Here is a 55,509-nt window from a genome sequence, read left to right on the forward strand (position 1 = left end):
AATTCAGGCGAATTCTCGGTGGTCAGGACCAGGATCGGCACCTTGCGGTTGGCGGCCCCGCCCCGGATGGCGGCGATCACGCCGAACCCGTCCAGCTTGGGCATGTTGATATCGGTAATGACGGCATCGAAACGGGTACCCTGGAACGTGGACACGCCGTCTTCGCCGTCCACCGCAGTGGTTACGTCGAAGCCGGCATCTACGAGGGTTTGCGAAACCAGCGACCGGATGGTGCGGGAATCGTCGATGGCGAGCACGGTCTTAGAAGTCACGACGCATCCTCCGCGACGAGATGGGAGAGGCCGAGGGCCTCCAGGCTTTCCCGAACGGCGTCGGAAGGGGCATGCAGAAGCAGATCCTTCCCGGCCGCACGGGCGGTGGAACGGGCGGCGAGCAGCAATTGGGCCACCTGAGCGGGAATCGCCCCGGTGCCCGAGGCGTCGATCTCAACGCCTTTGGCCGCACGCGCCTTCAAAGTTTCGATCACGCCCTGCGGTGCATCGGTCCATGCATCGGGGTCGAGGATCAGTCGATCGGGTTCGGAATCGGCCACGGGTCACCTTTGGGCTGCGGGGAACGTCCTGCCCTTGGTTGTTGCATCCAACCCTTAAGATTGCGTTCTCCGCAGCAGGGGATGTCGCCCCTCAAGGCGCGGCCTGCGCCTGGCGGATCTCGCTCAAGACCTTTGGGGAGCCACAGATCGCCGACCGATGGAGGGCCGGCATGCTTTGCCGTGACCGGTGCCAGCGATGGTGACGTCCGGTCGATGAAATCGTGTTTGATTTCATATGGATAAGGGGGGTCCGTACCGTACGCCGGTCGACGCGGTCAGCGGCTATGAGTGCGTGCGGACCCTGATCGGCGCCGCCACGGGCATGACGCCTGTGGCGACTGGCGGGTGCATCGCGATGGTAAGTGACGGGGCAACAGGAGGCCGCCGAGAGGAATCAGGTGCTGATCCTCAATCCGTGATTCGCGATATGCGATTCTCTCGGAGGTTTCGTCGGAGGGCGCGCCGGTCAGCGCCCCACGAATTCGAAGGAGAACCGGGTCTGTGCACCGGGCGGCGGCGCGGGGAAGGGGGCGGCGCGGCGGATATGGTCCAAGGCCGCCTGATCCAGCTCCGGGCTCCCCGAGGCGCGCGACAGGCTGACCGAGGCGAGCCCGCCGTTGCCGGCGATGGAGAAGGCGACCACGGCCGAACCGCGCGCGCGGACACGGGCCTGCCGCACCCGCTGTATGCGGCGCATGACGTCCCCGGGATAGTTGGACACGGCCGCGTTTCCGGCGGCATTGGCCTGCGCCGCGGGTTGGGTCGAACTGGCGGCGGCCGCTCCGGTGCTTCCCTCGGCCGTGCCGCGGCGGGCGTTACGGTCGCTGTTGCCCGCGGCCTGCGCGGCGGCGGCCTCCTGACGGCGTTGCTCGGCCCTCGCGGCTTCACGGGCGGCTTCTTCCCGCGCGCGGGCCTCGAAATCGGGTCGGGCGGGGGCGCGGGGCGTCGTGGCATCCGCCTGTTGGACGGCGACCTCCGGTTCGGCTTCGGGCGTCAGCAGCTCGGGCGTGACGGCTTCGGCTGTCACGGGGGGCGTGGCCTCTGTCGGGGGTGTCGGGGTGACGGGCGTTGTCTCTGCCGGGGTGACCGAGGGCGCGCGGGGTAGCAGGCTGGGGATCTGAAGCGCGGCCAGCGGGGTGTTCGGCGCGGCGCCGGTCGCCACGAGGCCCGAGGGTGTCACAGGGCTCGCTTCGGCGATCTCGGTGGTCGGTGCAGGGGCGGGCGGGGCCGGCGGTGTGGCCTCGGCCTGCTGCGTCTCGGTGGGTTGCGGCGGGGTGGCAGGCGCGGTCGGCGCCTCGCTGGCGGCGGTGGGGATCGCGCCTTGCGAGAAATCCGCGAAATCGCTGCCGAGGGCGGCGGGGGCCGACGGAGCGCCGCCCGCGATCTCGACCGCTTCCTGCGCCGGCAGAAGCGCCGCCAGCACCGTTCCATGGGCCGCGACGGATAGCGCGCCGGTCAAGGCGACCCCTTTCCAGCCCAATCCCGAGCGCGTTGCCTGCCGCGAAAGCTTCATCGGCCTACCCTTTACGAATGACGAAATTCTGTAAGTGAGGGCCGGTCAGCAGCCCTCTCTGGGACGTGAAAGGACGAGTTTGTCGTAGCCGCGCCCCGTCCAAGGTTGGGTTCGCTGATCACGGCTCGCCCCGTTCACCGAGGATCACCACCCTCTCTGCCCCACCGGCGCGCAGGGCGCCGGCCAGCTCGACCAGAGCACTCGCCGGGGCGGTGCGGTCGGGCAGAATGCGGGCGACACGGGGTTCTTCCAGCGTGGCGAGATAGGCCTCGGCATCCGTCTCGGCCTCGCCTTGGCGCAGGGTGCCTTCGGCGGTGAGGATCAAGGCGTCGGGCGGCGGTTGCACGTCCAGCTCGCTGATCCGCACGAGGGCGATGCCGTCACCGGGCGAGGGGGCGATGGAGCCGGCGATCAGGAAGAAGATCAGCATCAGGAACACGACGTTGATCAGGCCGATCGTCGGCTCGCCCTTCGAGCGTCCGGCAGGGCGCAGGAGGCGGCTTTGGACACTCATGGCAGCACCCGGATCTGGAAGGGCGCGCCCCGCAGGGCGGCCAGCACATCGACCAGCCGCTGGGCCTCGACCCCCTCGGCCAGAGAGACCAGCACCATGCCCCCGTCGCCTGCCAGTGGGGTCAGGGTCTGGGTCAGGCCCTCCAACACGGTTTCCTCGGCGTTCACGCGCAGGCTTTCGGGCGCGAGCTGCACGAAGACCGGCGGCTGGCCGGATCCTGCGCCGCCCGGCTCGCCCGGGGTCAGCTCCAGCTCACCCAGCTTGGTGAAGGTCGAGGTCAGCATGAAGAACAGCAGCAACAGGAAGATCACGTCGATCAGCGAGGTCAGCGTGAGGCCCGACCGTCGCGGGGCAGGGACGAGGCTGGCCATCGGGATCAGCCCTCGGCGCCGACGCCGGCGCAGAGAGCGGTGTCGATGATCCGCTCGGCCATCTGGGCTTCACGGGCGATACGGGCATCGAACCACGTCAGCACCAGCGAGGCCGGCATCGCCACGGCGAGGCCCACGGCGGTGGTCAAAAGCGCCACCCAGATCCCGCCGGCCAGCGCCGAAGGGTCGACGGCTGCACCGGCCTGTTGCAGGCCTTGAAACGCCTCGATCATGCCCAGTACCGTGCCGAACAAGCCCAGAAGCGGGGCCACCTGCGCCACGGAGTCGAGCAGCCGCAGACCGGCGCCCAGACGGGCCAGCCGGGCCGAGGCCAGACCAGTCAGTCGCGCGCGCAGGGCGCCCTCGTCATAGGCCGGCGCCTCGGCCGAGCGCAGGGCGGCGACGGCCACGCCCGCCAGATGCGAGGGCGCGCCGGCAGCTTCGCGCGTCGCACGCTCGGCCTCGCCCCGGTCCCAATCGGCGAGCGCTTTTTCCAGCGCGCCGTGGCGACCGACGCCAAGCCGCAGGAATTGCACCAGTTTCGCCAGGATCAGCGCCAGCGCGATCATCGACATGACGATCAGGATCATCACCACCGGGCCGCCCAGATCGGCGACACGGCCGATGGCTTCGACAATCAGGTTCATTGCAGCACCTCGACCGGTACGCGGCTTTCCAGTGCGAGGGGCTCGGCGCAGACGGCGCTGTCGGGTTCGCAGGCGGAGACGCCGTTGACCAGCAGGCGCGAGAGGTTGTCACAGGCGAGGCCCGCGATCTCGAAAGAGCGCACGCGCATTCGGGCGGCGGGCAGGTCCTGCAGATCCAAGAGCGTCAGTGCCGCGACCTGACCGCCCGCGTCGAACAGCACCGCCTCCAGCACCAGCCGCTGCAGATCCGTCTCGGAATCGTTCTGGGCCACGAAAACCATCTGGCAGGCCCCATCGCGCTGCTGAAGTGCATTGAGTTCGAACCTCACGGAGTCGGCCTCCGCAGCTCCGCCGACAAGACACAGCGAGAGAGGGAGGACACGGTAAGGAATCGTCATGGTCGGCTCCTGATTGATCTTGTGCGATGGACACTTGGAACTTCGGTATCGACACGTTGATCGGTTGCTTATGGTCGCATTCTTTGGCTGCGAGAAAGGTAGCCCGATTGCTTCGCTTCTGGATTGAGCAATCTCCAGCTCCCCACCTCGCGATCATTCAAGGAGCCGTCTCAGTCTGCGGTTTCCGCCAGATCAACGGGGAGAAGGAAACGCCCGGATGATGTCTCGGCAAATTGGATCGCCAAGTTGAAAACCGACGCCATGCGCTCCTCTGAGAGAACCGCGTCCGGAGCGCCGTCCGCCACGACGCGGCCCTGATGCATGACCACGAGGCGCGTGCAGTATCGTGCGGCGAGCCCGAGATCATGCAGCGAGACCAGAACGCCCCGGCCCTCGTCCGATAGGTTTCGCAGGCGCTTCATCAGAGAGATCTGCTGCGCCGGGTCCAAACCCGCGGCTGGCTCGTCTGCAAGGATCAAAGGGGTGTCCTGCACCAGGACACGCGCCAACAGGGTCCGGGCCAACTCGCCCCCGGAAAGCTCGGTCGCAAGCCTGTTCGCAAACTGGGAAAGGCCAAGTTGCCGCAGAACGGTGTCCACCTTCTCGGCTGAGCTGTCGGGCAAGTCGGAACCCGCCCGTCGGTGAGGGAGCAACCCCAAGGCCACGACATCTCGAACGGGCATCGGCCAGGCAATGGTCCGTGTCTGGGGCAGGAACCCCGCATGACGAGCTCGCTCTGACGCGGACATGGCCATCAGCGACGATCGCCCTTGATGCCGCACGAGGCCAAGGGCCGCGCGCAGCAGCGTCGTCTTTCCGGCCCCGTTCGGGCCGATAAGTCCGACGCATTCGCCGGCCTTGAGCCTGATCGACGCCGCGGACAGAAGGCTGCGACCGCGCCGTGCAACACTGATGCTCTGAAGATCCAGAAGCTGGCCGCTCAATGTCCCAGCCTCTCGGGCGTGTCGTCGATGGCCTCGGCCCCGCCGTCATGCATCAAGGACCACAGACGCACGAGCGCCTCGTCGTAGGCCCCCTCGCGCGACGCCTGACGCAAGCCCACGCGCAGGGCGCGCCGTTGGTCTCGGCCTTCAGGCATGATCAGGACGTCCGGTGTCACACCCGCGCGCAGGTGCTGAGCCAGCTCCGCCTTCAACAGCACCAGATCCGCCGGTGCGAAGCGGTCATAGAGCCAGGCCCAAGCGCGTGCCGCAGCCGGATCGAAAGGTTTCTCATGCCCTTCGCCATCGGTGAAGGGACTGGCAGGATAGAGCCCGGCGCAGGGGACAAGGCCCGGCGGGATCGTCTGGTTGGCGGAATGGGTCCGGCCCGCGCGCAGGAGTTGCGGCAGCACATGGGTATGCGGACCCGAGGGCGAGACGCCGCCGGTATCGGGCCCGCCGATCTTCTGGAACACCTCGACCCGGCCGAGCCTTGTCAGCGCCACACGGTGCGGATGCGCCGCCAGCACCGCCGGCAGGGCGGGATTGCCCTGTTCCATCAAGGACCGGCCGGTTTTGGCTCGCAGCACGCGGAGCAGATTGCGATCGCAGGTGCGGATACAGAAATCGACCTGCGTTTGTCCAAGGCCCATGTCGAAGAGCACCGCATCACGATCCTCAGCGCGCAGCGCGTCACGGTCGGGGCCAAGCTCGGTCAGGACGGTGCGCTGGCTCATGGTGGCGGCTCCTGTCGGCAGGCAGAGCATCAAGGCCTGCCCCCAGCGCCCCGCGCGCGGCGACACCGTTTCGCAGGCGACGGGCTGTAGCTCGGACGGCAGCGACAGGCAGATGCCGCCGCGGGCCGTTGTCCGCTCAAGCAGCTTCGTGGCTGCGGGCTCCTCGGGCTCGTGGCGGAACTCGGCGATGGCACCAAAGGAGCCCATCGACCAGCCGGTGCCGGGATCGGCGAGATGGCGTTCGATCAGCGAGACGGTGGCGGTCAGGTTCATGGCGGACCTCAGGCGTTTTGCGCGAAACGGGTGCGCAGGATGAGCAGCAGGAAGAAGGGCGCGCCGAGGATCGCGAGCAGCACCCCCAGCTTCAGATCGCGGCCGGGAAGGATCAGCCGCACGGCGATATCGGCGGCAAGCAGCAGCGCCGCGCCGCCAAGGGCCGAGACCGGCAGCAATCGCGCGGGATCGCCGCGCGTGGCCCGGCGCAGGATATGCGGCACCATCAGGCCGATGAAGCCGATGGAGCCGGCGACAGCGGTGGCGGCCCCGACAATGGCGGCGGTGCCCAGAAGGACGGTCGCGCGCAACCGGCCGAGGCTCACGCCCATCGAGGCCGCGGCATCCTCGCCCAGCGTCAGCGCCGACAGCGCGCGGGCCTGGGTCAGCAGCAAGGTCGCGCCACCGAGGATTAAGGGCAGGGCCAGCGCGACATGGCTCCATGAGCGATCGGCGAGCGAGCCCATCAGCCAGAAGACGATCTCCTGCGCGGCGAAGGGATCGGGCGAGAGGTTCAGCACCAGGGCCAGCCCGGCGCCCGACAGGGCCGAGACGCCGATCCCGGCAAGGATCAGGGTCAGCGCCCCGCCCGCGGGTCCGGCGAGCAGCGCCAGCAAAAGCACGGCGATGAAGGCGCCCACAAGGCCCGCGAGCGGCAGCGCCAAGGCCAACGCCGCGGCGAGGCCCGTCTGCAGGGCCAGCACCGCCCCCAGTGCCGCCGCGCCCGAGACGCCCAGAAGGCCCGGCTCGGCCAGCGGGTTGCGCAGATAGCCCTGCATCACCGCGCCCGAGAGGCCAAGCCCCGCGCCGATCACTGCGGCCAGGACTGCGCGCGGCAGGCGCAATTCGCGCATCACCAGCGTCATCGGCCCGCCATCGGCGAGGATCAGCGCCGAGAGGCTGTCCGTGAGCGGCACCGAGGCCGGGCCGATCAGGATCGAGGCAAGGAACAGCAGCGCCACCAAGGCGGCAAGGGCGGGGACAAGCAGGCGGGTCATGGCGTAGTCTCATCGATCAGCCGGGCGATGGCCTGCAGCACGAAGGGCGTGCCGCAGACCCAGTCGCGGTCATTCGCGGCGACCCCGGCACGGTAGGCGCGGCTATGGCGCAGGGCCGGGTGATGCAGCAGGGCGCGGGCCTCGGACCAGCCTTCGGGGTTGCGGGCGGGTTGGCCGAGGATCAGCCGGTCGGGATCGGCCAGGAGCAGCGACTCAAGCGCGACCATGCCGCCCCAACTGAGGCCCAGGTCGTCGGCGAGGTTGCGCAGGCCGGCTTCGCGCAGGATGTCGCCTGACAGGGTCTCGGACCCGCCGGTCCAGCCGCGCGAGGAATAAAGGACGGCGCGCGGCCCCTCGCTGCCGTGGCGGCGCTCTGCCAGATGCGCGGCAAGCCGGGCGCGGTCGGCGCGGAAGTCCTCGATCAGTGCTTCGGCCTGGGCCGTGCGCCCCAAGGCCGCGCCCATCTGCCGGAGAGCGGCCTCGATGTCGTCGAGGCTGTTCTCGGGCTCGAAGCGGATCACGGGCACGCCAAGGCGCTGCAGCATGGCGACAGTGGCCACGGTCGAGAAACGGCCGGCCAGCACCAGGTCCGGTTGCAGAAGATAGACCTCCTCGGCCAGCCCGTGATTGGCCGGCAGCGCGCGCGCGGCCGCCTGCAGGGGGGCGACAGCGCCGTCATGAGCGAGGTAGCTGACCGAGATAAGCTGCCCAGGTGCTGCCAGCATCAGCGCCAGCTGGTCGGTGCAGAGATTCATCGACACCACCCGCGTGGGTGGTGCCGTCTGTGCCGCGCCGGGGAGGGCCGCAAGGCCCAGCCCCAGCGCGAGGATCAGCGCGTCAGAAACGCGCGCGAAGACCGACATAGGCCGACCGCCCCCGTCCTGCGTAACCCCAGACATCCATCACCTCGACATCGAAGAGGTTCGACACCCGACCCACCAGCGTGACGCGATCCGTCAGATCGTATTGCGCGGCCAAATCGACGGTGGTGTAGGAAGGCAGTTCCACCGTGGCATAGGCGCCCCAGAACTGCGTGTCCCAATTGCGCCGGACATGGCGCAGATCGGCACTGAGACTGCCGCGACCCTGCGCGAAGGCCCAGTTGGCCCCAAGCGCGAGTTCATGCTGTGGGCGCCGGATCTCGACGCTGCCATCGGGGTTCTCGGCTTGCAGCCAAGTATAGGCCATGCGCAGCGAGAGCGTGTCGCTGACCTGCGTGCGGCCGCTGATCTCGATCCCGTGGCGCAGGCTGTCGCCGGTCTGGTTGATATAGGTATAGGTACCCGGCCCGGTCGAGACGGCAGTGATCTCGTCGGTGAGCACTTCGCGGAACAGGGTCACGTCAAGCGTACCATTGGTGCCGACCGGCATTTCCAGCCCCAGATCGACCGAGCGGTTGCGCTCGGGCATTAGGTTGGGGTTGCCGGAATAGCCCCAGGCAGCGGCGTAGAGCTCGAAATAGCTGGGATTGACGATGCCGGTGCCGGCCGAGCCATGCAGCCGCCAGCCGCCGCCGAAATCATAGGCCGCGGCGAGGGTCCAGGTGGTCGCATCCTCGAAGACCTCGTTGTCATCGTAGCGTGCGCCTGCTTGCAGCGAGACGCCACCGAATTCGCCGCGATATTCCAGCGCGAGGGAGGTGTTGGCGCGGTCATAGAGCGGGTTCGAACTGCTCGAATCCTGTTCCCATTCCAGCATCGCGTTGAGGAGATGCGCGGCGCTCTCGACCGGTGCGCCGTCGAGGCCGAAGCTGAGGCGGTAATGCGCGGCATCGGTACGGGTATGGGTCGGCGCGGCACCGTTACTGGCCTGCGCGTTCTGCGTCGTCGCCAGCGAGACGCGGTGAACCAGACGGCCGTTCAGCATCTCGTAGGTCAGGCCGATGCCAGCGGTGCGCTCGTCGCGGTCGGTGAATTGGGTGGGATCGTCGACGACATAGCCATCCGGATCGGTCGCCATCCAGCTGGTGGAATCGTAATCGTAATGCTCGCGCGAGCGGCGCAGGGTGAAATCGACGCTCAGATCGTCGGTCAGCGCATAGTCGCCCGAAAGGATCGCGGTCGAGCGGCGGATCTCGTCGCGCTCGCCGCCATCGCCCGAATTGTCATAGCCGAGGTCATGCAGATGCGAGAGGCCGAGCGAGATCCCGCCCCGCTCGCCGCGCCAGGCGAGGAAGCCCGAGGCGCGATGCGCGGCGCCGGTCTCCAGCGTAAAGTCGCGCGTCAGGCCGGGGGTCGCGCGGCGGGTGACGATGTTGATGACGCCGGCCGACGCATTCGAGCCATAGACCACCGATTGCGGCCCGCGCAGCACCTCGATGCGCTCGATCATCGCGGTTTCCAGCCCGCTGAGGATGTATTCGCCATCGCCGCCGGCAGCCTCGATCCCGTCGATCAGGATCAGCGTGTGGTTCGCTTCGCCGCCGCGTATGCGGACCTGCGTGAAACTGTCGCCCGAGCCATTGACCGCGACACCCGGAAGGGCACGCAGCGCCTCGTGTACCGTGGTGAGGCCGCGCTCTTCGATGTCTTCAGCAGAGACCACGGTGACGGCACGGCCAAGATTCTCTCCCTCGACAGGCGTCAGGCCCCCGCTGAGCACCAAAGTGCCGAGGTCGTAATAGGCTTGGGCCCCCGCGCCACCGGGCAACAGGGCAAGGATAGAGACAGCAGAAAGCAGATGGCGCATGAAACCCCCGAACGGATGCGCAGGCACTCCGGTCGAGCGCCATAGAAACAACGATGTGCGGGGTTCGAAGACCGCCGCGGGTGAAATTCACCGCGACGGCATGGCCGTTGCCCTGGCGCCCTCCGCGCCCGGAACAGGGTGATGTGCCGGCAGGTCTCCTGACTCGCGGGTCATCGCTTGGTCGGGCCTTCCCGGGGTGCTGCACCCCAGTGGCATTTCCGACCGCGCTCGCCGCTCACAGTTGCGGGGGCAGTCCCGGAATTGCGCCTGAGAATGAGGCGCGCACCGGGTTCCCTTCTTGCGTCTTGCACGAACGAAGCCGCACAAGAACCGGAACAAAGTTTGGGTAGCATCGACCATAGAACCCCGTCAAGCAAGGCGATGCCCATGGCGTCGTCTTTGCTGTCGTACCCAATGAAGTTTACATTCCTGAGGAAACCTGCCGGCTGTATCTGGCAGTTTGCCTTTGCAACCAGCCCTCCAACCTCCTTCTACACGAGAAGAAGAGACCAATGCGTCTATCCGCGGAACCAAACAAGTATTCGCGCGTTCGCAGCGGACAGGGTGTGAGTTGTTCTTGCAGGTGCAACTCACCGTGGACAATGGCTTTGTCCCGCATGGAAGGAGGGGCCCAGAGGTATCTGGGCCCCTTTTCGATCGAGCGAACACTGACATCGCGGCTCTCAAGAGCCTTCAGATAACCATCGCGCGCGCGAGCACACGCAGGCAAACTGTCCAAGACATGAACCGCTGATCAACGCTCGGAGCGTCTGCTGTGTTCTTCAAAACAGTCGAAAGACATGGCCCTTGTCAGCAGCCAGAGCGAGCAGAGAATCCTAACGCCCTATCTCTGAACGGCGAAGTTTGTGGCGACGACATCCTCGGCGAATGCTCGGGCACTCTCGAGCGCCTGATCTATCATCTCGCCGCTCATTGGAGTATGTGTTGGCACGATCTGCTTGATCTCGAACCGAAGCTCCTTTTGTAGGGCTACGGCCAACATCTCAAAGGCTATCTCGTCCAGACCGGCTTCACGATCAATCTGACGAACGATACTCATGATCACGAGCTTGTTTTGATGGCGGTGGGGCACTGGGTTCCCTTTCACTCAAATACGCTCCGTGGATTCAAGATAACCGCATCGGCTGCCAGTCAAATATTTTATCCGACAAGGCGACAAGTTTTCTGGAACCTCTGATCGGGAGTTTCCCTCGTCATCGCTAAGAAGGAATCTTTCGCCGCGCAAAGGTTGCGTCGACCGGCGAGTAATGACGGAGAATGACCCACCGATTTATTTGCGGTGGGTCACGATGCGATGTATACCAGCGAAGCGCGTTCCTTACAGCTTTGACATGCGTTGCATGAGAAAGTTGTCGGCATCGATGCGTGCCCGGCAGATTGTGCGCATCATAGCAATGTTTCTTAAGGACACCAAGACAATCTCGATTGCTTGGCCTCTTTCCGTCAGATCGACGACCTGTCGTCCCTCACCAACGTGGCCCAAATCGGGATCGACGCAACCCTCAAACACCATGAACCGTCCGCGAATCTCATGGTCCCGCTCGCGCTCTAATATCATTACGAGTAGATCGAGATCGGCATCGTCATGGCCGGCCAGACGAGCGTTCGCGTGCAACGCATCGAGCGCCCTTCGTATCGTTCCTCGCTCGTTTGCGTCGGCCGCGACATCATCAGCAGCGAACTCGGCGATGAAGGTTCTGGTTGTCGCGATGAGGCGTGAACACAGTTCGTCGAGGTTCATTTGATAGTAAATTTGCATGGCTTGCTCCTGAAGCTCCGGCGCCACGACATTTGTGTCGCCTTCAAGGGTCGGCCCAAGCGCGGGCCGACTGAGGTCATGCAGCTGGGAGCTCGAAGAGTTCTTCGGAGATTACAACACAGTCTCCGTCGAGCTCCAAAATCTCGAGCAACAGCTCATGCAAGCGATCCGTGAGACAGCAGATTTCCTTCACGTCAGCGTCTGAAAAATCAATGCAGCCGAAGCGAGCGGTTTCTTCGCTCTTCGGATCGCCGACGAAGTCCAGCGAAAGCACACGGTGCAGCCAGACTAACTCATGCCGCAGCGAAACACTCAGCGAAGCGGTTTCGGAAAGACCTGCGAGTAGCCGAAGACAGCGGCGGTGTGCTTTGGGACCGCTCAGCAGTGCTGCCGCATTCAGCACCGCTTCTGCATGTTCATGGAAAAACAGCCTCGTGACGACAAGCGCGGGCTGGCTGGACAATGCGAAGCGTTTTTTCGAAGTAGGGAGCATGTGACATATCCTTCAGGTTCTGCCGGTCGCGGCAGTCAAGACCCCGAGAAGATTCCTTTCGGTGGGGCAGTCGTGTCCGCATCAAGCGTCCTCACCTCCTTTTCTTGGACGGGGCTTCAGGTCGGCGTTCCCGGTAGCAGCCGAAGGAATTTCATTGGCCGACCCTCGTTTCATTCCGCGCTGTCCGGCTGAAACCGGCGCGCCCTCGCGAGAAGGGGCGCGCCGAGATCGCCGGCAGCAGCTTCCCAACTTCCTATTCCGAATGCCTCACCATTGGGTCCAACCGGGCGCTCCCGCAGCAATCTGGCTTCGGGCTGGTAAGCCTTCACCCCCAGGGCATGACGGCGGGTCGCCTTGTCCTGACTACCACGCCGACGCGGGTATCGAATTCCCCTTGAACGCCGCGCAGCAACATGCACGTTGATCAAACCGGGCACCGACTACCGCGGCTCCGCTTCGGATGCATTCTACCGCTTCTTTCGGAGAGCCTGGTCGTGACGCTTTCTGCGCGGGGTTTTCGCCCCTTTTCGACGAAATACCTCCGTATCCGCGCCGAGCCGCTCGGCGGTGCGCCTTGCCGATTCCGCATGGGTCTCGCTCGCCAGCACCTGACTGGCCCGGCGCGTGTAGACCGGTGTCACACTGCGCGTGCGGTGACCGAGAATGACCGACGCGAGGGCGGCCTCCTCCGGCGCGCAAGCGACGATGAAGTTCGCGGCCGAATGGCGGATCGGGTGCGCCGTGACACGGCGCCCGAGCCGAGCTTCGGTCAAGCGGCCAATGTTTTCCGAGAGCGTAGCACCGAGAACGGCGAGACCGTTGTCGCCGACGAAGAGCTTGTTCTCCGTGGGTAGTGCCATCGCCGCTCGGTGCCGGGAAATGTAGGACGACAGGCACCGTACGGCCTCGCTGCTGAAGAGCCTGGTCTCTGCCTCGCCTGTCTTTGTGTCGCACCCCTCCACATGTATCAGGACAAGACGTGACAGAAGGCCGGGTGTGACATCGACCGAGGCGAGCGCACCGACGCGCATCGGAGCTTCCGTCAGCAACACGAGTGCCAGCGCTGTCCGCGCCAACATGTGGGCCTCTTCGAAGTCGCGTCGAAGGCGTGCATCGTCGAATTTTCGATCTGCCAACTCAAAGATTTCCAAGCCAAAATGCCTGAGATCATCGGCGGGAAGAGCTCGGCCGGCATTGCGTGACGGGGAGGCCGCAGCAATTTTTTTCAGGCTCCGATGGGTCCTCTCGAGCCAGCCATGTTCCTTTTCCGGGAACAGGGCACTCGAGAACTCAAGCAGGCTCGCGATCTCAATAGTTGCGGCTGCCGGTCTGCTGCCGGATTCCTGCATTTTTCTTAGACGTGCTTTTACCCCGGCAGATTGAAGGACACATGGCAGGCTGGATTCGCGACAACAGTCGAAGTATCGGCCTGCCGCTTCTACGCGCCTCTTCAGCGTCGAGGCAGCCCATGCCTGGACCAGCAGCCCATCTTCGAGGCCGTCCGGATCGACGATCAACATCGGCGCGGCGCGATCCTGCCACTCCTGCGGGCATCGTCCCAGATGTCGTTTCAGATGCTCCGCGAAATCGGCCCGCGGGTCGCGCGGATTGCGACGCCTCGGTTCGCGCATGGAATAGAGCATGGGCGCGGCTTCGGGGAAGACGAGCCCGAGGACTTGCCGCATGCTCGCTGCCACATCCCTCCGCGCCCGCTGGATTGGTGCGATGACGGCTTCGCAGGTCGTCCGTGTGACCTCGAGAGGGGCCGGCGCGAGCAGGACCCACCGCCCGAGTGCTTGGCCCAAGCGGTGTCTTTGATGTTCCGAAAGCGACAGCGCGTCGAACCGGACGCGCAGGACTTCCGGCCAGGAAGCGCGCGGTGCGGTTACCCGGTGTTTCGGCATGCGGGATCCTCCACGATCTTGAAATTGACCTTCGCAAGCACGCTTCGCTGGCTCCTTTCGAGAAGATGCAAATAGCGGTGCTGGGCGATGATCGAGTTGACTTCGGCGTAGTAGCTCTGCGTCGTTTCGATGCGACGGTGATCGAGCAGGATCCGCACCAGTTCCATGGCACTGGGATCTTGATCGAGGATGATCTTGCCAGCGAGATGCCGCATGACATGCAAGTTCAGATCGATTCTGAAATGCCGCCACAGCTGGTTACGAAACGTATTGTTGGCCTTTTCCTTGCACATGTGGCCGATGCCCGGGGCATGCTTGGACGCCTCGTCTGGTTTCATCGGGTAGCCTGGGAACAAGTGCGGGTTACACGCGCGCACACCGGCAAGGCGGCGGGCTTCAGGGAGAAAATGCGTGATGTAGTACTTGATCATCTTCACAGTCTCCGGATCGATCTGGATGTGCAATTCGCTCAGCGTCTTCGTTTCGATCGCCGGGATAATGAGTGTTCCGGGGCCACTGCCTGCAGGAAGGATCAGGTGTGGGTCGTCACCTTCATGACGCAGCCCGACGAGGCTGGTCCTGCGCAGCGGGCCCGTGTATTGCGAGATTCGAAGGAAAAGAGCGTTCCGAGCCAAAGCGATATGCTCCTTGTTCGGGCGCCGGCCCTTCTGAAGGCCTTTGCATGCCATTTTCCAGAGCTCGCCGGGGGCCTCGAAGTACCTGCGCAGCCGGCTTTCCTCGGAGAAACGGGCAAGTTTGACTTTGTGCCTCTTGCCGATCCGACGGCTTGTGTAGACACGGGTCTTCGTACCGTCTTTCTTCAGTTTCGTAGCCACTACCATCGGGTCGATGGATACCTTGAATTCTTCAAGAGCGCTGAGCCGGGTCTCGTCGATCCCGATGTGGCGCGCGATGGCGCACAAAGTCTCGACAAGGGAATGCTCGTAGCGGCCTTTTTCCTTGGCATTCCAAGTTTCGCCGCTCGCCTCGATGCGCGCCCTTCGGGCCTTTCGGGCGGCGACTACCATCGCTTTGGCGATTGAGGTGTCGAAGAGTTTTTCCAGCGACGACGGTTTGCTCGTGATCCGATGGTCTTCTTGAGCCGCGTGCCAGGCACGTTTCGCAGCGTCGCGCCAGTTCTTCCGCGTTCCCGGCTCGATGACGATCGCCGCGTCTTCTGGTCCCGTATCGCCCTCGTCATCGCCGAATATGCCGAATTCGGCATATTCTTCGTCTGTGCTTTCGGAGACCAGGTCATCCCAAGCGCATTCCATCTTTGCCGACACAGCGTTTTCGAGGATTTGATCCAGCGGGGCGCGGATGCATTCCGGCACATCATGCCACTTCACCGTTGCCTGCCGATGGACCGGCAGCGTTGGTGTAGGCAATTCTCGGGCCAGGCCGGTGACGGTTGCCGCCTCGTTCCAGGCCCGGACGAAGCGACGCAGTTTCTCCTCATGGCTGTTTGAGAAGTTGGACCGTTCTGCCTCGTAGAAGGAAAACGGCAAGCCCGGGTCGAGGTTTTCGAGATCCGCGCCGAAGTGATCGGCGAAGAGAACGAACCGCCGCGCAATGGCCAGAGCGCTGGTTTCATGCTCCTTCAGCCGCTCTTCAACCGCAGTCAACGCCCGCTTTGCGGCTTCGGACATGTTGGCGAGGTCGCTCTTACGCACCTTCTTGCGAGAGCAGTCGACGAGACGGACGGCGCGCAGGCAGAGCGACCGTTTGTTCTCGAAGGTCTTTCTCGTATTGCAGTCCAGATCCTCGGGGGACAGCCGCTTGAAAATTGCCGAGACCGTCGCCTCAGTCGCAGCGATGTCTGCTGTCGTGGATTGCTCGGCGGACGCGAGGCCCTCCAGGGCCGAAGTGGCCCGCTTGGCATCATCCGGGCCCATCGTGAGACCCGCGGCTTGCTGGGCGTCGCGGAGCGTCGGGATCCGCCCCCGCAGGTTCACGGCGAGCCAGCGGATTGGCTCGTCGGCCCAGACGCGCAAGGCACGCCGCGCGTCGGACAGGAGCTGCGCCGCACGCTCGCCGAGTTGCGCGCGCAGTCCCGCCGAAGGGTCGAGGAGGATGGCCTCGAGTTCATCGACAGAGAGCACACCATCGCGTCCCATTGTGCTCGTGATTGTACGCAGGCTGGCAATCGTCGCATTGCGAGATGCCGGCGTGAGTTTCGAGAGCCAGAGCGCGCGCTCGAGGTCCCGGGTGTCGTTGGTCGGGACAATCGTGTTTTCCTGCATCATCATTCTGCTCTTCCTTGTCTGGAGGGGGCGCCCTCACGCGGTGGTTTCGCGATGAAAACCACCGCATGAGGGCGCCAAAATGGGGACGGGGGCGGCCTTGCTCGGCCATTGGAGGACACCGAGGGACATTCGCGGCCATCGAGGGACATCGGGGGGGAGTGGAGGGTCTGCACCCCCACCCCGTGCAGACCCTCCTATTTCCCCGGGGCGTTTATGCCATTGTTTTCAAAGAATTGTTTTGGGGCTCCGCGCTCCTCGAGCTCGAGGCAGTAGCGACGCCAGTTCTCCAGCATCTCGTCGGCGATGTTTTTGAAGCGCCAGATGTCGAGCGCCGTCGTCGTCCAGTGGCCGCTTCTGCGATTGCCGCCAAGGATGCCCGTCGCGAGGTAACGGCGTACCTGCTTTGCAGACCTGTTGAGTTCGGCCGCTGCTTCCGCGGCGGTAAAAATTTCATCCGGGGGAAAGATCATGATGGTCTCCAGATTGCGTTGATCTGGAGGGGAATTGGTGCCGATGTCGCGTTCTCGAAAATCTAATTGAGATTGGCTTGAGCCGTTTAGTCAGCGCCAATTCGAGCGAGGTGTCCGCGGGTGTGCCGCTTTGGAGTTCGCTCATTTGTTCGGGTGGGCACGTTGTCGCTGGTGCTCTCTTGCACGCAGGACGATGGCGTCATCCTGACAGGAACAGCGAAGAACCACGGATCGCCCTGCACATAGGAACGGGAAACCGCACATGCCTGCGTCCGAGGTACAACCCGTGCAGATGCATGCCGATGGCTCTCACATGCGCTTTGCCGGAGCGCGGCAAGCCCACAAGATCACCTGTCTCCTTGGAGATTTGACGCCACGTCACTTGCGCGGAGATTTTGCGTCAGGATTCGGAAATTTTGCGTCATCGGGCGGAGATTTTGCGTCATCCCCTGGGATTTTTGCGTCATGTCCCGGAGTTTTTGCGTCATTGACCCTGTAAGACATTGAAAACGATAGGCGAATCCGAGCCTGAATAAGGGAATAAGGGAAACTCCAGAAAGAGACGCAGAGCGTCCTGTGGAGGTGGGTGCTGAAGGTCAAACTGTCAGAGCTGTGAGAAAAATCGCAGCATCAGTTTTGTTTCCCTTTCAAGATGTCCATCTACTCGATGTGTCGGGTGCAACTCGGCAGAGATCATGAACGGCGAAAGCTCGGCGGCGCGCAGTCGAGCCTATCGTGGGAACGATTTCTGACGGGGCCGGTCGCGGCACACACGCTTGCAGACGTGCGAGCACTCTCACCTGCGTTTGTTTGCGCAGGAGATACGAAGGCTGCTTCGAGACTGTCGAGGTGAGAAGTCTGCTGCGGCGCGCAGCGACGGACGGATCATCTGTGTCATTCTCGAAGCAGTCGCTTGGTCATCTTTTGGTTTTGGTCGATCATTGGCATGGCCGCCAAAGACAGAAACGGTTCAGGCGAAATGCTGGAGCAATCCTGGGCTTCGCGGCAGTCCTGCTACCTTGGCAGGGCTAAGGAGAATGAGGCGCATTTGGTGAGCTCGGCACGGTCCGTGATAACTTGCGTGTCTGCCGCCGTTCAGCCAAGGAACGTCCCCTTGTAGGTCTCAACAAGAACTGGCTTCAGGATCTTGCCCAGCTTGATACGTGGCAAGGCGTCGAGGGCAAAGTAGTGACGGGACCGGGGTCGTTGAAGATTACGCGGATCGGGCCGCCGACGGGACGATGCAGGACGATCAGGCGTTCGGGCTCGCGGCGGATGGCAACGCCACGGCCCTGGGTCAGCTTGATTTCCACCTGGCGACCATCGCGGGCGCGGGCGTCGTGGCCGTGGATGGAGGCCGGGTTCAGGTCGAGGTCGAACATGTAGGCGGCGACGACCTCGCCGATGCTGCCGACGAGATGGCCGTCGAGGGTGAATTTCCGACCGGGGAAGATCCGTTCGAGGCCATCGGCCGCGGTGTAGAGATCATCGAGCAAGGCGGTGACGTGCGCCCAGTCGACGTCCTCGCTCATTCCGCCGCTTCTAAGGCGTCGGTGGCGGGGTTCAGCGCCTCGTGGAGGAGCGCTTCGAGGAGGCGGGTGCGGGTGGTGTCAGCGGTGGTCAGGGCGGCCTCCAGCCGATCGCAGAGGGCCATGAGGGCATCGACCTTGGCTACGATGCGGTGTTGTTCGGCGAGGGGTGGGAGCGGGATTAGGACCGTCTCAAGAATACCCAGATTGATATTCTTCTGCGCGGTTGCTGGCGCAAACTCCAACAGGTTCGCTTTCGCCGTTCTGATGAAATACTCGAAGTATCTGGCATTATCGAACATTGATGCTGGCACGAGGCCAACCACGCTGTCCGGGAAGCATGCAGCGAAGTCCAGAATGCCACTGTCGGCGATATTCGCGGCGATCGTGATACACATGGTACCACGCGGCCAGAGCATGCTCTGCGCCAAACCGACTTCATTGTAGAAGCCGGTATTTGACGTGATGCGACCACCAGACCTCGCGACGTCACCAGTCTGAATGAATGGGATATCTCCGTCCCTGTAAAGTGAGGGGTCATTTCGTGGCCGGTGTTTGGATTTGCCACGACCGAATGTCCCAAGCTCGGGAAATCTGGTCCACGACCAACCCACGGGAAGATCGAAAGGTGCCAATGCCATATCGACAGGTGGAAGCGGCTTCGGCCTTTTGATCTTTCCGGCCTTTGCCAGTTCGTTCTGCTCCACCGCTATGGCTTCCAGCAACTCCGTTGCAGGCTCATCCGCCGCATCCTGCTCTACCAGTTTGCCGCGGACGGCGAGGTTGAGGATGGTTTGGCGGAGGGTCTTTATCTGGTCGGGGCGCGTGGTGAGGGCGGGGAGCGCCTCGAGGGCGAAGGCGGCGTTGGTGGGGAAGTCCTCTGCCGTGGTATCCGGGGCGGTCAGGCGGGCGAGGCTGGTGGCGGTGAGCTTGTCGCGCAGCTCCTCCCGCGTCTTCCGGGCCTCCTCCAGCCGATCACAGAGTGCCATGAGCTCATCGACCTTGGCGACGATCCGGTGCTGTTCGACCTGAGGAGGGACGGCAATCAACATTGCCTGAAGTTTCCCTTTGGTGATGTGGCGAAGCCCAACTCCCCCGTGGGCTTTTTCTATCATCTCATCCAAGCGACCATTGATGGCCAGCTTTAGAAACTCTGGGGTATACGCATCAGTTTGAAAGTCGCAGCGAAAGATGTGCTGGTTCAGAACTGCCGGCCCTCGATCCCATATGAAGGCGCCAAATGAGGTGCCAGGGGTGCCGGACCAGCTGATAAGAAAGCTGCCGTTGTCGATCAGAGATCGATCACGTGCCATGGCGGGATCGCATAAGTTATACGGCGCATCAGGGTTGTTGAGATTTTGGATCCTGACGATCCTTAGCCCCTCTGAAATCCAATCAGTCGGCTTGAACGCCATACCGTTGAGCAGGTCCAACTGGTCGCCAATGCACATCCATCGCCAATTGGCGGGCAATTCGTAAGGAGCATCACTGGTGTAAGGTTCGAGGCCGACCTGCTCCGGAGCCTCTGAAATGTCCTGCTCCACCAGCTTTCCGCGCACCGCCAGATCCAGCACGAAGCGCCGCAGCCGGGCGATGGCATCCGGCGCTTCGCTGATCTGCTCGTAGACGTCCAGCAACCGTTCCGCGTTCATCGCGCCGCTGCTCATCGGGAAAGGGCCTCGGTCAGGATGGCCTTCAGTTCGGCCCGCAGGTGGTCGACCGAGGCTTCGGCGCGTTGCAGGTCGGCCAGCAGTTCCTCCGGCTCGCCATGGTCCACATCGACCACATGCGGGTTCTTGATGTCGAGGTTGAAGCCGCGCTCGCGGACCTGGTCGATCGACACCTTCCAGGCGCGCTCGCTTTCCTGCCGCCCCTCCCGCGTCGGCCCGCCCCACCATGCGGCGCAGTCGTCCAAATGCTCCAGCCGGATCGGCTTGGTCATGGAATAGGCCTTCTGCGTCTCGGGCACGCGGTGTTCCCAATACCAGATGTCCTGCGTGGGCGCGCCCTTTTCAAAGAACAGCAGGTTGGTGCCGATGGAGGCGTAGGGCTTGAAGACCGAGTTCGGCAGCCGCACGATGGTGTGCAGGTTGCATTCCTCGAGCAGGTGTTCCTTCAGTCGGGTCTTGATGCCCTCGCCAAAAAGCGAGCCATCGGGCAGGACCACAGCGGCGCGGCCCGTATCCTTGAGCAGGCGAATGATGAGCGCGAGGAAGAGGTCGGCGGTCTCGCGGGTGCGGAAGGTGGGGAAGTTGTTCTCGATCCCGTCCTCTTCCTTGCCGCCAAAGGGCGGGTTGGACAGGACGATGTCGACCTTGTCCGCCTGTCCCCAGCTGACCAACGGGCGGGCGAGCGTGTTATCATGTCGGATCCAGGACGGCTCCTCGACACCGTGCAGCAGCATGTTGGTGACGCAGAGCATGTGGGGCAGCGGTTTCTTCTCGACCGCGCGCAGAGAGGCCTGCATCAGCGTCTCGTCCTCGGGGCGCTTGATGTGTTTGTCACGCATGTGGCGCATGGCGCAGGTGAGGAAACCGCCGGTGCCGCAAGCCGGGTCCATGAGGATCTCGCCGGGCCTCGGGTCCACCTGCTGCACCATGAAGGCGGTGACGGCGCGGGGCGTGTAGTATTCGCCGGCGTTGCCCGCGTTCTGCAGGTCGTTCAGCAGCTGTTCGTAGATGTCGCCGAAGTGCTGGCGTTCGGTGAGGTTGTTGAAATCGACCTCGTTGATCTTGTTGATCACCTGCCGCATGAGCTGGCCGGACTTCATGTAGTTGTAAGCGTCCTCGAAGACATCGCGCACAACCTTGGCGCGGGCGCCTTTCTGCGGCGACAAGAGCTTGAGACGCGGGAAGAGGTCGTCGTTGACGAAGCTCAGCAGGGCGTCGCCCGTGATGCCCTCGGGATCGGCCGCCCAGAAGCGCCATTGCAGGTCCTCGGGGATCGGCGAGGTGTAGTGGTCGAGGGTGATCTCCAGCGCCTCGTCCTGGTCATCCATGATCTTGAGGAAGAACATCCAGACCAGCTGCGACATGCGCTGCGCGTCGCCGTCGACGCCGGTGTCCTTGCGCATGATGTCCTGAATGGACTTGACGAGGTTGCGGACGGACATGGTCAGGCACTTTCTTCGTAGAGCGCCGCCTGCATTTCATGCACGGCGCGAATGTAATCTGGTTTCTTACCGAAAGCCCGGATCAGTTCAACCTCGGTGCCCATGCCGGAGAAGGGGTTGATTTTCAGGATCTTGGGATCGTCAATAGTGATGACGCCGTCGTCCGAGTACTTGTCGAGCAGGGCCTCGAGAACAGCGCGCGCCTGGGGACCGAACTTTGTGAACACGTCGCGTTTCTTGACATTCTCGGCACGTTCCCTGCGGGTCAGCGGCTTGGCGTCAAAGGCGATGTGGCAGATCAAGTCGAATGGGTCGAGATCGAGTCCCAGCTCGTCGGCGATCAAGTCGAGGGGCAGTCCCTCATCGGCGAGCTCCTCGATCAGGGCGTTCTTGCGTTCGCTTTCTTTCCAGCGGCGCAGGAAGTCGTCGAGGCTGGTGAACCGCTGACGCATGGCCTTGCGGGTGTAGTCGCGCAGGGACTCGGTCACCAGCTTGCCGTTCTCGTCGAGGTATTCGACGCGCTCTGCGACGATATCGGCGCCCACGCCGTCGATGTAGACCTTCGGGCGTGGACCGGTGCCGGTGGTGCTCAGGATGCTTTCGTTGCGCGGATCGATCAGGACGGTCTCGTTTTCGCGGAGGTCATCCGGGATCGAGGAGTCGTCGTTGTTGGTCGGGGTATCGTCCGGTGGGGTCACAGGATCATCCGGGCCTGGTTGGTAGATCTGGACGGGTTCTCCGTCGAAGTCGGGATCGGCGAAATGGCTCGATGCGCCGCGGAAATCCATCAGCGTGAAGAACAGCTTCCGGCTGTCTTCGTGCACGCGTGTGCCGCGTCCGACGATCTGCTTGAACTCGGTCATCGACCCGACTTCCCGATCGAGTACGATCAGACGGCAGGTCTGAGCATCGACACCGGTGGACAGCAGCTTGGATGTCGTGACGATCACGGGAAAGGAAGCCTCGGGGTCGATGAAGTTCCCGAGCTGTTCGATCCCTTCCTTGTCGTTCCCGGTGATGCGCATGACATAGCGCGCGTTTTTCGCGACGAGGTCTGCATTCTCATTGATCAAGGCCTGCCGCATACGGGCTGCATGTTCCTGATCCACGCAGAAGACGATGGTCTTCGCCATGCGGTCCCCGCTGTCGCGCAAGAACTCGGTCACTTTCTTTGCGACGAGCTTGGTCCGATCATCGAGCACCAAGGTGCGGTCAAAGTCCTTGGCGTTGTAGATCCGATCCTCGACTTCTTCACCATCCCGATCCAACTGCCCTTTCTCGGGGCGGTACCCTTGCACATCGCGGTCGATGTGGACCTTGATGACCTTGTAAGGCGCGAGGAAACCGTCACGGATGCCTTGCTTCAGGGTGTAGCTGTAAACCGGTGCGCCGAAGTACTCGATGTTCGAGGCGTACTCCGTCTCTTTCGGAGTCGCGGTCAGGCCGATCTGCACGGCAGACGAGAAGTGATCCAGGATCTCACGCCAAGCCGAGTCCGCTGATGCGCTGCCCCGGTGGCATTCATCGATGATGATCAGGTCGAAGAAGTCCTTGGAAAACTCACGGTAGATCTTTTGGCTCTCGTTTGGCCCGGTGATCGCCTGATACAGGCCAAGGTAAATCTCATAGGACGGGTCGATCCGTCGCTTGTTGTCCAGCGCGAGGGTCACGCTTTCTCGCGTCCCGTCAGGGCGCTCGATGGTTTTCGACTGCGTAGAGAGCTTCGCCATCTTGCCGCTAAAGGGCCGGAAGTCGTTGATCATGGTCTGGTCGATCAGGACGTTTCGGTCGGCCAGAAACAGCACCCGTTTTCCCGGGAACGCGTTGCGAAAGCGCCAGATGATCTGAAACGCTGTATAGGTCTTGCCTGTCCCCGTCGCCATGACGAGCAGTACGCGATCCTGACCCTTGGCAATCGCCTCCATCGTCTTGTTGATCGCGTTGACCTGATAGTATCTCGGCTCCTTGCCGGACCCGTCGTCGTGGTAGTCTTGGAGGGCGATCTTTTCTTCCGCGTCGGTCAAACCTTTCCAGACCTTGTAGCGGTGCCAAAGCTCACCAGCGCTCGGAAACTCGTCCAATCCCAATGTTTGCTCGACTTCGGGTGACGTGCCAGTTCGGTCGTGGAAAATGAAGCCGTCGCCATTCGAAGAAAACACGAACGGGATATCCAGCGTTTCGGCATAGCCCAGGGCTTGCTGCATGCCGCCACCCATAGGCTGCTTGTTATCCTTCGCTTCGATAATGGCGATGGGGATGTTGGGCTTGGCAGAGAGAATGTAGTCAGCGCGCTTCCCTTCACCGCGACTGACCATCTTGCCGCGCACGATGATCCGCCCTTTGGTGAAGCTGACTTCTTCGCGGATCTGGGTGGTGAGGTTCCAGCCGGCGGCGACCAGCGCGGGAGTAATGAATTTCGAGCAGATATCGCGCTCGCTAAGAATCCGCTTATCCATGTCGTCCTACCGGAATACCCAACCACAAGATCAATGTCTGACGCTACTTTGCTGCCGTGCCCAAAGACAAGCGCGGGTATCAACAGTCGACGGCGCCGAGGTCAGGCCTTGAAACTGCTTTTCGTCATGTCCGACATTCAGATGGAAGTGGCGTAGACCCTGATGTGCTCAGCTTTTGCGCCGGGGGCACAAACCCGTGGGGGTGGACGATGATTAAGCGAGAGCTGGCCGACACCACGGGCTTGCGGGAAAAGGGCTTCACTTTCTTCGTACCCTTTATCGTAGAGGCTGACATCCGTTCGGTCGACGATAACGCGTTCGGGGTGATTGCGACTGCGACGAGTCGTCAGCACTCTTGTGCTTTAACGGCGATTGATGCGGTTTGGAAAAGGCGTGACTCGCGCCAGCAAGGATGCAACGCGGGAAGAGCGTCAGCTCTATGCATGGCTCCGCGACAAGATCGGTTGCGTTGAATTTGGCTGAACTTTGGGAAGTGCGAAGCAGGAGCACCGGGCAGTCTTACTTCGTTCCGGCTCGGATGGAGCCACGTCGGATGCATCAATGTTCGGGCACCCGTCTCTTTACCCACGACACCTGCGCGTCGGTGGCTTTAGGCGACCGCCCTTTGCAGAGCTTACAACGCATCTACGGCTCGTTGGGAAGCCGGCATAGTACAGCCCGCAGGGGCCGAACCCGGCGCCATCGCAACGCTCTCGCCGATTGTGTCCAGAGCGATCTGCGACTCTCTGGTGTTTCTGATGTAGCAGAAACTGTAGCAAATTCTGTAGCAAGTAGCTGCAAGTCGCCGAGTGACAGCCCAAAATTCAGTTTGATTTCAAGAACTTGGGCGATCTCTGTCGAGGAGTAATGGTGCCCGGGGGCGGAATCGAACCACCGACACGAGGATTTTCAATCCACTGCTCTACCCCTGAGCTACCCGGGCACGGGAGAAGGCGTCGCCTTCTGGGTGGGCGTGTCTTAGGTCAGCCCGCGGGGAGTGTCCAGAGGGAAATTCACACTCTTCGAAGACTTCGCTCACCTTGCCGTTCCCCGCCCCTCGTGCGATCTTTCATGCGTTCAGGAACGCGGGCCCGATGGGGTCCGGAAAGGCCCCGACATGCGCCCGATCCGCGGGATCACCTACAAGCTCATCTCTGTGGCGATGTTCATCACCATGTCGAGTCTCGTGAAATCCGTCTCGGATACCATCCCGCCCGGAGAAGCCGTTTTCTTCCGCTCGTTCTTCGCCATGCCGGTGATTCTGGTCTGGCTGGCCTTCCGCCGGGAGCTGAAGACTGGCCTGCGGGTCTCGAAGCCGCTCGGTCATTTCTGGCGCGGTCTTGTCGGGACCACGTCCATGGGGATGGGCTTTGCCGCGCTCGCCTTCCTCCCGCTGCCCGAGGTCACGGCGATCGGCTATGCCGCGCCGCTTTTGGTGGTGATCTTCGCCTCGATGTTCCTGGGCGAGGACGTCCGGGTCTTCCGCCTGTCTGCCGTCTTCGCAGGGCTGGCCGGGGTGATGATCGTGCTCTCGCCGCGCCTTTCGGTCGGCGCGGATGTCACCACCGGTGAGGCCTTCGGGGCGATGCTGGCGCTGACCGGGGCCGTTTGCGCGGCCTTGGCGCAGGTCACCGTGCGCAAGCTGGTGGCGACCGAGCAGACGGCGGCCATCGTCTTTTGGTTCTCGTTCACCGCGGCGGGGCTGGGGCTGCTGACATTGCCCTTCGGCTGGGCAATGCCGTCGCCAACCGAGGCTGTCACGCTGGTGCTGATGGGGCTGATCGGCGGGGTGGGGCAGATCTTCCTGACCTCGAGCTACCGCGAGGCCGATGCCTCGCTGGTCGCGCCCTTCGACTATGCGTCGATGCTGCTGGCACTGGCGATCGGCTATTGGGTGTTCGGCGAGGTCCCGACCGGGACCATGCTGATCGGCGCCTCGATCGTGGTCTCAGCCGGGATCTTCATCATCTGGCGTGAACGTCAGCTGGGGCTTGAGCGGGCCAAGCAGCGCAAGGCGATGTCGCCGCAGGGGTAAGCCCGCGCCGCGTCAGAGGGGCGACCAGAACACCAACCGATTGCCGAACGGGTCGGCGATGCTCGTCTCGCGGGCGCCCCAGGGCTGGTCCTGCAGGCCGGGCCGGGCAAAGCCGTAGCGCTTGTCGTTCAGGGCGGCGCAAAAGGCCGCCACATCCGGCACCTCGATCCGCAGGGTGGCGCCGGGGGCGGCGTCGCCATGGTGTTCGGACAGGTGCAGGACGCAGTCCCCGTGCTGAAGGCCCATGTAAAGCGGCAGCTCGGGGTCGAAGCGGTGCCGGAACACCACCTCGAACCCCAGAAAATCCCGATAGAATTCCAGCGCCTTGGCTTCGTCGAAGCTGCGCAGGATCGGCACCGGTGCCTTCATCAGCGACCGCGGAACAGGCTGCCCAGCACGCCCCGGACGATGGCGCTGCCGGCGCGGGTACCGATGGAGCGGGCCATGGATTTGGTGAAGGCCTCGGTCACCGAATCGCTGCGCGAGGACCGGCTGGAGCTGGAGCGCGAGCTGCTGCGGGACGTCGGCGCCTCCTCGTTCACCCGGCGCGAGCGGGACGAGTTGGGCGAATAACGGCGGGCGCGAGTGAAGCCCTCGTCGGCCTGTTCCTCGGCCCGGCCCGCTTCTTCAGCGGCCTTGCCAGCGCGCCGGGCCAACATCTCATGCGCCGAATCGCGGTCGACCGGGGTGTCGTACTTCCGGCCCATCGGCGAGGCGGCGATCACCTGCCGCCGCGTCCCCTCATCGCAGGGCCCCATGGCCGAGGCCGGCGGGCGGATCAGCGTGCGCTCGACGATGCCCGGCACACCTTTGGCCTCCAGGAACGAGGTCACGGCCTCACCGACGCCGACCTCACGAATCGCCGCTTCGGTGTCGAAGCGTGGGTTCGGCCGGTAGGTCTGCGCGGCGCGGCGCAGGGCCTGCTGGTCGCGGGCGGTGAAGGCGCGCAGCGCATGCTGGACGCGGTTGCCCAGCTGGCCCAGCACGTCCTCGGGTACGTCATCGGGGTCTTGGGTGATGAAATAGATGCCAACGCCCTTGGAGCGGATGAGCCGCGCCACCTGCTCGACCTTGTCGACCAGGGCCTTGGGGGCGCCGTCGAACAGCAGATGGGCCTCGTCGAAGAAGAACACCATCTTCGGCTTCTCGGCATCGCCGACCTCGGGCAGCTCCTCGAACAGCTCGGACATCAGCCACAGCATGAAGGTCGCATAAAGGCGGGGCGTCTCCATCAGCCGGGCGGCATGCAGGATGTTCACCTGCCCACGTCCCTCAGAGCTGGTGCGGATCAGGTCCGAAATCGCCAGCGCCGGCTCACCGAAGAAATTCGCCGCGCCTTGGTTCTCCAGCACCAGAAGCCGCCGCTGAATCGCGCCGATCGAAGCGGTGGTGACATTGCCGTATTTCTCGGACATCTCGCGCTGGTTCTCGCCGAGGAAGCCCAGCATTGCCCGCAGATCGTCAAGATCGAGGATCGGCCAGCCTTCCTCGTCGGACAGGCGGAAAGCGACGTTGATCACGCCCTCCTGCGCCTCGGTCAGCTCCAACACGCGCGACAACAGCAGCGGGCCCATATCGGCGATGGTGGTGCGGACGGGATGGCCCATCTGACCGAACAGATCCCAGAAGGTGACCGGCATCGCCTCGTAGCTCAGCGGCCCCAGCCCGATCTGGTCCGCCCGGCGCTGGAAGCTGTCACGCGGCGTGCCCGCGACAGCCATGCCGCCCACATCGCCCTTCACATCGGTCAGAAAGACAGGGACGCCGGCGCGGCTGAATTCCTCGGCCATGATCTGCATGGTGATCGTCTTGCCGGTGCCGGTTGCCCCCGCGATCAGCCCGTGCCGGTTGCCGTATTTCAGCAGCAGCTCCTCGGCCACCGCGTAATTCTCGCCGCCGCCCCCGATAAACAGGCTTTCTGCCATGCGCTCGCTCCCCGGGGCGACTCCGCGCCCCTTTCACTTTGTCTCAAATACTCCACGGGGGTGTGGGGGTGTGAAACCCCCACCTCCGGCGCCTGCCAGAAGCGCGGCCTCAGACTGCCGCGAAATCCTGCTCGGCGTAACCCTGCAAATACAGAAGCGCAGTCAGATCGCCGTGGTTCACCCGCAGCTCGCATTGCGCCGCGACCGAGGGCTTCGCATGCAGCGCCACGCCCGCGCCGGCCAGATGCAGCATGCCGAGATCATTGGCCCCGTCGCCCACCGCGATCACCTGCTCCGGCGTCAGGCCCAGCCGCTCGGTGATCTGGTTCAGCGCATCGACCTTGGCCTGCTTGCCGAGGATCGGCATCCCGACCTCGCCGGTCAGCTTGCCATCCTCGGCCAGCAAAGTGTTCGCCCGGTTCTCGTCAAAGCCCAGCTCGGCCGCGACCTTGGCGGTGAAGGCGGTGAAGCCGCCCGAGACTAAGGCCGCGTGGCCGCCATGCGCCTTCATCGTCGCGATCAGCACCTTGCCGCCGGGCATGTAGGTGATTCGCTCGGCCAGCACCTGATCGATCACGCCGACCGGCAGGTCCTTCAGCAACCCGACGCGCTCTTTCAGCGCCGATTCGAAGTCCAGCTCGCCATTCATCGCCCGCGCGGTGATGCCCGCGACATGCGCGCCGACACCGGCCATGTCGGCCAGCTCGTCGATGCATTCCTGCTGGATCATCGTCGAATCCATATCCGCGAGCAGCATCGCCTTGCGCCGCCCCTCGGTCTTCTGGACGCAGAGATCGACGCTCATCGCCTGCAGACTTTCCCAGCTTTCCCAAAGGTTCGAGGGCTTCTCCGCGATCTCGAACTCGGCCGCGACGCCGCGCTTCAGCCAGCGCGCGGTGCCGCCGCCCATGGCATTGCGCAGGGTTTCCACAAGCGTGGTTTCCAGCACCGGATTGGCAGGGTTGGTGAGCATCGTCACGGTGTACACGGGTGGTCTCCGTCATTCGGGCGGGCGTTCCGCCTCTGGATTTCAAGGATTTCGCCGAGCCGCAAGCTCATTTGCCGGCACGCCTGACGCAGGCCGTCATAGCCTCTGAAGCGGAAGGAAGAGTTCGGCGATTGCCATATGATGCGGAAATCGGGGCCCTCCGGGAGGGTCACATCGGCAGCCATACCGTCAAAATGTGCGAGCAATTGATGTCGCTGCCGCCTTGCCGCTTCCAGGTATCCCCGAGTGGCGCCGCGACGCCAGCCATTTGCGTCATCGCTATGGTCGCAGAGCCGCTCCAGCAGATCCTGCAGCACGGGTTCGTTGTTCGCAGAGATATTCGGGCCTGCGGAGCCCGGCACGAGAAGTTGGCAGACAGAAAGGATCGCGGCGGCGTTCAAGCCTTTGTAGAGGGTCGCTTTATCGCGGTCAGCGCGGTCTTCGTTGGCGACCCGGACCAGCAGCTCAAGATAGCTGGCGGCGTCGTCCAGTGCGATTCGCCAGGCTTCAAGCCGGACCACGACCGGAACGGCGAGGGATATGTCGCCGAAGGGCGTCGGCATGGGCAAACTCCCTGCGTGTTTCCGATGGTGGATTTTCGGCGTCGCTTTCGCGATCTCAAGTGCCGCATTAGGTCAATTTTCCGGCTTGTGAAAGGGATCGCGCCGGAATATCGGTTGCGGCGGGACACCTCTCCCCAACGAGAGGCATATATCTGGAAGGGTACGATGTCTGTATCGAACACCCCGGCTACGCGGCCGGCCAATCCGCGTTTCTCCTCTGGCCCCTGCGCCAAGATCCCCCAATTTTCGCTGGACATGCTTGCTGACGCGCCGCTCGGCCGTTCGCACCGCGCCGCCGTGGGCAAGTCCAAGCTGGCCGAGGCCATCGACCTGACCCGTGAGGTTCTGGGCGTGCCGGCCGATTACCGCATCGGCATCGTGCCGGGTTCGGATACCGGCGCCGTCGAGATGGCGCTGTGGTCGCTCCTGGGCGCCCGCCCGGTCGAGATGCTGGCCTGGGAAAGCTTCGGCGAAGGTTGGGTCACCGACGTGGTGAAGCAGCTGAAGATCGACGCCGAAGTGAAGAAGGCCCCCTATGGCCAGATCGTCGATTTCGCGACGGTTGATTTCAACAAGGACGTGGTCTTCACCTGGAACGGCACGACCTCGGGCGTGCGCGTTGCCAATGGCGACCTGATCCCCGCCGACCGCGAAGGCCTGACGATCTGCGACGCGACCTCGGCCGCGTTTGCGATGGACCTGCCTTTCGACAAGCTCGATGTGGTGACCTTCAGCTGGCAGAAAGTGCTGGGCGGCGAGGGTGCGCATGGCATGCTGATCCTCAGCCCGCGCGCCGTCGAGCGTCTGGAAAGCTATACCCCGGCCTGGCCGCTGCCGAAGATCTTCCGCATGACCAAGGGCGGCAAGCTGATCGAGGGCATCTTCAAGGGCGAGACGATCAACACGCCGTCGATGCTGGCGGTCGAGGATTACCTCGTCGCGCTGAAATGGGCCCGGTCGCTGGGCGGCCAAGCAGCGCTCGTCGCGCGGGCCGAGGCCAATGCGAAGGTCGTCTGGGATTTCTGTGCGCAGAAGCCGTGGCTTGCCAACCTCGCCGAGGACATGGCGCAGGCCTCGACCACGTCGGTGTGCCTGAAGTTCACCGATGGCCGCATCACCGACGGTGCCGCCTTCGCCAAAGCCGTTGCGAAGCGGCTGGAGAAGGAAGGCGTGGCGCTGGATATCGGCGCCTATCGCGACGCGCCGGCCGGTCTGCGGATCTGGTGTGGCTCGACGGTCGAGACCGCCGATGTCGAAGCCCTGATGCCCTGGCTGGAATGGGCCTTCGAGGCCGAGATCGCCGCGCTGGCGCAGGCCGCCTGATCGCGCAGCGGTGGGGTGAAACCCCACCCTACAGCCTTCCCGCGGGGCGCCATGGTGTCGCCCCGCCTCCCCACAGAGATTTCCGTAGGGTGGGATTTCATCCCACCGCTCACTGGACCATCCAAGGATAGACCCATGGCTCCCCGCGTTCTCGTTTCCGACGCCCTTTCCGAAACCGCCGTCCAGATCTTCCGCGACCGGGGCGTTGATGTCGACTACATGCCCGATCTCGGCAAGGACAAGGACAAGCTCCTTGAGATCATCGGCCAGTATGACGGCCTCGCCATCCGTTCGGCGACCAAGGTGACCGAGAAGATCATCGCCGCCGCGACCAATCTGAAGGTCGTCGGCCGCGCCGGCATTGGTGTCGACAACGTCGACATCCCCGAGGCGTCGAAGAAGGGCATCATCGTGATGAACACTCCCTTCGGCAACTCGATCACCACGGCCGAGCACGCCATCGCCATGATGTTCGCCGTCGCCCGTCAGCTTCCGGAAGCTAGCGTCTCGACCCATGCCGGCAAATGGGAGAAGTCGAAATTCATGGGCGTCGAGCTGTTCAACAAGACGCTCGGCGTGATCGGCGCCGGCAATATCGGCGGCATTGTCTGCGATCGTGCGGTCGGCCTGAAGATGAAGGTCGTGGCCTTCGACCCCTTCCTGTCGGAAGAGCGCGCCAAGCAACTGGGCGTGACCAAGGTCGAGCTGGACGAGCTGCTGGCCCGTGCCGATTTCATCACCCTGCACGTTCCGATGACCGAAAAGACCCGCAACATCCTCTCGCGCGAGAACCTCGCCAAGACCAAGAAGGGCGTGCGCATCATCAACTGCGCCCGCGGCGGTCTGGTCGACGAGGAAGCTCTGGCCGAGATGCTGCAATCGGGCCATGTCGCCGGCGCCGCGCTGGACGTCTTCGCCGTCGAGCCTGCCAAGGAGAACGTCCTCTTCGGTCTGCCGAATGTCGTCGTCACCCCGCACCTTGGCGCCTCGACCACCGAAGCGCAGGAAAACGTCGCCCTGCAGGTCGCCGAGCAGATGTCGGATTACCTGCTGACTGGTGCCGTCTCGAACGCGCTGAACATGCCGTCGGTGACGGCTGAGGAAGCCGCCGTGATGGGCCCGTGGATCAAGCTGGCCGGTCATCTGGGCAACTTCGCCGGTCAGATGACCGAGGAGCCGGTGCGCGCGATCAACGTGCTCTATGATGGCTCGCCCTCGCATATGAACCTGAAGGCACTGGATTGCGCGGTGATCGCCGGCATCCTGAAATCGGCCAACCCGGACGTGAACCTCGTCTCGGCCCCGGTCGTCGCCAAGGAACGCGGCATCAAGCTGTCGACCACCACGCAGGAGAAGGCCGGCGCCTTCGACGGCTACATCAAGATCACCGTCGTCACCGACAAGCGTGAGCGTTCGCTGGCCGGCACCGTCTTCTCGGACGGCAAGCCGCGCTTCATCCAGATCAAGGGCATCAACATCGACGCCGAGATCGGCGAGCACATGCTCTACACGACGAACGAGGACGTGCCGGGCATCATCGGCCTTCTGGGCGCGACGATGGGCAAGAACGGCGTCAACATCGCCAACTTCACGCTGGGCCGCTCGGGCGTCGGTCAGGACGCGATCGCACTTCTGTACCTCGACCAGGCGCTGGAGCAGAAGGTCGTCGAGACGCTGGAAGGCACGGGCATGTTCCAACAAGTGCGTCCGCTGAAGTTCGAAGTGGCGTAAGCTTCTACCCGGAAGAAGAAAGGCCCCGCTTCGGTGGGGCCTTTTGCTTTTGGACGAGACCGACGTGAAGAGTTGCCCGGAACAAGGCCGAAGGCCGCCGGGCAAGCGCCGGCCCGTCCCGGCGGGCTGGCGCTTTGGATGCCGCCCGCGTCGCTCCGCCGATGGAGGGGTGTGACGCGATAAAGCGCCCCCGTGCCGCCGTTGCTGCGCCACCCCACGGGCCGGCGCTTGCCCGGCTCAACCCGTCAGCCGCATCCCGCAATGCCCGGTCGAGCTGTCGGGCGTGTTATGCGTCCGCGAATGCACCTGATACCGCTCGCAATAGCTGGCGTGGCACAGGTAGGACCCGCCCCGGATCACATAGCCCGGCCCCTCGTCCGGCCCCTGCGGGTCGCGCGGGGGCAGGCGGCCGTCGCTCTGCGGCAGGTCGCCGAACTTGCTCGACGTCCATTCCCAGACATTGCCGGTGAGGTTGTGGAAACCGTAGGCGTTGGGCGGGAAATGATCGGCGGGGCAGGTGCCGACGAAGCCGTCGTCGCCGGTGTTGGTGCGGGGGAAATCCCCCTGCCAGACATTGTGCCGATGGCCCGAAGCGGGGACGAGGTCATTGCCCCACGGAAACCGCTTGCCCTTCAGGCCCCCGCGCGCGGCGAATTCCCATTCGGCTTCGGTCGGCAGGCGGAAGCCGGTGAACTCGGCCAAGGCCTGCGCGTCGAACCAGCTCAGATGCACCGCCGGGTGATCGGGCTTGGCCTCCCACGACGACCCCGGCCCCTCGGGCGCGGCCCAGCTGGCGCCGGCGACGGCGCGCCACCAGGGTGTGCGGGGCGGGTGATCGACCCAGCCGAAGGGATCCTCGAGGAAGAGGTGGAAGACATAGGACCAGCCCTCGGTCTCGGCCACCGAACGGTAGCCGGACTCGGCGGCGAAGCGCGCATAAAGCCCCGCCGTCACCGAGGTCCGGCCCAGCGAGAAAGGCGAGAGCCAGACCCGGCGGGGAGGGGAGTCGCGGTCGTCGGGATAGCGCCCCTTCGCCGCGCCCATGTCGAAGAAGCCGCCCTTCAGCGGGATCATCGTCGCGGCGATCGCGGCCTTCAGATCGTCGGAGGCCCGCCGCGCCAAGGCGGGCGCCGGCATGACCAGTCCCGATCCCGAGGGCGCGCAGCAGCCTTTGGCCTTGTCATCCTGTTCCATGCCCGAGACATGCACCCCCGCGCGCCCGGATGCAATGCGGGCAACGAAACAGGCGGCCCCGAGGGGCCGCCCGCTCCGTTCGGATGGGGAGGGGGATTACCAGCCGAACTGGAGGGTGAGGCCGGTCTGGCCGCCGGTCTGGACGATGTCGGCGTCGGTATTCTCGCCGAACTGGAACAGGCCGTAGGAATTGTTGCCACCGGTCTGCTCGATGGTGCCGGTGTGGCCCGAGCCTTCCTGATGGATGATCGCCTGATCCGACGAGCCCTGATAGATGCCGGCCGCGTTGTTCACGCCGCTCTGGGTGACATGGCCATTCGACTCGATGTCGTTGTGCAGGGCGTAGAGGGCGAGGCCGAGGCGAAGCGCCTGTGCTTCCTGGGCGTTGGAGGGGGCGACGTTGATCGACACCGAGCCTCCGGCAGCGGCGGGCGTGGCCAGCGGCAGGGTGGCGGTGGCGGCGAGGGCGGCGGAGAGGATGAGGGCTTTCATGGGGCTGGTCCTTTGGAAAATGGGGCTTGGGGAAAGGCGTCGAAAAAAGGGATCGTCAGAAAAGGCAGTCAAACGGGGCAGGCGGGAAAAGGCGCGGCGATCCGGCGAGGGTGGTCCGAAGAAATTTCCGAACCGCCGCGACCACGTCACAAAGAGGGGTTGGCACAGCTCAGGCTGCGGCCCTCGACGCGGATGGAGAGGTCGACCGAATGCGCGGCGGGCGTGCCCGAGAGCGTCGTTTCGGCAATGGTTTCGGTGCGGCCGGCGCCGATCTCGAAATCGCCCGACTGGCTGATCGAGGCGCTGCCACCCCCCGAATGCGAGCGGATCTGCATCGCATAGGTGCCGGTGACGGCATGGTCGGCGGTGACGCGGCCGTTGATCACGGTGCCACCGGGCACGGCATCAAGGGCGATCTCGCAGCGGACCGGCGCGGCGGGCGTGGTGTTCGAAGCCGAGGCGGTCGAGCAAGCGGCGGCAAAGCCGGTCAGCGCAAGGCCCAGGAAGATGGCGGGGCCACGGCGGCGAATTCCGGGAAGGTGGGTCATGGGAAGCTCCTGTGGCGGAAAGGTCAAGGAAGAGGGGGAGGGTCCCGGAGGGCTGGAGGGGATCTGACCCTCCGGGACGCGTCCGGCTTACTGCTGGACGATGGCGACGACGTTGTCCGAGCCGTGCTGCACGACCGAGGCGTCGTTGTTGTCACCCATTTGGATCACGGCCGAGACGTTGCGACGGCCGGTCTGCACGACGGTGGCGTCGTTGTTGTTGCCCATCTGGCTGACGCCGGCGATGTTGCGGCGGCCCATCTGGTCGACATCGGCCGAGTTGTAATAGCCGGTCTGACCCACGGCGGCCTCGTTGCGGCGACCGTCCTGAGTGGCGATGGCGAAGTTCGCGCCGCCGTTCTGGATCACCGTCAGCTGCTGACGACGGCCCGACTGGCCCCCACCGATCTGGTTGTTCCAGCCCGACTGGCTGACGGTGACGCGGTGGCCGCCGGTGGCGAAAGCGGGGACAGCGGTGGCGGCGATCAGGGTGGCGAGAATGGCGGTTTTGAAGGTCTTGGCGAACATGGTCTTAGTCTCCGAATGTGTGGCGCTTGGGCCGGGTTGAATGGGTTGGTTGGTGTGTCGTGTAGGTCGTGTTGATCGTCTGTGGGTCGGTGGGTGCCGGTGCCTGGCGTGGTGCCGTGGGGCGATGGCGTTTCCGATGAACCCAACATGGCCCCCAACCACCGGGTCAGACAAAAACGCCGGGCTGCGGGGTGATAACCGGGGGGTGGTTATCCGATAACAAGGCGCGAAATTCTGGCTATGGCTTTGGAATTAGGGGATTGTTTTTGATTCTGATTGCCCGTCGCCTATCGCCGAATCCCCGCCCTGACATTGGCGATGACGTTGACAGCCCCGGCCGATATTGCCGCCGAGGGGGCAAATCACCCGCGTTTGGCGAGGGCTGTTATGCGATGACAGGGGGCATTTCAGGCAAGCGACGGGCGTGACGAGTCACCCGGGCCGATGATTCGCGTCACAGACGAGTGGTCATCCAGTCCCGCAGCGGCGCGAAGACCGTCAGCGCCTTGGCGATTCGCTCGGCGGCAGGGGCGCCATAGACGCTCTCCATCGGCAGCTGATCCTCCCAGACGCTGAGCGACTTGTGCCGCAGCAGGGTCGCGCGCGGGTGATCGGCCGGGTAGGGGGCGGGAACGCGTTTCAGCTCGGGTTCGGACAGCCGGAGCCCTTGGTCGGCCAATCCCTCCAGCACTTCCGCCACCCCCTCGCCAGAGGGGCCGACCACAGCTGTGCGCCAACGGGTCAGCACCGCGGGCGGGAACGCAAAGGCGCCATAGCCGAGCGAGAGGCGCCCCGGCTCGAACCCGACCATCCAGATCGCCGGCCCCCCTTCGGCAAAGCCGATATGGACATGGGCATTGTACGGCGTCTTGTCCTTGGAAAAGCGCAGATCGCGGTTCAGCCGGTAAAGCCGTCCCTCGACCGGCCGGCCCAAGGCGGCGCCCAGCCGGTCGGACAGCTCGGCGATGAAGCTGCGCGACGGGGCCAGCACATGCGCCTCATAGCGCGCGCGGTTGGCGGTGAACCAGTCGCGGTCGTTGTTGGCCTTGAGGTCGGTGAGGAACTGGAGCGTCTCGGGGCTGAACATCGGCGGGCCTCCTGCGCTCAGGATGGCCCGGGGCCCGTCAGCGGCGCAACAGGTAGATGTCCATGATCCAGCCGTGCAAGGCGCGCAGCTCGGCCCGGGTGGTCAGGATCTGATCCGCAACCTCGGCCAGCGGACCGGCGATCAGCGCTTCGTGGGCCATGCCGAGATACGCTCCCCACCAGATCTTCACGCCCTCGGGCGCGACATGGGTGAAGGCACCGCCTTGGTCGAGCATGACGGCGACGGCATCGGCGCCCTCGGGCCAGCCGTTCTCGCGCAGCTGGCGGCCGGTGGTGATGACCACGGGCGCGCCGAGGTCATTGAGGGGAATCGCATGGGCGGCGGTCAAAACCGACAGCGAGGTCACGCCTGGCACGACGCGCGGGGTCAGGCCCAGCCGCGCGGCAATGCGCAGGGTCGAATCGTAAAGCGAGGGATCGCCCCAGACCAGCAGCGCGACCCGGCCGCCTTGGGGCAGATGCGCGTCGATCTGCGCCTTCCAGGCCTGCGCGATGGCGTCATGCCAGTCGTTCACGCCGTCGATATAGCCACCCGAGGCATCGCGGACCGGAAGGTCGAATTCCACCACGCGCGCCAGGTCGGGCAGATGGGTGGCGCAGACCTGGCGGCGCAGATCCGCCAGGTCCGTCTTTTCGTCGCCCTTGCGGGGCAGCAGGATCAGATCGGCCTCGGCCATGGCCCGGATCGCCGCGAGCGTGACATGCTCAGGGTTGCCGGTGCCGATGCCGATGAGATCCAGCGCGATCACGCGAGGTTGCTCCGCTCCCACTGGCGGCCGGCAATCGCGCCGAGCGCCACCCAGACGGCCAGACCCACGCCCAGCACGCGGGCCGAATACGAGGCCCCCAGCTCGGTCGGGGCATAGCCGTAGAAGGCGTCGAGCACCGGCGCGCCGATCACATGCGGCGCGGCGATCAGCAGCGCGCCCGCGACCAGCGCCAGCGCGTTGCGGACATAGGCGATGAGCGCGAGGCCGAGGCCCGTTGCCACCACCGTCGACCACCACCAGACCTGCCGTGAGGCGAGATCCGCCGCCGCCGAGCCCGGCAATTCCGGCGCGAGGCCCATGCCCGGCGCCATCTGGAACGCCGCGAAGCCGGCGAGGCCCCAAAGCGCGCCCTCGGTCATGGTGATCCGCTTGCCGAACTGCGCCGCGATGCCGAAGCCCGCCGTCAGCAGCATGCCGTAGGCGACATACAGCAGCACGGTGAAGCCGACGGTCAGCGCGTTGCGCTCGAACGTGCCGACCTCGTCGCCATGCTCGTGGCTGCCGTGGTCATGGCCGTCTTCCGCCATGGCGCTGTCGTGGCCGTGATCTCCCGCGGCCTCAGGGGCTGCGAAATGGACAAGTTCACCCGTCTCGTACCGCTCACCAAGGAGGATCGAGTTCTGGATAAACGCGAAATGCAGCACGGCTGCAAGCAGCCCTGCCGCAATACCGGCGATCAACGCGCCGGTCATCATTTTCTGAAGCATCAGATGTGGCTAACTGCTCAGTGGCAGGGGAAGCCGGTCGCGTGACGCATGTCATGCGCAGCGTCGTGCAGGGTCTGCGACTGCGCGTGGCCCACAGCCATGAGAACGGTCAGGCCGATCACCGCCATGGCGAGGACGGGGGCCAGCAGCGTTTTCGACTGGGTCTGGGTCGTGGTGTTCATCTCGGTCTCCTTGCCGTCCCTCCGACGGCGGTGTTGCGTTGGCGTCGGGCCGGTCTCCTGGCTCGCGGGTCGCTGCGGACTGCCGCCTTCCCGTCCCTTTGTCCCGAGGGCTTTGGGGCAGTGGCATCGTGGCAGCCAGCTCTCCGCTGACAGTCGCGGGGGCGGCCGAGGCATTTCACCCCGTTCCCGTTTCAGCCCCTCGGTTTTCACCTCATCAGGGCACCTGACCCCTCACACTTGCCGGAAGAGGGCCTTTGGGTCAAGGCGGATCGCGGCATCGCCGGTGCCGGATGCGACCTATTCATCACGCCGGGATGTTATGCCGGGATGGATGTTACGCGGGGATTCTGGCCAAGGCCTTGAAGCGCAAGGCGCCGATCGGTCGGGCGTCGGCCAGCGTACCGTCGGGCGATTCGGAATAGAGCCGCGCGAAGGTCAGAAGGTCGGGCAGATCCGCCGCCGTCAGCTCGCCGAACAGATAGGCCATCTTGCCCTTGGCCCGCACAGCGAGGGTCGAGGGCGTCTTGCAGCCCGACATGCACTCGGTCGTGGCGATCTGGGCCGTGATCCCGGCCTCCGCCAGCGCCCCGGCCAGCGTCTCGGCGAAGCCCGACCGCCCGAGAGCGCAGGTGGCACAGAGCGTGACCTTCATTCCGCGAGCGGGCCGTACAGGATCAGCCCCGCCGCCCGCGGATCGGCCTCCGCCAGGGCTTCGGCCAGCCCTGCAATGGTCGAGCGGGTGATCTTCTGCGTCGGATGGCTCACGTTCTCGGCCAGCATCGCCGGCGTGCTCCCCGGCAGGCCCGCCGCCAGCAGCCGCTCGGCCAAGGTGGCGAAGGTGCGCTTGGGCATGAACACCACGGTCGTCGCCTGCGCATCTGCCAGCGCCGCCATGTTCAGCCCCTCGGGCAGGGCGCCCGCGACGTCATGGCCGGTCACGAACTGCACGCGCCGCGCCTCCAATCGACGGGTCAGCGGAATGCCGGCGGCAGCGGCAGCCGCCATGGCCGAGGTCACGCCGGGAATGATCTCATAACCGATCCCGGCCGCCCGCAGCGCGGTAATCTCTTCCTCGAGCCGCCCGAAGATCCCCGAATCGCCCGACTTCAGCCGCACGACCTTGGCGCTGTCCTGCGCGTAATCGACCAGCAGCTGGCTCACATGATCCTGCTTCGGCGAGGGCCGCCCGGCCCGTTTGCCCACCGCGATCAGTTCCGCCGCCGGATTGGCCAGCTCCAGAATTGGCCCCGAGGACAGATCGTCAAACAGGATGACCTCGGCAGCCTTCAGCCGGTTCACCGCCTTGACAGTCAACAGCTCCGGGTCACCTGGCCCCGAGCCCACGAAGGAAACGAACCCCGTCACGCCGCCACCCCCATCTTTGTTCTACAAATATCCCGGGGGGCTCGGGGGGCAGCGCCCCCCGTCCACGGCTGCCCACAAAGCACGACACTCATCGGGCATCCTCCGCGATCAGATGGAAGAACGTCCCGCTGACCGTCCCGCGCACCGATCCCGTCTCGGGCACCGCAGCGCCCTCGGCATCCGTCACCCGCGCCAGCACTTCGTCCGGTTGTTCGAGGATCGTCGAATAATGGAATTCATGCCCCCGCAGGACCGCCCCCGCGCCATGCCCCGGCATCCCGGCGACCAGCTCGGCCCGGCGATAGCCCAGATGCATCTTCCGTTTCTCGTAGCTGGTGACCAACCCCAAGAGCCCCGCCATCCGGTGCCGCACCCCGTCCTTGTCAATCAGCGCCTCGCCAAGCGCCATATAGCCCCCGCATTCGCCATGCACCGGCTTCACCGCCGCATGCGCCCGCAGCCCGGTCCGGAACCGCTCGGCCCCGGCCAGAACCCCCGCATGCAGCTCAGGGTAACCGCCCGGCAGCCAGACCAGATCCGCCTCAGGCGGGGCCTGATCGGCGAGGGGCGAGAAGGGCAGGATCTCGGCCCCGGCCTTGCGCCAGCCCTCGACGAGATGCGGATAGGCAAAGGAAAACGCCGCGTCCTGCGCCAGCGCGATGCGCTGTGCGGGCGGGGTCAGGCGCAGGCCCGTAGGGTGGGTTTTCAACCCACCATCCGCGGCCGCCTTGATCGCGCCAAGGTCCACATTCTCGCGCAGAAACGCCGCGTAATCGGCAATCGCCCGGTCCAGATCCGGATGCTCGACCGCCTGCACCAGCCCCAGATGCCGCTCCGGCAGCTTCAGATCGCCGCGCCGGGGCAGCACGCCTAGCACCTTCATCCCGGCGGCCTCCATCCCCAGCCGCGCCAGACGCTCATGCCGGGGCGAGGCCACGCGGTTCAGGATCACGCCGGCAAACGGCAAGTCCGGCCGATAGGCGCGGAAGCCCAGAGCCGTCGCCGCCGCCGATTGCGCCTGACCCGAGACGTCGATCACCAGCACCACCGGCCAGCCCATACGCGCCGCCGTCTCGGCGGACGACCCATGCCCCAGCGCGCCCGGAAAGGCCACGCCGTCATAAAGCCCCATCGACCCTTCGGCGACGCAGATATCGGCCCCCGCCGCCTCGCCGGCGATGGCATCAAGCAACCCCTCGCCCATCGCCCAGCTGTCGAGGTTGAACGAGGCCCGCCCGCAGGCCGCGCGGTGGAAGGCCGGGTCGATGTAATCCGGCCCCGATTTGAACGGCTGCACCACCAGCCCCTCGTCCGAGAGCGCGCGCAACAGCCCCAGCATGACCGTGGTCTTGCCGGTGCCCGAGGCGGGGGCCGAGACGAGGAGCCCCTTCATTCCTTGGAATCCGCGTAGACCGACTCCGCCGTCTGCGGCCGGAAGCGCCGGTCGTAATCGGTGGCGTAGAGGCAGCTCTCCTCGAACCCCTCGCCCGCCAGCGCCGGGCCGACAAGGATCAGCGCCGTGCGCTCCATCGAGCCTGCGACCAGCGCCTCGATCGTCCCCAGGGTCCCGCGCACGATCCGCTGTTCCGGCCATGTCGCCCGCCAGACCACGGCGACCGGGCAATCCGCGCCATAGGCCGGGGCCAGCTGCGCCACGGTGTTCTCAAGATTGTGGATCGACAGATGGATGCAGAGCGTCGCGCCGGTGGCGGCGAAATTCTCCAGCGTCTCGCCCTCGGGCATGGCGCTGGCGCGGCCCGGCGTCCGAGTCAGCACCACGGATTGCGCGAGGCCCGGCAGGGTCAGCTCGCTCCCCAACGCTGCGGCCGCGGCAGCAAAAGCGGGCACGCCCGGCGTCACCGTGTACGGAATGCCCAGCTCACGCAGGCGCCGCAACTGCTCGCCCATCGCGGAATAGACTGACAGATCGCCCGAATGCAGCCGCACCACGTCCTGACCCGCTTCATGCGCCTCGGCGATCACCTCCATGATCTGGTCCAGCGACAGCGGCGCCGTGTTCACAATCCGCGCGCCCTCGGGGCAATGACCCAGCACAGCCTCAGGCACCAGCGAGCCCGCGTACAGGCACACGGGGCTTGCCGCGATGATATCCCGGCCGCGCAGGGTCAGAAGGTCCGGAGCGCCCGGTCCGGCGCCGACGAAATGGACGGTCATGCGGTCTTTCCTTTCGCAGGAGCAGAGCTGGCGAAGGCACAGGTTGCCAGCCGGTCGGGTGACACCATGCGCGGGCCCAGCAGATACGCGCCCGGACCCGCCGCGGCAAGCGCCGAGGCCTCGGCGACCGAACCCGTGCCGCGCGCCGCAAGGCTGGCCTCGGACTGGGTGGCGGTCTCGGGCAGATGGCCTGCGGCATCCGGGGTGACGTCGATCAGGGGCAGGTGCAACAGGTCCGCCAGCGGGCGCAGGGTCTCGGCCTTGTCAGCCAATGTGGCCAGCGCCTCGGGTTGTACGCGGGTGGCCAGCGTCACAGCATCTAGCACCGATCGCAGCGAGCCGAGAGTCGCCGCCGACGTAAAGCCGAACCCCGCGACGATCACAGCGTGACGTTCCATTGCACGATGGGATAGGCCGATTTCCAGCCCCGGCGCGATCCCAAGGGCTGCGATTCCGCCAGCTCCACCCGCAACAGGCTCCCGCCCTTCGCGGCATGGGCCATGGCCAGCATCGCCTCGGATTCCAGCGTCACCGCATGGGCGACCAGCCGCGTGCCCGGCTTCAGCAGCGCATAAAGCTGATCCAGCAGCGTCTGAGACAGCCCGCCGCCGATGAACACCGCATCGGGCAGCGGCTGGCCCTGCAGGACCTCCGGCGCGCGCCCCTCGGCGATCACCAGCCGATCCACGCCCAGCCTCAGCGCATTCTCCCGCGCCCGCGCGGCGCGCTCGGGATGTCCCTCAAACCCGATGGCACGCAGCGAGGAATGCGACAGCAACCACTCGATCCCGATCGAACCCGAGCCCGCGCCGATATCCCACAGCAACTCGCCCGGCCGCGGCGCCAAGACCGACAGCGCCAAAGCCCGCACCGGCCGCTTGGTGATCTGCCCGTCATTGGCAAACCACTGATCCGCCCGCCCGGAAGCCGCGCCCATCACCGCGCCATCGCCCGCGATCTCGATGGCCACTGCCACCGGATGCTGCACATTCTCCAGCGCATAGCCCTCGGCCATAACCCGGCGCACCCGCTCGCGCGGCCCGCCCAAGGCCTCCAGCACTGTCAGCGCCGAGGTTCCGAAGCCCTCACTCGCGAGATAGCCGGCCAGTTCCACCACCGCCGTTCCGTCGCGCAGGGTCACCACCGCCCGCGCCCCCGGCGCCAGCATCGGCCGCAACCGCGACAAGGGCGCCGCGTGCAGGCCCAGACAGGCCACGCCCTCCAACCCCCAGCCCAGCCGCGAGGCCGCGAGCGAGAAACACGACGCCCCCGGCAGCGCCACCCATTCGCCCGCCGCCAATTCCCGCGTGACCACCGTCCCCGCCCCGAACCAGAACGGATCGCCCGAGGCCAGCATCACCACCCGCCGCCCGCGATAGCCCATCAGCACCGGCAACCCGTCCGCAAACGGCACCGGCCATGCGACCCGCTCCGCCGCCACCGCCGGCAACAGCGCCAGATGCCGCGCCGGGCCCATCACCACCTCGGCCGCGTCCAGCGCGGCGCGGCTTGCATCCGTCAGCCCCGCCGGTCCATCTTCGCCCAAACCCAGAATGGTCAGCCAGGGAGCCTCAGCCATGACAAACGTCCTTCTCCTCGGCGGCACGATGGAGGCCAGCGCCATGGCCAAAGCCCTGGCCGAGGCGCAGATCCCAGCGACCCTCAGCTACATGGGCCGGGTCGAGCGCCCGAAGCCGCAGCCGATCCCGGTCCGGATCGGCGGCTTCGGCGGCGTCCCCGGTCTGGTGCAATACCTCAAGGATCACGCGATCACCCATGTGATCGACGCGACCCACCCCTTCGCGGCGCAGATGAGCACCAACGCTGTCACGGCCTGCGCCGATACCGGCACGCCTCTGGTCGCCCTGACCCGCCCGGCTTGGACCCCTGGCCCCGGCGACAACTGGCGCAGCGTCGCGGATATCCCGGCGGCGGTGGCGGCGCTCGACGGCCCGGCGAAGAACGTCATGCTGGCGATCGGCCGAATGCATGTGCACGAATTCGCGCCCCAGCCCCAGCACACCTACCTGCTGCGCCTCGTCGACGAACCCAAGGAACCCGCGCCCCTGCCGAACCATACCGTCGTCGTCGACCGCGGCCCCTTCAGCTCTGACGCCGACGAGGCCCTGATGCGCGACCACAAGATCGACCTCGTGGTCTCGAAGAACGCCGGCGGCACCGGCTCGGTCTCGAAACTCGACGCCGCACGCAAACTTGGCCTGCCGGTCCTGATGATCGACCGCCCCAGCCTGCCCCCGCGCCACGAGGTCCACGACATCGCCGACGTCCTCACCTGGCTCTCGGCCTAACCCATCTTCGTTCCGAAAATATCCCGGGGGGAGCCGAAGGCGGGGGGCAGCGCCCCCCAAAGCCGAGCGAAGCGAGGCTTGGTCGCCCGCCGCGCCCGCGTCAGCGGGCAAGAAGGGCGAAACTCCTCGCCTCATGCGCTTCTCGGCGTGTACAGGATCGGGCCCCGCGGCGTGTCGATCACCCGCGTCGCGGAATTGCCGACGATCACCATGGTCCGCATGTCGGCCATCTCGGGCGTGCACTCGGTCAGCGGCACGATCCTGAGCGCCTGCTCGGGGGTCGAGACCGCACGGGCGAACAGCACCGGGCGGTTGTCGTCACAGGCCTCGCGCAGGATCTCCAGCGTGCGGGCAAAGCCCTCGGGCCGGGATTTCGAGCGCGGGTTGTAGAAGGCCATGGCGAAATCCGCCTCGGCGGCCAGCCGCAACCGCTTCTCAATCAGCGACCACGGTTTCAAATTGTCCGACAGGTTGATCGCGCAGAAGTCGTGTCCCAGCGGAGCACCGGCGGCCGCCGCAGCCGCCAGCATCGCGGTGATGCCCGGCAAAACCCGGATCTCCAACGCGCGCCAGTCCTCGGGCCCCGCTTCCAGTGCCTCGAACACGGCGGCGGCCATGGCAAAAACCCCGGGATCGCCCGAGGAGACAACGACCACCTTCTTCCCCTCGGCGGCCATCTCCAGCGCGTGGCGCGAACGGCCGAGTTCCACCCGATTATCGGACGCATGCAACGTCAGCCCCTCGCGCGGCGCGATGCGGGCGACATAGGGGATGTAGCCGACCACATCCGTCGCCTCAGCCAGCGCCTCGCGCACTTCCGGTGTCACGAGGCTTTCGCGGCCCGGCCCAAGGCCTGCAATCACCACCCATCCGGTCATGGCCGACGCCCCTGTCCGTGGATCATCGCAATGGAAAAGTACGGGGCCTTTTCCACATCCGACAGCTTTACCACCCGCTCATCCGCCATCGCGGCGTATTCCACGAGCCAGGCATCGCCCATCCGGCCCGCCGCCTCGACGGCGCGTTTCAGCTTCGGCAGGTTCTGACCGATTTTCATCACCACCAAGGCGTCGGTCCCGGCGATGCGGGCTTGCAGGTCCGGTTCGGGCAGCGTTGCGGGGGCCACTGTCAGCACGTCATCGCCCCAGGTGATCGGCGCGCCGGTCGCGGTCCAGGCGGCGGACATGCCGGTGATGCCGGGCACGACGCGAACCGGCACATGGGCCTCCAACCGCGTGAACAGATGCATGAACGAGCCGTAGAAGAAGGGATCGCCCTCGGCCAGCACGACGATATCCTCGCCGGTCTCGGCCAAGCTGCGCAGATGGGCGGCTACTTCTTCGTAAAATTCCGAAAGACAAGCGGCGTAGCGCGGATCGGCCAGCGGGATCTCGGTCGTGACCGGGTAATCCATCGGGAATTCGACCACGTCGGGGCGCAACATCCCCTCGACGATACGGCGCGCCTGACCGGGCTTCCCGGCCTTGCGGAAATAGGCGACATGCGCAGCACCCCGGATCAGCCGGTCGGCGCGCACGCTCATCAGATCCTGCGCACCGGGGCCGAGGCCCACGCCGTGAACGGTCCCGCTCATTCCTTGCGGCTCGCGATGGCGTTGATCGCGGCGACGGTGATGGCCGAGCCACCCAGGCGCCCCTCGACGATGCAGGACGGCACCGGCTGGACCTGCCACAGCGCGTCCTTCGATTCCATGGCGCCGACGAAGCCGACCGGGCAGCCGATGATCGCCGCCGGGCGCGGGCAATCGGGGTCTTCGAGCATGTTCAAAAGGTGGAACAAAGCGGTCGGCGCGTTGCCGATGGCGACGACAGCGCCTTCCAGATGCGGACGCCACAGCTCCAGCGCGGCGGCGGAGCGGGTGTTTGCCATCTCCTTCGCCAGTTCCGGCACCCCGGCGTCATGCAGGGTGCAGATCACCGCGTTGTCGGCGGGCAGGCGGAAGCGGGTCACGCCCTCGGACACCATGCGCGCATCGCAGAGGATCGGCGCGCCGTTCTCCAGCGCCGTGCGGGCCGCCACCACGAAGCCGGGCGACATCTTCACGAATTTCTCCAGACCGACCATCCCGGCGGCGTGGATCATGCGGACGACGACCTGTTCCTCGTCGGCGTCGAACGCGGCCAGATCGGCCTCGGCGCGGATCGTGGCAAAGGACTGGCGGTAGATCGCCGCGCCGTCGGTCTCATAGGTCCAGGGCATTCATTTCGCTCCGAATTGGGCGAGCACATCCTCGGCGCTCAAACCGTGTTGGGTCAGGGGATCGCCCGCGCGGGCATTCTTTGCGACACCGTATGCGCCGTTTTCACCGACGATGACGACATCGGCCGAGGCGGGACGGGCACAGCCCTTGGCACAGCCGCTGACATGCAGGCGGCCCGGCACATGGGGGGCGAGGGCCAGCGCCAAGGCGCGGGTCTCGACGGTGGATTGCGGGCAGAAGGGCGCACCGGGGCAGGCATCAACGCGCAGGGACGGCGTGTCGGCCTCCCACACAAGGCCCTCGCGCGGGCCGGGACGGCCGTCGACCAGCAGCACCGCGCGCCAAGGCGTGACGCGCAGCGCGCGGGCTTCGCTTTCGACAACGGCGGTGGCGAGGTCCGAGGCCTTCACCTGCCCGAAGGCACAGCCCAGCACCGTCCCCAAGGCATGTGGGCCGGAACGCAGGGCCTCGCGGCGCGGGGCCGGGGCGAGGCTTTGTTCGGCCCACCCGGGCAGCGGGGCCTCGTGGCGTGCCATGCGCCCGGCCTCGGCACCGCCGCTCTCGATGAACCAGTGGCAGAGGCGGATCAGGGTGTCGATCTCTTGCCCGGGGGCGAGCGGGATGCCCATGCCCAGCCCCTCGGGCCGCAGGATCAGCCCGCGCTGGCGCGAGCGTTCGATGCGGAAGTCGGACGGCACATCGCGCAGCACCGGTCCGGGGCCAGCATCAATGGCAAAGCCCATCTTCGGCGGCAAAGCAGGCAGTTCCGACAGCCGCGCCATCAGTTCCGAGGCGAGGCGATGGGTATCCCCGCCGTCGGCCCAGGTCGGCGCGGTGACGATGTTGCGGCGGGTCTCGGTCTCGACATCGGGGTCAATGAGATCAAGCTCGGTCAGTTCGGCCAGCAGATAGGGCAGGGCCGCCTGCGTCACGCCGCGCAGCTGCAGGTTGGCGCGGTTGGTCAGGTCCACCAGCCCCGCGCCATGTTCCTCGGCGGCGGAGCACAACCCCAGCACCTGATCGACGCTCAGCTGGGCCAGCCGGGGCCGCACGCGGACGACATATCCGTCGCCCGAGAGCATCGGGCGCAGCGCACCCGGACACCAGCCTTTCACCTCAAAGCTCATGGGTCAGCCCAGCCAGAATGGAGTTTCTCCGTGTGGACCAGAGCCCCGCCGCGTGCAAGTCGGCAAAACGCGCCTCCATCGCCGCCAAGGCCTGCGGGTTCTCACGCTGGAGGAAATCGCGGACGTCCTCTCGGCCCAAGGTCGCCTCGTGGTAGAGGTCGAACAGTTGCGGCGGCACGGCGGCGGCGAGATGGGCGAAGGCGCCGAGGTGATCGAGCGTCGCGGCGATCTCGGCCGCGCCCCGGAAGCCGTGGTTCATCATGCCGTCGATCCACTTGGGGTTCGCGGCACGGGCCCGGACGACGCGGGCCAGTTCCTCGGTCAGGGTGCGGGCCGCGGGTTTGGACGGGTCGCGCGCGTCGAGGTGATAGAGCGCGGCCTTGCCGCCGGTGATCTTCTGGGCGGCGGCGAACCCGGCCTCATGCGCGGCATAGTCGGCAGCCAGCAGCAGGTCGGTCTCGGGCAGGTCCTGCAGGTGGACGAAGGCATCGGCATGGCGCACGCGGGCTTTCAGCCCCTCGGCATCCATCTCGCCGGTGTCGAGCGCATGGGCGCTGGCTTTCAGCCATGCCTCGCCCGCCGCGTGACGGGCCTCGTCGCTATAGGTGTCGGGCGTCTCGCCCATCGACAGACCATAGGTGCCAGGTTTCGGGCCATAGACGCGGCTCAGATCCTCGCTGCCGGCGTAGGGGTTCCAGTCGGGCGCCTCGTCGCGCGCGGCGAGCGCTTTCACGGCGGTCGAGAACAGGGCCGAAAGCTCGGGGAAAACGTCGCGGAACAGGCCCGAGACGCGCAGGGTCACATCCAGACGCGGGCGGTCGAGTTCGGCGATCGGCAGGATCTCGACGCCGTTCACCCGGCCGGAATCGCCGTCCCAGACGGGCTTCGCGCCTAAGAGATGCAGCGCCATGGCGAATTCCTCGCCCGCCGTGCGCATCGTGGCGCTGCCCCAGAGGTCCACGACCAGCCCGCGCGGGTAATCGCCGTGGTCCTGCAAGTGGCGGCGCACCAGTTCCTCGGCCAGCTTCACGCCTTGGGCATAAGCGGCGCGGGTCGGCACAGCGCGGGGGTCGGTGGTGAACAGGTTGCGCCCGGTCGGCAGCACATCCTTGCGGCCGCGCCATGGGGACCCGGAAGGGCCGGCGGGCACGAAACGGCCGGACAGCGCGCGCAGGAGGCCGTCGGTTTCCGAGGCGCCATGCTCGCCGGTGCCGAAGATATGCAGCCCCTCGCCGAACTGGCTTTCCTTCACGTCGCAGACGAAGCGGTCGATGCGGGTGATCGCTTCGGCCAGTGAGGTGGCGGTGGTCAGCCCCAGCTCGGCCTCCAGCCCCAGCGCCTGAGCCTCGGTGCGGATGTCCTGTTGCAGGCGGTTCCGGCGCGAGGGATCGAGGCCGTCCGCGTTCGAGAATTCGTCGAGCAGCCCTTCGAGATGCGTCATCCCCGCGCCCGCCTGCGCCTCGGTCATCGGGGGCGGCACATGGCCCAAGGTCACCGCGCCGATGCGGCGTTTGGCCTGCGCGGCCTCGCCGGGGTCGTTGACGATGAAGGGGTAGATCACGGGCAGGGCGCGGGTCAGGGCCTCGGGCCAGCACGCGTCGGACAGGGCGACGGATTTGCCCGGCAGCCATTCCAGCGTGCCATGCGCGCCGATATGCACCAGCGCATCGGCCTGCTGTTTCAGCCAGAGATAGAAGGCGACATAGGCATGGCGCGGGGTCTTGGCGACGTCGTGGTAATCATCCTCACGGGCGCGCGGCGTGCCCCGTTCGGGCTGCAGCGCGACCCATGCCTTGCCCGCGCGGATGGCGGCGAAGCGGAAGGCGCCGTCGTGGATATCGGGGTCGTCCTCGGGGTCGCCCCAGGCGGAGTGGACGTCCTCCTGCAGCGCTTGCGGCAGGGCGGCCAATGCGCGGCGGTAGTCAAACACGGGCCATTCGACGCGCTCGGTTTCCAGCGCCTTGGGGTCTGCCTCCGTGATGTCATGGCCCGCCTCGCGCAGGCTTTGCAGGATCGCCTGAGCCGAGGCGAGGGCATCGAGGCCCACCGCATGCGCCATCTGCCAGCCCTTGCCGGGATAGGTCGACAGCACCAGCGCCGGGCGGCGTTCGGCAGTGGGCGTGGTGGCCAGCCGGTGCCACGCCTGCACGCGGGCGACCAAGGCGGCGATGCGCTCGGGCTCCGCGCGGTGATGGGTGCGGGCGAATTGCAGGTCGGGGTCGGGATCGGCGGCGCCCTTGAAGCTGACGATGGAGCCGAAGATGCGCCCGTCGACCTCGGGGAGCACCACATGCATCGCCAGATCGGCGGGCGAGAGGCCGCGGTCGCTCTCGTCCCACGCCTTGCGCGGATTGGTGGCCAGCGCGACCTGAAACACCGGCACGCCGGCGGCATCCAAAGGCGAGGCGCCGCCGTCCTGCGCCGAGAAGGCGGTGGCGTTGACCACGGCAGCGGGGGCGAGGTGTTTGACCCAACGCGCCAGCCAGCCGCGCGCCTGTGGGGCCTTCAGGGACGGCGCAAACAGGCCGATCACGTCATAGCCGGCCGCGTCGAAGGCCCGCGCGATCTGCTCCAAGGGCTCGGTATCGGCGGCGGTCAGATAGGCGCGGTAGAAGGTCAGCAGCACGCGGGGGCGGGTGCCGAAGGACAGGGCCGCCGGGCAGGTCACGCCGGCGGGGGTCCAAGCGCCGACCTCGGGCGTCGCGCGCACGCCCTTGACCGGCGGGGCATAGAGCCCGCACGCCAGCGAGAATTGCTGCAACGCCGCCTGCGCCGCCACCGCGCCGCCCTGGTCGCACAGATGCTGCAGGCGCCGCAGGGTCGAGACGGGCAGGGTGCTGACCTCATCCAGACGCGGATCGGGACGGCCATCGGCGGGTAGAACCGCGATGGCGAGGCCCGTGCGCGTGGCCAGAGCCTGCACCTGTTGCAGACCGTAGGACCAATAGGGCACGCCGCCGATCAGCCGGATCAGCACGCCCTTCGCACCGGACAGCGTCTGCTCGATATAGGTATCGACCGAGAGCGGATGCTTCAGCGCCGACAGATTGGCCAGCCGCAGGCCCGGCAGCTTGCCCTTGGCGCGATGCCACCCCGCCGCGAAAGCGCCAAGGTCGGAATCGGAGAAGGACAGCACCACCAGATCCGCGGGCGTCTGCCCCAGATCCTGCGGCGTTGCCGTCTCCTCGAGCCCGTGGCTTTCGCGGAAGAGGACGTGCATCCCTACCTCTTACAGACCCAGCGCCGCCTTGATCGCGGCCTCGTCGATGCGGTCATGCTCGGCGATGACCACCAGCGAGGTCTGGCGCGCCTCGCCCGGCTTCCACGCGCGGTCGAACTGGTGACGCACGCGCGCGCCCACCGCCTGCACCAGCGCGCGCATCGGCTTGCCCGTGACCGCGACATAGCCCTTCACCCGCAGGATATCGAGATCGCGCGCCATCTGCTCGATCTTGCCACACAGCGCGGACAGGTCGTCCACCTCGCCCAGCTCGACAACGATGGTGTCGAAATCGTCATGCTCGTGGTCATCGTGCCCGTCGTGATGCGAGGGGCGGGCGGCGAGGTCGTCCTCGGCGGCCGCTTCCAGCCCGAGGATCACGCGCGGATCGACGGCGCCTTCGGTCACATCGACCACGGGCAGCGGGCGCGGGGCCTCGGCGGCGATCACGGCGCGGGCGGCGGCAAGACCCTCGGCCCCGGCGAGATCGGCCTTCGTGAGCAGGATCACGTCGGCACAGGAGATCTGATCCTCGAACACCTCGGACAGCGGGGTCTCATGGTCGATCGAGTCATCAGCGGCGCGCTGGGCGTCCACGGCGGCGACATCGGGGGCGAAGCGACCGGCGGCGACAGCCTCGGCATCGGCCAGCGCGATCACGCCGTCGACGGTGATGCGCGAGCGGATATCGGGCCAGTCGAAGGCCTTGAGCAGAGGCTTCGGCAGGGCAAGGCCCGAGGTCTCGATCAGGATGTGATCGGGGCGCGGCTCCATCGCCAGAAGGGCCTCGACGGTCGGCACGAAATCATCGGCGACGGTGCAGCAGATGCAGCCATTGGCCAGCTCGACGATGTTTTCCTCAGGGCAATCGGGGATCGCGCAGGATTTCAGGGTCTCGCCATCGACACCCAGCGTGCCGAATTCATTGACCACGACCGCCAGGCGACGCCCGCCGGCGTTGCGGATCAGGTGCGAGATGAGGGTGGTCTTGCCCGAGCCGAGGAAGCCGGTGATGACGGTGACGGGGACTTTGTTCAGGGTCGACATTCAGGCCTCCAGCGGCGGGATTCGGGCGATGCAATTCTTGCGGAAATGGTCGGAGCGTTCGCGCCACGGCACGAGGCCATCTGCTGCGGCGCGGAACTTGGCGGCGCCGTCGGTGACGGTCTCGGCCTGCTCGGGCGCGAGATTGCCGTAGACATAGGTCCAGCGGCCCGGCCCGCGCAGGGCCACGGTGCAGCCGCGGGTGCAGTTGGACAGGCATTCGGTCTCACGCAACACGACACCCTCGGGCATCGCGCCCGACAGCGCGTCGGCCAGAAGGCGGCCGGGGCGCGGGGCGGCGGGGTCCATGCCGTCCCTCTTGCAGGTCACGCAGACCAGAAGTTCGACCGTCTCGGTCATCCTGTACTTTCTGGCGGGGATAGGGTGCGGGCGCCGACAGGCTTGACCCGACACCGGAACACCCCGTCCGGCTGGTTGTCTCACGGCGCTGGCAGGTCTCCCGGCTTGCGGAGTTCGGCTCTCGCCGCGGCCCCCCGCCTTCCCGGTTTTCACCAGTGGCGATGGAGGGCCCCTCCGGTCACGGTCGCGGGGGCGGCTGCGCTTTCAGGTTGACCCCGGTACGCATTCCCTTTTCACCTGCCCACAGAGGACAGGCACCAGCCCTGCGGACATGCGCCGCGGGGCCGTTCAAGTCAAGCAAGGATGCGACGCGATGCAGGATGACGCCGACAACAGCGCCGATGTGGACGCCGAAAAGCACAAGGCCAAGATGCAGAAGATCAAGGCCGCGCGCGACCGGATGAAGGAAGACCGGCAGGGCGAGAAGGGCCTGATCATTGTGCATACCGGGCCGGGGAAGGGGAAATCCTCGTCCGGCTTCGGCATGATCCTGCGCTCCATCGCGCATGGCATGCCCTGCGCCGTGGTGCAGTTCATCAAGGGCGGCTGGGATACCGGCGAGCGCCGTCTGCTCACCGAGAATTTCGGCGAACTGTGCCAGTTCCACGCGATGGGCGAGGGCTTCACTTGGGAGACGCAGGACAAGTCCCGCGACATCGCCGCCGCCGCGCGGGGCTGGGAGAAGGCCAAGGACCTGATCCGCGACCCTGAGATCCGCATGGTGCTTCTCGATGAGATTAACATCGCCCTGCGCTATGATTACCTCGACCTGCAGGAGGTTCTGGACTTCCTGCGCGACGAGAAGCCCGAGATGACGCATGTCGTCCTGACCGGCCGTAACGCCAAGCCTGAGCTGATCGAGCTGGCCGATCTGGTGACCGAGATGACGCTGGTGAAGCATCCGTTCCGCGCGGGGATCAAGGCGCAGGCTGGGGTCGAATTCTGAGCTGAAGCGCAGGCTAGAAAGGAAGAAGGGGGCTGTCTGCCCCCTCGGGCTTCGCCCTCACCCCCGAGGATATTTAGAGAGTAAAGATGCGCGCTTTGCCGGCGCGATCTGGACAACTTTACTCAAATTTGTCCCATCTTTGCTCCCTAAATATCCCGGGGGTCCGGGGGCAGAGCCCCCGGTCGCCGGTCCCGTCAGAGAACGAAGTCGAAGGTTCGATCCAGCGGCAATTCCCGTGCCCTTGTCCCGGTCAGCGCAAACAGCGCGTTGGCCAGTGCGGGCGCGGCGGGAGGGGTGCCGGGTTCACCGACACCACCGAGATGCGGGTTCGTTTGCAGCGCCCGGACCTCGATGGCCGGCGCGCCGGAAATGCGCAGCCCGTCGGTGTCGGGGAAATTCCACTGCTCGACCGCGCCGTCGGCAAAGGTGATCTGACCGTGCACGGCCGCCGAGAGGCCGAAGATCATGCCGCCCTGCATCTGCGCTTCCAGATTGACCGGGTCCAGCACCACGCCGGGATCGCAGACGATCCAGCCACGGGTGATGCGGATCCGGCCATCCTGATCCTCGACCTCGATCACCTGCGCGACCGGCGTGCCGAAGCTCCAGCACATGGCGACGCCCATTGCCGTGCCCGGGCGGCGCGGCTGGTCCCAGCCCGACATCTCGCGCACCGCTTCCAGCACACCCGCCGCCACCGGGCTTTCGGGGCGCACCAGCTCCAGCCGGAAGTCCATCGGGTCGCGACCGGCGGCATGCGCCATCTCGTCGATGAAGCTTTCATGGATGAAGCCATTGTGGCTGGAGCCGACCGAGCGCCAGAAGCTCACCGGCAGCGGGAATTCGGCGGTATAGCCGCGCACCCGGTAGCTGGGGATCCGGTAGGGTTGGTCGAAGAGCCCCTCGACCAAGGACCGGTCGGGGCCGCCGCCGGGGAAACCGAACATCCGCGGCACGACCTGCGCCATCAGGCTCTGCCCGGCAATCTGCGCGTCGAACAGCTTCGCCGCGCCGCCCTCGACCACGCCACGCAGACGCGCCACCACGGCGGGGCGGTAGAGGTCATGCGTCATGTCTTCCTCGCGCGACCAGGTGACCTGCACCGGCACGCCGGGCATCTGCCGGGCGACGCGGGCGGCCAGGTTCGAGTAATCCGACTCGCCCCGACGCCCGAAGCCGCCGCCCATCGCCGTCGTGTGCACGGTGACCTTGTCGCGGTCGATGCCTGCCCCCAGCGCGGCGGCGCGTTGCTGCACCAGCGGCGCCTGGTTCGGGGCCCAGAGGGTCAGCGCGCCATCCTCGAACAGCGCGGTGGCGTTCTGCGGCTCCATCGGCGCGTGCGAGAGATAGGGCAGGCGGTATTCGGCGGTGATCTCGGTGCCCGGCTGGGTCTCGGGCCCGTCGTCGCGCATGGTCGAGTTCGGGCTGTCGTCGAAGGCCGCGGCGATGGTGGCGAAGATCGCCTCGCTGTCGGCAGGGTAGTCGGCCGGGGCCCAGTCGATCTCGACCGCCTGCGCGCCCTGGAAGGCGGCCCAGGTGTTGCGGGCAATGACCGCGATGCCCCCGTCGATATCGAGCACCTGTTCGACGCCGGGGATCTCCAGCGCGGGGGCGGGGTCGAACCGCCGCATCGCCCCGCCGAGATAGGGGTTCATCCGCACCGTGGCGAACTTCATCCCCGGCAGACGCGTGTCGATGCCGTAGGATTCCGTTCCCGTGACCTTCGCCAGCATGTCGCGGCGCGGGCGCTCGGTGCCGAGGATCTTCCAATCCGCCCGGCGCCGGGGTTCCACCTGCGGCGGCTCCAGCGTCGCGGCTTCCTCGGCCAGTTCCGCATAGGGCAGACGGGTGCCGTCGGGGGCGATGACCGCGCCGCCTTCTGTCGTCAGCTGGTCGAGGGCGACCCCCAGCCGCCGCGCCGCCACCATCTTCAGCGCCTCACGGGCCGAGGCCCCGGCCAGCCGCATCTTCTCATAGCCGTCCTTGATCGAGGTTGAGCCACCGGTGATCTGCGTGCCCAGCAGCTTGCCGACCTCACCCAAAGACTCTCCCACGGCGCGCAGCCAGGAGGATTGGTTGTAATCCGCCCCCGGTATCGCCGATTCCAGCATCGCCTTGTTGTAATAGGCGGCCGAGGCCGGGCCGTGGGCGAGCGTCACGCTCTCCCAATCCACGTCCAGTTCCTCGGCGACCAGCATGGCCAGCGTCGATTGCGCGCCCTGACCCATGTCGGCCCGGCCCGAGACGACGGTCACCCCGTCCTGATCGATGATCAGGAAGGCGCTCATCGCCGAGCCTTCCTCAGGATGCAGCGGGTTGGGGATCGGTTGACGGACCTTGTAGACACCGAAGGCCACGCCCCCGGCAACGGCGGCAGCGCCGACAAGGAAAGCGCGACGGGTGATCTTGCCGATACGACTCACAGCGAGGCCTCCTGCATCTGGCCGGCCGCGTCATGGATCGCGGCGCGGATGCGGTTGTAGGTGCCGCAGCGGCAGAGATTGCCCGACATGGCGGCGTCGATCTCGTCATCCGAGGGGTTCGGGTTTTGCGACAGCAGATCGGCGGCCTGCATGATCTGGCCCGACTGGCAGTAGCCGCATTGCGCCACTTGATGGCGCAGCCAGGCGGTTTGCAGGACGTGCAGCGCGTCGGGCGTGCCCAGCCCCTCGATGGTGGTGACCTCGCCCCAGGCGTCGCCCAGCGTCACTTGGCAGCTGCGCACAGCCTCGCCGTCGATATGCACGGTGCAGGCCCCGCAGGCGCCCACGCCGCAGCCGTATTTGGTGCCGGTCAGCCCCAATTCGTCGCGCAGGACCCACAGCAGCGGGGTCTCCTCGGGCGCGTCGATCTGGCGCGCGGTGCCGTTGATGGTCAGAGGTATCGGCATACTGCCCTCCCGAATCATGTCGCCTGACAATATGAACGGAAAGTGTCAGTGTGTAAATTGACAAAATAGACGGATAGTGTCAGAGCTTCAGCATGACAGCGCAGACCCAGCCTTTCGACGAAGACGATCCCCGCCGTGC

General features: G+C 65.8%; 55 protein-coding genes, 1 tRNA gene and 3 riboswitches (2 of these 59 cut by a window edge). Of the genes, 6 read left to right on the forward strand and 50 right to left on the reverse strand.

Features of this window, described 5'->3' with window-relative positions; genetic code table 11:
- The 23 genes from BCY78_RS13275 to BCY78_RS13385 all read right to left on the reverse strand — a co-directional run.
- On the reverse strand, positions 1-272 hold the 5' portion of the coding sequence (locus BCY78_RS13275; RefSeq protein ID WP_068302625.1) for a response regulator. It extends 109 nt beyond the left edge of the window; only the first 272 of its 381 coding nucleotides appear in the window; its start codon is at positions 270-272; its stop codon lies beyond the left edge, outside the window.
- On the reverse strand, positions 269-553 hold the full coding sequence (locus BCY78_RS13280; RefSeq protein ID WP_068302627.1) for an STAS domain-containing protein: 285 nt from the start codon (positions 551-553) through the stop codon (positions 269-271). The genes BCY78_RS13275 and BCY78_RS13280 overlap by 4 nt, the downstream gene beginning before the upstream one ends.
- A gap of 466 nt (positions 554-1,019) precedes the next feature.
- Positions 1,020-2,066, reverse strand: a complete 1,047-nt coding sequence (locus tag BCY78_RS13285; protein ID WP_083195021.1) for an energy transducer TonB — start codon at positions 2,064-2,066, stop codon at positions 1,020-1,022.
- Positions 2,067-2,184: 118 nt separating this feature from the next.
- Complete coding sequence (locus BCY78_RS13290) at positions 2,185-2,580, reverse strand: biopolymer transporter ExbD (RefSeq protein WP_068302628.1); 396 nt, start codon at positions 2,578-2,580, stop codon at positions 2,185-2,187.
- On the reverse strand, positions 2,577-2,951 hold the full coding sequence (locus BCY78_RS13295) for a biopolymer transporter ExbD (RefSeq protein WP_233499405.1): 375 nt from the start codon (positions 2,949-2,951) through the stop codon (positions 2,577-2,579). Before BCY78_RS13295 ends, BCY78_RS13290 begins: the two co-directional genes overlap by 4 nt.
- 5 nt (positions 2,952-2,956) lie before the next feature.
- Complete coding sequence (locus BCY78_RS13300; protein ID WP_068302631.1) at positions 2,957-3,598, reverse strand: MotA/TolQ/ExbB proton channel family protein; 642 nt, start codon at positions 3,596-3,598, stop codon at positions 2,957-2,959.
- Positions 3,595-3,927, reverse strand: a complete 333-nt coding sequence (locus tag BCY78_RS13305) for a hypothetical protein (protein WP_233499406.1) — start codon at positions 3,925-3,927, stop codon at positions 3,595-3,597. The genes BCY78_RS13300 and BCY78_RS13305 overlap by 4 nt, the downstream gene beginning before the upstream one ends.
- A gap of 239 nt (positions 3,928-4,166) precedes the next feature.
- Positions 4,167-4,940 carry an ABC transporter ATP-binding protein gene (locus BCY78_RS13310; protein ID WP_068302637.1) on the reverse strand — a complete coding sequence of 258 codons (774 nt, stop codon included), beginning with the start codon at positions 4,938-4,940 and terminating at the stop codon, positions 4,167-4,169.
- Entirely contained in the window at positions 4,937-5,947 is a 1,011-nt protein-coding gene (locus BCY78_RS13315; RefSeq protein WP_068302642.1) for a hypothetical protein, read from the reverse strand. Before BCY78_RS13315 ends, BCY78_RS13310 begins: the two co-directional genes overlap by 4 nt.
- Positions 5,948-5,955: 8 nt before the next feature.
- Positions 5,956-6,945 carry an iron ABC transporter permease gene (locus BCY78_RS13320; protein ID WP_068302646.1) on the reverse strand — a complete coding sequence of 330 codons (990 nt, stop codon included), beginning with the start codon at positions 6,943-6,945 and terminating at the stop codon, positions 5,956-5,958.
- Positions 6,942-7,808 carry an ABC transporter substrate-binding protein gene (locus BCY78_RS13325; RefSeq protein ID WP_083195023.1) on the reverse strand — a complete coding sequence of 289 codons (867 nt, stop codon included), beginning with the start codon at positions 7,806-7,808 and terminating at the stop codon, positions 6,942-6,944. Before BCY78_RS13325 ends, BCY78_RS13320 begins: the two co-directional genes overlap by 4 nt.
- Positions 7,783-9,633, reverse strand: a complete 1,851-nt coding sequence (locus BCY78_RS13330) for a TonB-dependent siderophore receptor (RefSeq protein WP_068302649.1) — start codon at positions 9,631-9,633, stop codon at positions 7,783-7,785. Before BCY78_RS13330 ends, BCY78_RS13325 begins: the two co-directional genes overlap by 26 nt.
- A gap of 130 nt (positions 9,634-9,763) precedes the next feature.
- Positions 9,764-9,983: riboswitch (cobalamin riboswitch) on the reverse strand.
- A 494-nt stretch (positions 9,984-10,477) separates the two neighbouring features.
- The gene (locus tag BCY78_RS13335) at positions 10,478-10,693 is read right to left on the reverse strand and encodes a hypothetical protein (RefSeq protein ID WP_139103168.1); all 216 of its coding nucleotides are present in this window, start codon (positions 10,691-10,693) and stop codon (positions 10,478-10,480) included.
- Positions 10,694-10,972: 279 nt separating this feature from the next.
- Positions 10,973-11,413: a hypothetical protein gene (locus tag BCY78_RS13340; protein WP_068302654.1), complete on the reverse strand. Its 441-nt coding sequence runs from the start codon at positions 11,411-11,413 to the stop codon at positions 10,973-10,975.
- 76 nt (positions 11,414-11,489) lie between these two features.
- Positions 11,490-11,906 (reverse strand): hypothetical protein, encoded by a 417-nt coding sequence (locus BCY78_RS13345; RefSeq protein WP_068302657.1) that lies wholly within the window; start codon positions 11,904-11,906, stop codon positions 11,490-11,492.
- A gap of 467 nt (positions 11,907-12,373) precedes the next feature.
- Positions 12,374-13,549 carry a hypothetical protein gene (locus BCY78_RS13350; protein WP_158515939.1) on the reverse strand — a complete coding sequence of 392 codons (1,176 nt, stop codon included), beginning with the start codon at positions 13,547-13,549 and terminating at the stop codon, positions 12,374-12,376.
- 242 nt (positions 13,550-13,791) lie between these two features.
- On the reverse strand, positions 13,792-16,059 hold the full coding sequence (locus BCY78_RS13355) for a site-specific integrase (RefSeq protein ID WP_068302662.1): 2,268 nt from the start codon (positions 16,057-16,059) through the stop codon (positions 13,792-13,794).
- A gap of 191 nt (positions 16,060-16,250) precedes the next feature.
- Positions 16,251-16,526, reverse strand: a complete 276-nt coding sequence (locus BCY78_RS13360) for a hypothetical protein (protein ID WP_068302664.1) — start codon at positions 16,524-16,526, stop codon at positions 16,251-16,253.
- Positions 16,527-17,665: 1,139 nt separating this feature from the next.
- Positions 17,666-18,058 (reverse strand): hypothetical protein, encoded by a 393-nt coding sequence (locus BCY78_RS13365; protein WP_068302665.1) that lies wholly within the window; start codon positions 18,056-18,058, stop codon positions 17,666-17,668.
- Positions 18,055-19,722: a restriction endonuclease subunit S gene (locus BCY78_RS13370; RefSeq protein WP_068302671.1), complete on the reverse strand. Its 1,668-nt coding sequence runs from the start codon at positions 19,720-19,722 to the stop codon at positions 18,055-18,057. Before BCY78_RS13370 ends, BCY78_RS13365 begins: the two co-directional genes overlap by 4 nt.
- The gene (locus tag BCY78_RS13375) at positions 19,719-21,167 is read right to left on the reverse strand and encodes a class I SAM-dependent DNA methyltransferase (RefSeq protein ID WP_068302672.1); all 1,449 of its coding nucleotides are present in this window, start codon (positions 21,165-21,167) and stop codon (positions 19,719-19,721) included. Before BCY78_RS13375 ends, BCY78_RS13370 begins: the two co-directional genes overlap by 4 nt.
- A 2-nt stretch (positions 21,168-21,169) precedes the next feature.
- Complete coding sequence (hsdR, locus tag BCY78_RS13380) at positions 21,170-23,623, reverse strand: EcoAI/FtnUII family type I restriction enzme subunit R (protein WP_068302675.1); 2,454 nt, start codon at positions 23,621-23,623, stop codon at positions 21,170-21,172.
- A gap of 868 nt (positions 23,624-24,491) precedes the next feature.
- A tRNA-Phe gene (locus BCY78_RS13385) sits at positions 24,492-24,566 on the reverse strand.
- Positions 24,567-24,740: 174 nt separating this feature from the next.
- On the opposite strand from BCY78_RS13385, the gene BCY78_RS13390 reads away from it, so the two are divergent.
- The gene (locus BCY78_RS13390; RefSeq protein WP_068302676.1) at positions 24,741-25,658 is read left to right on the forward strand and encodes a DMT family transporter; all 918 of its coding nucleotides are present in this window, start codon (positions 24,741-24,743) and stop codon (positions 25,656-25,658) included.
- Between the two features lie 12 nt (positions 25,659-25,670).
- Here BCY78_RS13390 and BCY78_RS13395 read toward each other — a convergent pair whose 3' ends face one another.
- From BCY78_RS13395 to BCY78_RS13410, 4 genes are all read right to left on the reverse strand, one after another.
- Positions 25,671-26,027 (reverse strand): glyoxalase superfamily protein, encoded by a 357-nt coding sequence (locus BCY78_RS13395; RefSeq protein ID WP_068302680.1) that lies wholly within the window; start codon positions 26,025-26,027, stop codon positions 25,671-25,673.
- Complete coding sequence (locus tag BCY78_RS13400; RefSeq protein ID WP_068302684.1) at positions 26,027-27,583, reverse strand: helicase HerA-like domain-containing protein; 1,557 nt, start codon at positions 27,581-27,583, stop codon at positions 26,027-26,029. The genes BCY78_RS13395 and BCY78_RS13400 overlap by 1 nt, the downstream gene beginning before the upstream one ends.
- A 109-nt stretch (positions 27,584-27,692) precedes the next feature.
- Complete coding sequence (serB, locus tag BCY78_RS13405) at positions 27,693-28,571, reverse strand: phosphoserine phosphatase SerB (protein WP_068302686.1); 879 nt, start codon at positions 28,569-28,571, stop codon at positions 27,693-27,695.
- On the reverse strand, positions 28,559-29,134 hold the full coding sequence (locus BCY78_RS13410) for a hypothetical protein (protein ID WP_068302689.1): 576 nt from the start codon (positions 29,132-29,134) through the stop codon (positions 28,559-28,561). The genes serB and BCY78_RS13410 overlap by 13 nt, the downstream gene beginning before the upstream one ends.
- Positions 29,135-29,299: 165 nt before the next feature.
- Between BCY78_RS13410 and BCY78_RS13415 the strand changes: the two genes are divergently transcribed.
- Positions 29,300-30,457, forward strand: a complete 1,158-nt coding sequence (locus BCY78_RS13415) for a phosphoserine transaminase (RefSeq protein WP_068302692.1) — start codon at positions 29,300-29,302, stop codon at positions 30,455-30,457.
- A 135-nt stretch (positions 30,458-30,592) separates the two neighbouring features.
- Positions 30,593-32,188 (forward strand): phosphoglycerate dehydrogenase, encoded by a 1,596-nt coding sequence (gene serA, locus BCY78_RS13420; RefSeq protein ID WP_068302693.1) that lies wholly within the window; start codon positions 30,593-30,595, stop codon positions 32,186-32,188.
- Positions 32,189-32,425: 237 nt separating this feature from the next.
- Here the strand turns inward: serA and BCY78_RS13425 are convergent, their stop codons facing one another.
- The 14 genes from BCY78_RS13425 to BCY78_RS13485 form a co-directional block, all read right to left on the reverse strand.
- A complete protein-coding gene (locus tag BCY78_RS13425; RefSeq protein ID WP_083195024.1) occupies positions 32,426-33,382 on the reverse strand; it encodes a formylglycine-generating enzyme family protein in 957 nt (318 codons plus the stop codon).
- A 96-nt stretch (positions 33,383-33,478) separates the two neighbouring features.
- Positions 33,479-33,874, reverse strand: coding sequence for a curlin (locus BCY78_RS13430; protein WP_068302695.1), 396 nt, complete (start codon positions 33,872-33,874; stop codon positions 33,479-33,481).
- A 146-nt stretch (positions 33,875-34,020) separates the two neighbouring features.
- Positions 34,021-34,422 (reverse strand): curli-like amyloid fiber formation chaperone CsgH, encoded by a 402-nt coding sequence (gene csgH / locus BCY78_RS13435; RefSeq protein ID WP_068302698.1) that lies wholly within the window; start codon positions 34,420-34,422, stop codon positions 34,021-34,023.
- Positions 34,423-34,509: 87 nt separating this feature from the next.
- Positions 34,510-34,947 (reverse strand): hypothetical protein, encoded by a 438-nt coding sequence (locus BCY78_RS13440; RefSeq protein WP_068296774.1) that lies wholly within the window; start codon positions 34,945-34,947, stop codon positions 34,510-34,512.
- A gap of 454 nt (positions 34,948-35,401) precedes the next feature.
- Entirely contained in the window at positions 35,402-36,034 is a 633-nt protein-coding gene (locus tag BCY78_RS13445) for a DUF2461 domain-containing protein (RefSeq protein WP_068302701.1), read from the reverse strand.
- A 37-nt stretch (positions 36,035-36,071) separates the two neighbouring features.
- The gene (gene cobF / locus BCY78_RS13450; protein ID WP_068302703.1) at positions 36,072-36,803 is read right to left on the reverse strand and encodes a precorrin-6A synthase (deacetylating); all 732 of its coding nucleotides are present in this window, start codon (positions 36,801-36,803) and stop codon (positions 36,072-36,074) included.
- Entirely contained in the window at positions 36,800-37,531 is a 732-nt protein-coding gene (locus BCY78_RS13455) for a CbtA family protein (protein WP_068302704.1), read from the reverse strand. The genes cobF and BCY78_RS13455 overlap by 4 nt, the downstream gene beginning before the upstream one ends.
- 17 nt (positions 37,532-37,548) lie before the next feature.
- Complete coding sequence (locus tag BCY78_RS24680) at positions 37,549-37,713, reverse strand: CbtB domain-containing protein (protein WP_083195025.1); 165 nt, start codon at positions 37,711-37,713, stop codon at positions 37,549-37,551.
- A gap of 29 nt (positions 37,714-37,742) precedes the next feature.
- Positions 37,743-37,955: riboswitch (cobalamin riboswitch) on the reverse strand.
- 92 nt (positions 37,956-38,047) lie between these two features.
- Positions 38,048-38,365: a DUF1636 family protein gene (locus tag BCY78_RS13460; RefSeq protein ID WP_068302706.1), complete on the reverse strand. Its 318-nt coding sequence runs from the start codon at positions 38,363-38,365 to the stop codon at positions 38,048-38,050.
- The gene (gene cobA / locus BCY78_RS13465) at positions 38,362-39,078 is read right to left on the reverse strand and encodes a uroporphyrinogen-III C-methyltransferase (protein WP_068302709.1); all 717 of its coding nucleotides are present in this window, start codon (positions 39,076-39,078) and stop codon (positions 38,362-38,364) included. Before cobA ends, BCY78_RS13460 begins: the two co-directional genes overlap by 4 nt.
- An 88-nt stretch (positions 39,079-39,166) precedes the next feature.
- Positions 39,167-40,471: a cobyrinate a,c-diamide synthase gene (locus BCY78_RS13470; protein ID WP_068302710.1), complete on the reverse strand. Its 1,305-nt coding sequence runs from the start codon at positions 40,469-40,471 to the stop codon at positions 39,167-39,169.
- Positions 40,468-41,253, reverse strand: a complete 786-nt coding sequence (cobM, locus tag BCY78_RS13475) for a precorrin-4 C(11)-methyltransferase (protein ID WP_068302711.1) — start codon at positions 41,251-41,253, stop codon at positions 40,468-40,470. Before cobM ends, BCY78_RS13470 begins: the two co-directional genes overlap by 4 nt.
- Entirely contained in the window at positions 41,250-41,651 is a 402-nt protein-coding gene (locus BCY78_RS13480; RefSeq protein WP_369808701.1) for a cobalamin biosynthesis protein, read from the reverse strand. The genes cobM and BCY78_RS13480 overlap by 4 nt, the downstream gene beginning before the upstream one ends.
- Positions 41,633-42,832 carry a bifunctional cobalt-precorrin-7 (C(5))-methyltransferase/cobalt-precorrin-6B (C(15))-methyltransferase gene (locus BCY78_RS13485; protein ID WP_068302716.1) on the reverse strand — a complete coding sequence of 400 codons (1,200 nt, stop codon included), beginning with the start codon at positions 42,830-42,832 and terminating at the stop codon, positions 41,633-41,635. The genes BCY78_RS13480 and BCY78_RS13485 overlap by 19 nt, the downstream gene beginning before the upstream one ends.
- Here BCY78_RS13485 and BCY78_RS13490 point away from each other — a divergent pair.
- Positions 42,831-43,562: a cobalt-precorrin-6A reductase gene (locus BCY78_RS13490; RefSeq protein ID WP_068302719.1), complete on the forward strand. Its 732-nt coding sequence runs from the start codon at positions 42,831-42,833 to the stop codon at positions 43,560-43,562. The two genes, BCY78_RS13485 and BCY78_RS13490, sit on opposite strands and share 2 nt — an antisense overlap.
- Positions 43,563-43,693: 131 nt before the next feature.
- On the opposite strand, the gene cobJ is transcribed toward BCY78_RS13490, so the two are convergent.
- From cobJ to BCY78_RS13525, 7 genes are read right to left on the reverse strand one after another with little or no spacing between them, the layout of a single operon-like run.
- Positions 43,694-44,440, reverse strand: coding sequence for a precorrin-3B C(17)-methyltransferase (gene cobJ, locus BCY78_RS13495; protein ID WP_068302720.1), 747 nt, complete (start codon positions 44,438-44,440; stop codon positions 43,694-43,696).
- Positions 44,437-45,156, reverse strand: coding sequence for a precorrin-2 C(20)-methyltransferase (gene cobI / locus BCY78_RS13500; RefSeq protein ID WP_068302721.1), 720 nt, complete (start codon positions 45,154-45,156; stop codon positions 44,437-44,439). Before cobI ends, cobJ begins: the two co-directional genes overlap by 4 nt.
- Complete coding sequence (locus BCY78_RS13505; protein WP_068302722.1) at positions 45,153-45,782, reverse strand: precorrin-8X methylmutase; 630 nt, start codon at positions 45,780-45,782, stop codon at positions 45,153-45,155. The genes cobI and BCY78_RS13505 overlap by 4 nt, the downstream gene beginning before the upstream one ends.
- Complete coding sequence (locus BCY78_RS13510; protein WP_068302724.1) at positions 45,783-46,910, reverse strand: cobalamin biosynthesis protein CobG; 1,128 nt, start codon at positions 46,908-46,910, stop codon at positions 45,783-45,785.
- A complete protein-coding gene (gene cobN / locus BCY78_RS13515) occupies positions 46,900-50,130 on the reverse strand; it encodes a cobaltochelatase subunit CobN (protein WP_068302726.1) in 3,231 nt (1,076 codons plus the stop codon). The genes BCY78_RS13510 and cobN overlap by 11 nt, the downstream gene beginning before the upstream one ends.
- A 9-nt stretch (positions 50,131-50,139) precedes the next feature.
- The gene (gene cobW / locus BCY78_RS13520; protein WP_068302728.1) at positions 50,140-51,177 is read right to left on the reverse strand and encodes a cobalamin biosynthesis protein CobW; all 1,038 of its coding nucleotides are present in this window, start codon (positions 51,175-51,177) and stop codon (positions 50,140-50,142) included.
- A complete protein-coding gene (locus BCY78_RS13525) occupies positions 51,178-51,534 on the reverse strand; it encodes a DUF1636 domain-containing protein (protein ID WP_068302729.1) in 357 nt (118 codons plus the stop codon). It lies immediately after the preceding gene.
- A gap of 72 nt (positions 51,535-51,606) precedes the next feature.
- Positions 51,607-51,811: riboswitch (cobalamin riboswitch) on the reverse strand.
- Between the two features lie 36 nt (positions 51,812-51,847).
- Between BCY78_RS13525 and cobO the strand changes: the two genes are divergently transcribed.
- Positions 51,848-52,480: a cob(I)yrinic acid a,c-diamide adenosyltransferase gene (gene cobO / locus BCY78_RS13530; RefSeq protein WP_068302734.1), complete on the forward strand. Its 633-nt coding sequence runs from the start codon at positions 51,848-51,850 to the stop codon at positions 52,478-52,480.
- A gap of 194 nt (positions 52,481-52,674) precedes the next feature.
- Here the strand turns inward: cobO and BCY78_RS13535 are convergent, their stop codons facing one another.
- Positions 52,675-54,903, reverse strand: coding sequence for a xanthine dehydrogenase family protein molybdopterin-binding subunit (locus BCY78_RS13535; protein ID WP_068302735.1), 2,229 nt, complete (start codon positions 54,901-54,903; stop codon positions 52,675-52,677).
- Positions 54,900-55,370: a (2Fe-2S)-binding protein gene (locus BCY78_RS13540; RefSeq protein WP_068302736.1), complete on the reverse strand. Its 471-nt coding sequence runs from the start codon at positions 55,368-55,370 to the stop codon at positions 54,900-54,902. Before BCY78_RS13540 ends, BCY78_RS13535 begins: the two co-directional genes overlap by 4 nt.
- A gap of 92 nt (positions 55,371-55,462) precedes the next feature.
- Here BCY78_RS13540 and BCY78_RS13545 point away from each other — a divergent pair, with 92 nt between their 5' ends.
- Positions 55,463-55,509 carry the 5' end (the start) of a TetR/AcrR family transcriptional regulator gene (locus tag BCY78_RS13545; RefSeq protein WP_068302739.1) on the forward strand. The gene runs 550 nt beyond the window's last position, so 47 of the gene's 597 nt are visible here — the first part of the coding sequence; it begins with the start codon at positions 55,463-55,465; its stop codon lies off the right edge, out of view.

This window comes from Pararhodobacter sp. CCB-MM2, from assembly GCF_001691415.1.
Classification (GTDB): Bacteria; Pseudomonadota; Alphaproteobacteria; order Rhodobacterales; family Rhodobacteraceae; genus Pararhodobacter.

What these genes read in the sequence shown, in the direction of transcription:
- BCY78_RS13345 (WP_068302657.1), bottom strand. Translation starts at nt 11,906, where the DNA reads ATGCTCCCTACTTCGAAAAAACGCTTCGCATTGTCCAGCCAGCCCGCG.
- BCY78_RS13400 (WP_068302684.1), bottom strand. Translation starts at nt 27,583, where the DNA reads ATGGCAGAAAGCCTGTTTATCGGGGGCGGCGGCGAGAATTACGCGGTG.
- BCY78_RS13445 (WP_068302701.1), bottom strand. Translation starts at nt 36,034, where the DNA reads ATGTTCAGCCCCGAGACGCTCCAGTTCCTCACCGACCTCAAGGCCAAC.
- BCY78_RS13375 (WP_068302672.1), bottom strand. Translation starts at nt 21,167, where the DNA reads ATGTCCGTCCGCAACCTCGTCAAGTCCATTCAGGACATCATGCGCAAG.
- BCY78_RS13415 (WP_068302692.1), top strand. Translation starts at nt 29,300, where the DNA reads ATGTCTGTATCGAACACCCCGGCTACGCGGCCGGCCAATCCGCGTTTC.
- BCY78_RS13430 (WP_068302695.1), bottom strand. Translation starts at nt 33,874, where the DNA reads ATGAAAGCCCTCATCCTCTCCGCCGCCCTCGCCGCCACCGCCACCCTG.
- BCY78_RS13350 (WP_158515939.1), bottom strand. Translation starts at nt 13,549, where the DNA reads ATGCTCTATTCCATGCGCGAACCGAGGCGTCGCAATCCGCGCGACCCG.
- BCY78_RS13460 (WP_068302706.1), bottom strand. Translation starts at nt 38,365, where the DNA reads ATGAAGGTCACGCTCTGTGCCACCTGCGCTCTCGGGCGGTCGGGCTTC.
- BCY78_RS13525 (WP_068302729.1), bottom strand. Translation starts at nt 51,534, where the DNA reads ATGACCGAGACGGTCGAACTTCTGGTCTGCGTGACCTGCAAGAGGGAC.
- BCY78_RS13425 (WP_083195024.1), bottom strand. Translation starts at nt 33,382, where the DNA reads ATGGAACAGGATGACAAGGCCAAAGGCTGCTGCGCGCCCTCGGGATCG.
- BCY78_RS13505 (WP_068302722.1), bottom strand. Translation starts at nt 45,782, where the DNA reads ATGCCCTGGACCTATGAGACCGACGGCGCGGCGATCTACCGCCAGTCC.
- cobI (WP_068302721.1), bottom strand. Translation starts at nt 45,156, where the DNA reads ATGAGCGGGACCGTTCACGGCGTGGGCCTCGGCCCCGGTGCGCAGGAT.
- BCY78_RS13295 (WP_233499405.1), bottom strand. Translation starts at nt 2,951, where the DNA reads ATGGCCAGCCTCGTCCCTGCCCCGCGACGGTCGGGCCTCACGCTGACC.
- BCY78_RS24680 (WP_083195025.1), bottom strand. Translation starts at nt 37,713, where the DNA reads ATGAACACCACGACCCAGACCCAGTCGAAAACGCTGCTGGCCCCCGTC.
- cobW (WP_068302728.1), bottom strand. Translation starts at nt 51,177, where the DNA reads ATGTCGACCCTGAACAAAGTCCCCGTCACCGTCATCACCGGCTTCCTC.
- BCY78_RS13355 (WP_068302662.1), bottom strand. Translation starts at nt 16,059, where the DNA reads ATGATGATGCAGGAAAACACGATTGTCCCGACCAACGACACCCGGGAC.
- serA (WP_068302693.1), top strand. Translation starts at nt 30,593, where the DNA reads ATGGCTCCCCGCGTTCTCGTTTCCGACGCCCTTTCCGAAACCGCCGTC.
- BCY78_RS13370 (WP_068302671.1), bottom strand. Translation starts at nt 19,722, where the DNA reads ATGAGCAGCGGCGCGATGAACGCGGAACGGTTGCTGGACGTCTACGAG.
- BCY78_RS13365 (WP_068302665.1), bottom strand. Translation starts at nt 18,058, where the DNA reads ATGAGCGAGGACGTCGACTGGGCGCACGTCACCGCCTTGCTCGATGAT.
- cobO (WP_068302734.1), top strand. Translation starts at nt 51,848, where the DNA reads ATGCAGGATGACGCCGACAACAGCGCCGATGTGGACGCCGAAAAGCAC.
- BCY78_RS13510 (WP_068302724.1), bottom strand. Translation starts at nt 46,910, where the DNA reads ATGAGCTTTGAGGTGAAAGGCTGGTGTCCGGGTGCGCTGCGCCCGATG.
- BCY78_RS13480 (WP_369808701.1), bottom strand. Translation starts at nt 41,651, where the DNA reads ATGGAACGTCACGCTGTGATCGTCGCGGGGTTCGGCTTTACGTCGGCG.
- BCY78_RS13320 (WP_068302646.1), bottom strand. Translation starts at nt 6,945, where the DNA reads ATGACCCGCCTGCTTGTCCCCGCCCTTGCCGCCTTGGTGGCGCTGCTG.
- BCY78_RS13360 (WP_068302664.1), bottom strand. Translation starts at nt 16,526, where the DNA reads ATGATCTTTCCCCCGGATGAAATTTTTACCGCCGCGGAAGCAGCGGCC.
- BCY78_RS13440 (WP_068296774.1), bottom strand. Translation starts at nt 34,947, where the DNA reads ATGTTCGCCAAGACCTTCAAAACCGCCATTCTCGCCACCCTGATCGCC.
- BCY78_RS13335 (WP_139103168.1), bottom strand. Translation starts at nt 10,693, where the DNA reads ATGAGTATCGTTCGTCAGATTGATCGTGAAGCCGGTCTGGACGAGATA.
- BCY78_RS13490 (WP_068302719.1), top strand. Translation starts at nt 42,831, where the DNA reads ATGACAAACGTCCTTCTCCTCGGCGGCACGATGGAGGCCAGCGCCATG.
- cobN (WP_068302726.1), bottom strand. Translation starts at nt 50,130, where the DNA reads ATGCACGTCCTCTTCCGCGAAAGCCACGGGCTCGAGGAGACGGCAACG.
- cobM (WP_068302711.1), bottom strand. Translation starts at nt 41,253, where the DNA reads ATGACCGTCCATTTCGTCGGCGCCGGACCGGGCGCTCCGGACCTTCTG.
- BCY78_RS13330 (WP_068302649.1), bottom strand. Translation starts at nt 9,633, where the DNA reads ATGCGCCATCTGCTTTCTGCTGTCTCTATCCTTGCCCTGTTGCCCGGT.
- BCY78_RS13540 (WP_068302736.1), bottom strand. Translation starts at nt 55,370, where the DNA reads ATGCCGATACCTCTGACCATCAACGGCACCGCGCGCCAGATCGACGCG.
- BCY78_RS13410 (WP_068302689.1), bottom strand. Translation starts at nt 29,134, where the DNA reads ATGCCGACGCCCTTCGGCGACATATCCCTCGCCGTTCCGGTCGTGGTC.
- BCY78_RS13315 (WP_068302642.1), bottom strand. Translation starts at nt 5,947, where the DNA reads ATGAACCTGACCGCCACCGTCTCGCTGATCGAACGCCATCTCGCCGAT.
- BCY78_RS13285 (WP_083195021.1), bottom strand. Translation starts at nt 2,066, where the DNA reads ATGAAGCTTTCGCGGCAGGCAACGCGCTCGGGATTGGGCTGGAAAGGG.
- BCY78_RS13325 (WP_083195023.1), bottom strand. Translation starts at nt 7,808, where the DNA reads ATGTCGGTCTTCGCGCGCGTTTCTGACGCGCTGATCCTCGCGCTGGGG.
- BCY78_RS13395 (WP_068302680.1), bottom strand. Translation starts at nt 26,027, where the DNA reads ATGAAGGCACCGGTGCCGATCCTGCGCAGCTTCGACGAAGCCAAGGCG.
- BCY78_RS13390 (WP_068302676.1), top strand. Translation starts at nt 24,741, where the DNA reads ATGCGCCCGATCCGCGGGATCACCTACAAGCTCATCTCTGTGGCGATG.
- BCY78_RS13300 (WP_068302631.1), bottom strand. Translation starts at nt 3,598, where the DNA reads ATGAACCTGATTGTCGAAGCCATCGGCCGTGTCGCCGATCTGGGCGGC.
- BCY78_RS13455 (WP_068302704.1), bottom strand. Translation starts at nt 37,531, where the DNA reads ATGCTTCAGAAAATGATGACCGGCGCGTTGATCGCCGGTATTGCGGCA.
- BCY78_RS13470 (WP_068302710.1), bottom strand. Translation starts at nt 40,471, where the DNA reads ATGAAGGGGCTCCTCGTCTCGGCCCCCGCCTCGGGCACCGGCAAGACC.
- csgH (WP_068302698.1), bottom strand. Translation starts at nt 34,422, where the DNA reads ATGACCCACCTTCCCGGAATTCGCCGCCGTGGCCCCGCCATCTTCCTG.
- hsdR (WP_068302675.1), bottom strand. Translation starts at nt 23,623, where the DNA reads ATGGATAAGCGGATTCTTAGCGAGCGCGATATCTGCTCGAAATTCATT.
- BCY78_RS13485 (WP_068302716.1), bottom strand. Translation starts at nt 42,832, where the DNA reads ATGGCTGAGGCTCCCTGGCTGACCATTCTGGGTTTGGGCGAAGATGGA.
- BCY78_RS13290 (WP_068302628.1), bottom strand. Translation starts at nt 2,580, where the DNA reads ATGAGTGTCCAAAGCCGCCTCCTGCGCCCTGCCGGACGCTCGAAGGGC.
- BCY78_RS13340 (WP_068302654.1), bottom strand. Translation starts at nt 11,413, where the DNA reads ATGCAAATTTACTATCAAATGAACCTCGACGAACTGTGTTCACGCCTC.
- cobJ (WP_068302720.1), bottom strand. Translation starts at nt 44,440, where the DNA reads ATGACCGGATGGGTGGTGATTGCAGGCCTTGGGCCGGGCCGCGAAAGC.